General features: G+C 47.0%; 51 protein-coding genes and 1 rRNA gene (1 of these 52 running past the window's edge). 33 read left to right on the top strand and 19 right to left on the bottom strand.

Translation table 11 applies throughout. The features are described 5' to 3' along the window. From AC6R05_RS09785 to AC6R05_RS09800, 4 genes are all read right to left on the bottom strand, one after another. Positions 1-1200, bottom strand: a 16S ribosomal RNA gene (locus AC6R05_RS09785); the annotation flags it as partial. A gap of 465 nt (positions 1201-1665) precedes the next feature. After that, a complete protein-coding gene (gene hemG / locus AC6R05_RS09790) occupies positions 1666-2193 on the bottom strand; it encodes a menaquinone-dependent protoporphyrinogen IX dehydrogenase (protein WP_500647251.1) in 528 nt (175 codons plus the stop codon). A 9-nt stretch (positions 2194-2202) separates the two neighbouring features. Beyond that, on the bottom strand, positions 2203-3660 hold the full coding sequence (locus tag AC6R05_RS09795) for a TrkH family potassium uptake protein (RefSeq protein WP_032548605.1): 1458 nt from the start codon (positions 3658-3660) through the stop codon (positions 2203-2205). A 34-nt stretch (positions 3661-3694) separates the two neighbouring features. Next, entirely contained in the window at positions 3695-4318 is a 624-nt protein-coding gene (locus AC6R05_RS09800) for a YigZ family protein (RefSeq protein ID WP_150870596.1), read from the bottom strand. Between the two features lie 227 nt (positions 4319-4545). Here AC6R05_RS09800 and fadB point away from each other — a divergent pair, with 227 nt between their 5' ends. The 3 genes from fadB (at position 4546) to acuI (ending at position 9119) form a co-directional block, all read left to right on the top strand. After that, positions 4546-6717, top strand: a complete 2172-nt coding sequence (fadB, locus tag AC6R05_RS09805) for a fatty acid oxidation complex subunit alpha FadB (RefSeq protein WP_150896038.1) — start codon at positions 4546-4548, stop codon at positions 6715-6717. A 26-nt stretch (positions 6718-6743) separates the two neighbouring features. Then, positions 6744-7907 carry an acetyl-CoA C-acyltransferase FadA gene (gene fadA / locus AC6R05_RS09810; RefSeq protein ID WP_032548608.1) on the top strand — a complete coding sequence of 388 codons (1164 nt, stop codon included), beginning with the start codon at positions 6744-6746 and terminating at the stop codon, positions 7905-7907. A gap of 231 nt (positions 7908-8138) precedes the next feature. Continuing rightward, on the top strand, positions 8139-9119 hold the full coding sequence (gene acuI / locus AC6R05_RS09815) for an acrylyl-CoA reductase (NADPH) (RefSeq protein ID WP_261882320.1): 981 nt from the start codon (positions 8139-8141) through the stop codon (positions 9117-9119). A 75-nt stretch (positions 9120-9194) separates the two neighbouring features. Here the strand turns inward: acuI and AC6R05_RS09820 are convergent, their stop codons facing one another. Both AC6R05_RS09820 and AC6R05_RS09825 read right to left on the bottom strand, forming a co-directional pair. After that, positions 9195-10136 carry a LysR family transcriptional regulator gene (locus tag AC6R05_RS09820; RefSeq protein WP_150870603.1) on the bottom strand — a complete coding sequence of 314 codons (942 nt, stop codon included), beginning with the start codon at positions 10134-10136 and terminating at the stop codon, positions 9195-9197. Between the two features lie 337 nt (positions 10137-10473). Then, on the bottom strand, positions 10474-10659 hold the full coding sequence (locus tag AC6R05_RS09825) for a hypothetical protein (protein WP_032548611.1): 186 nt from the start codon (positions 10657-10659) through the stop codon (positions 10474-10476). 148 nt (positions 10660-10807) lie between these two features. On the opposite strand from AC6R05_RS09825, the gene tusA reads away from it, so the two are divergent. Continuing rightward, on the top strand, positions 10808-11059 hold the full coding sequence (gene tusA, locus AC6R05_RS09830) for a sulfurtransferase TusA (RefSeq protein WP_032548612.1): 252 nt from the start codon (positions 10808-10810) through the stop codon (positions 11057-11059). A gap of 49 nt (positions 11060-11108) precedes the next feature. Here the strand turns inward: tusA and AC6R05_RS09835 are convergent, their stop codons facing one another. Together AC6R05_RS09835 and AC6R05_RS09840 are read right to left on the bottom strand one after the other, a co-directional pair. Then, positions 11109-11366, bottom strand: a complete 258-nt coding sequence (locus AC6R05_RS09835; RefSeq protein WP_084181750.1) for a hypothetical protein — start codon at positions 11364-11366, stop codon at positions 11109-11111. Positions 11367-11579: 213 nt separating this feature from the next. Beyond that, a complete protein-coding gene (locus tag AC6R05_RS09840) occupies positions 11580-12134 on the bottom strand; it encodes a TMEM165/GDT1 family protein (RefSeq protein WP_032548613.1) in 555 nt (184 codons plus the stop codon). 436 nt (positions 12135-12570) lie between these two features. Here AC6R05_RS09840 and glyQ point away from each other — a divergent pair, with 436 nt between their 5' ends. The 4 genes from glyQ (at position 12571) to AC6R05_RS09860 (ending at position 19356) form a co-directional block, all read left to right on the top strand. Next, positions 12571-13491, top strand: a complete 921-nt coding sequence (glyQ, locus tag AC6R05_RS09845; protein ID WP_032548614.1) for a glycine--tRNA ligase subunit alpha — start codon at positions 12571-12573, stop codon at positions 13489-13491. 2 nt (positions 13492-13493) lie between these two features. Next, a complete protein-coding gene (gene glyS / locus AC6R05_RS09850) occupies positions 13494-15560 on the top strand; it encodes a glycine--tRNA ligase subunit beta (RefSeq protein ID WP_500647252.1) in 2067 nt (688 codons plus the stop codon). Positions 15561-15760: 200 nt separating this feature from the next. Next, positions 15761-17848 (top strand): alpha-amylase, encoded by a 2088-nt coding sequence (locus tag AC6R05_RS09855; protein ID WP_500647253.1) that lies wholly within the window; start codon positions 15761-15763, stop codon positions 17846-17848. Between the two features lie 254 nt (positions 17849-18102). Further along, a complete protein-coding gene (locus tag AC6R05_RS09860) occupies positions 18103-19356 on the top strand; it encodes a valine--pyruvate transaminase (RefSeq protein WP_500647254.1) in 1254 nt (417 codons plus the stop codon). Between the two features lie 241 nt (positions 19357-19597). Here the strand turns inward: AC6R05_RS09860 and AC6R05_RS09865 are convergent, their stop codons facing one another. The 5 genes from AC6R05_RS09865 to dnaA form a co-directional block, all read right to left on the bottom strand. After that, positions 19598-20032 (bottom strand): Hsp20 family protein, encoded by a 435-nt coding sequence (locus AC6R05_RS09865; protein ID WP_032548618.1) that lies wholly within the window; start codon positions 20030-20032, stop codon positions 19598-19600. Between the two features lie 445 nt (positions 20033-20477). After that, a complete protein-coding gene (gyrB, locus tag AC6R05_RS09870; protein WP_032548619.1) occupies positions 20478-22895 on the bottom strand; it encodes a DNA topoisomerase (ATP-hydrolyzing) subunit B in 2418 nt (805 codons plus the stop codon). Positions 22896-22912: 17 nt separating this feature from the next. Beyond that, positions 22913-23992 carry a DNA replication/repair protein RecF gene (recF, locus tag AC6R05_RS09875; protein ID WP_500647255.1) on the bottom strand — a complete coding sequence of 360 codons (1080 nt, stop codon included), beginning with the start codon at positions 23990-23992 and terminating at the stop codon, positions 22913-22915. A 37-nt stretch (positions 23993-24029) separates the two neighbouring features. Further along, positions 24030-25130, bottom strand: coding sequence for a DNA polymerase III subunit beta (gene dnaN, locus AC6R05_RS09880; protein ID WP_150870609.1), 1101 nt, complete (start codon positions 25128-25130; stop codon positions 24030-24032). An 83-nt stretch (positions 25131-25213) separates the two neighbouring features. Beyond that, positions 25214-26632 carry a chromosomal replication initiator protein DnaA gene (gene dnaA, locus AC6R05_RS09885; RefSeq protein WP_032548623.1) on the bottom strand — a complete coding sequence of 473 codons (1419 nt, stop codon included), beginning with the start codon at positions 26630-26632 and terminating at the stop codon, positions 25214-25216. A gap of 310 nt (positions 26633-26942) precedes the next feature. Here dnaA and AC6R05_RS09890 point away from each other — a divergent pair, with 310 nt between their 5' ends. The 24 genes from AC6R05_RS09890 (at position 26943) to AC6R05_RS10005 (ending at position 48962) form a co-directional block, all read left to right on the top strand. Continuing rightward, positions 26943-27692 carry an amino acid ABC transporter substrate-binding protein gene (locus AC6R05_RS09890; protein WP_032548624.1) on the top strand — a complete coding sequence of 250 codons (750 nt, stop codon included), beginning with the start codon at positions 26943-26945 and terminating at the stop codon, positions 27690-27692. 118 nt (positions 27693-27810) lie between these two features. After that, positions 27811-28482, top strand: a complete 672-nt coding sequence (locus AC6R05_RS09895) for an amino acid ABC transporter permease (RefSeq protein WP_032548625.1) — start codon at positions 27811-27813, stop codon at positions 28480-28482. After that, a complete protein-coding gene (locus tag AC6R05_RS09900; RefSeq protein ID WP_500647256.1) occupies positions 28479-29216 on the top strand; it encodes an amino acid ABC transporter ATP-binding protein in 738 nt (245 codons plus the stop codon). Before AC6R05_RS09895 ends, AC6R05_RS09900 begins: the two co-directional genes overlap by 4 nt. Before the next feature lie 206 nt (positions 29217-29422). Next, positions 29423-29557, top strand: coding sequence for a 50S ribosomal protein L34 (rpmH, locus tag AC6R05_RS09905; RefSeq protein WP_004735800.1), 135 nt, complete (start codon positions 29423-29425; stop codon positions 29555-29557). 45 nt (positions 29558-29602) lie between these two features. Next, positions 29603-29926 carry a ribonuclease P protein component gene (gene rnpA / locus AC6R05_RS09910; RefSeq protein ID WP_032548627.1) on the top strand — a complete coding sequence of 108 codons (324 nt, stop codon included), beginning with the start codon at positions 29603-29605 and terminating at the stop codon, positions 29924-29926. Then, positions 29893-30150 (top strand): membrane protein insertion efficiency factor YidD, encoded by a 258-nt coding sequence (gene yidD, locus AC6R05_RS09915; protein ID WP_084181753.1) that lies wholly within the window; start codon positions 29893-29895, stop codon positions 30148-30150. The genes rnpA and yidD overlap by 34 nt, the downstream gene beginning before the upstream one ends. 2 nt (positions 30151-30152) lie before the next feature. Beyond that, complete coding sequence (gene yidC, locus AC6R05_RS09920) at positions 30153-31772, top strand: membrane protein insertase YidC (RefSeq protein WP_500647257.1); 1620 nt, start codon at positions 30153-30155, stop codon at positions 31770-31772. Positions 31773-31910: 138 nt separating this feature from the next. Continuing rightward, positions 31911-33272 (top strand): tRNA uridine-5-carboxymethylaminomethyl(34) synthesis GTPase MnmE, encoded by a 1362-nt coding sequence (gene mnmE / locus AC6R05_RS09925; RefSeq protein ID WP_500647258.1) that lies wholly within the window; start codon positions 31911-31913, stop codon positions 33270-33272. Between the two features lie 44 nt (positions 33273-33316). Next, positions 33317-33751: an FMN-binding protein MioC gene (gene mioC, locus AC6R05_RS09930; protein WP_285407600.1), complete on the top strand. Its 435-nt coding sequence runs from the start codon at positions 33317-33319 to the stop codon at positions 33749-33751. A 483-nt stretch (positions 33752-34234) separates the two neighbouring features. Next, positions 34235-36130, top strand: coding sequence for a tRNA uridine-5-carboxymethylaminomethyl(34) synthesis enzyme MnmG (gene mnmG, locus AC6R05_RS09935; RefSeq protein ID WP_331440243.1), 1896 nt, complete (start codon positions 34235-34237; stop codon positions 36128-36130). Further along, the gene (gene rsmG, locus AC6R05_RS09940; RefSeq protein WP_150870618.1) at positions 36130-36762 is read left to right on the top strand and encodes a 16S rRNA (guanine(527)-N(7))-methyltransferase RsmG; all 633 of its coding nucleotides are present in this window, start codon (positions 36130-36132) and stop codon (positions 36760-36762) included. The genes mnmG and rsmG overlap by 1 nt, the downstream gene beginning before the upstream one ends. 14 nt (positions 36763-36776) lie before the next feature. Continuing rightward, positions 36777-37550 (top strand): ParA family protein, encoded by a 774-nt coding sequence (locus tag AC6R05_RS09945; protein WP_032548633.1) that lies wholly within the window; start codon positions 36777-36779, stop codon positions 37548-37550. Between the two features lie 23 nt (positions 37551-37573). Next, positions 37574-38455, top strand: a complete 882-nt coding sequence (locus AC6R05_RS09950) for a ParB/RepB/Spo0J family partition protein (RefSeq protein WP_032548634.1) — start codon at positions 37574-37576, stop codon at positions 38453-38455. Positions 38456-38645: 190 nt separating this feature from the next. Continuing rightward, the gene (locus tag AC6R05_RS09955) at positions 38646-39035 is read left to right on the top strand and encodes a F0F1 ATP synthase subunit I (protein WP_032548635.1); all 390 of its coding nucleotides are present in this window, start codon (positions 38646-38648) and stop codon (positions 39033-39035) included. A gap of 8 nt (positions 39036-39043) precedes the next feature. Continuing rightward, positions 39044-39841: a F0F1 ATP synthase subunit A gene (gene atpB, locus AC6R05_RS09960; protein WP_032548636.1), complete on the top strand. Its 798-nt coding sequence runs from the start codon at positions 39044-39046 to the stop codon at positions 39839-39841. Between the two features lie 51 nt (positions 39842-39892). Continuing rightward, complete coding sequence (gene atpE, locus AC6R05_RS09965; RefSeq protein ID WP_010319963.1) at positions 39893-40147, top strand: F0F1 ATP synthase subunit C; 255 nt, start codon at positions 39893-39895, stop codon at positions 40145-40147. 71 nt (positions 40148-40218) lie between these two features. Next, complete coding sequence (atpF, locus tag AC6R05_RS09970) at positions 40219-40689, top strand: F0F1 ATP synthase subunit B (protein WP_032548638.1); 471 nt, start codon at positions 40219-40221, stop codon at positions 40687-40689. Positions 40690-40704: 15 nt separating this feature from the next. Beyond that, the gene (atpH, locus tag AC6R05_RS09975) at positions 40705-41238 is read left to right on the top strand and encodes a F0F1 ATP synthase subunit delta (RefSeq protein WP_032548639.1); all 534 of its coding nucleotides are present in this window, start codon (positions 40705-40707) and stop codon (positions 41236-41238) included. Positions 41239-41251: 13 nt separating this feature from the next. After that, positions 41252-42793 carry a F0F1 ATP synthase subunit alpha gene (gene atpA / locus AC6R05_RS09980; protein WP_032548640.1) on the top strand — a complete coding sequence of 514 codons (1542 nt, stop codon included), beginning with the start codon at positions 41252-41254 and terminating at the stop codon, positions 42791-42793. A gap of 48 nt (positions 42794-42841) precedes the next feature. After that, positions 42842-43708 carry a F0F1 ATP synthase subunit gamma gene (gene atpG, locus AC6R05_RS09985; RefSeq protein ID WP_032548641.1) on the top strand — a complete coding sequence of 289 codons (867 nt, stop codon included), beginning with the start codon at positions 42842-42844 and terminating at the stop codon, positions 43706-43708. Positions 43709-43759: 51 nt separating this feature from the next. Then, complete coding sequence (gene atpD, locus AC6R05_RS09990; RefSeq protein WP_150870625.1) at positions 43760-45163, top strand: F0F1 ATP synthase subunit beta; 1404 nt, start codon at positions 43760-43762, stop codon at positions 45161-45163. Between the two features lie 18 nt (positions 45164-45181). After that, a complete protein-coding gene (locus AC6R05_RS09995; protein ID WP_032548643.1) occupies positions 45182-45604 on the top strand; it encodes a F0F1 ATP synthase subunit epsilon in 423 nt (140 codons plus the stop codon). 161 nt (positions 45605-45765) lie between these two features. Beyond that, on the top strand, positions 45766-47127 hold the full coding sequence (gene glmU / locus AC6R05_RS10000) for a bifunctional UDP-N-acetylglucosamine diphosphorylase/glucosamine-1-phosphate N-acetyltransferase GlmU (protein WP_500647259.1): 1362 nt from the start codon (positions 45766-45768) through the stop codon (positions 47125-47127). Positions 47128-47351: 224 nt separating this feature from the next. Next, on the top strand, positions 47352-48962 hold the full coding sequence (locus AC6R05_RS10005) for a diguanylate cyclase (RefSeq protein WP_285468421.1): 1611 nt from the start codon (positions 47352-47354) through the stop codon (positions 48960-48962). Between the two features lie 70 nt (positions 48963-49032). Here the strand turns inward: AC6R05_RS10005 and punC are convergent, their stop codons facing one another. Next, positions 49033-50244 carry a purine nucleoside transporter PunC gene (gene punC, locus AC6R05_RS10010; RefSeq protein WP_331440245.1) on the bottom strand — a complete coding sequence of 404 codons (1212 nt, stop codon included), beginning with the start codon at positions 50242-50244 and terminating at the stop codon, positions 49033-49035. A gap of 162 nt (positions 50245-50406) precedes the next feature. Here punC and punR point away from each other — a divergent pair, with 162 nt between their 5' ends. Continuing rightward, positions 50407-51321, top strand: coding sequence for a DNA-binding transcriptional activator PunR (gene punR / locus AC6R05_RS10015; RefSeq protein WP_032548647.1), 915 nt, complete (start codon positions 50407-50409; stop codon positions 51319-51321). Between the two features lie 71 nt (positions 51322-51392). Here punR and ilvA read toward each other — a convergent pair whose 3' ends face one another. The 5 genes in view from ilvA to ilvG are tightly spaced (at most 18 nt apart) and all read right to left on the bottom strand, a layout consistent with a single transcriptional unit that may run on beyond the window. Next, positions 51393-52937, bottom strand: a complete 1545-nt coding sequence (ilvA, locus tag AC6R05_RS10020; RefSeq protein ID WP_150870628.1) for a threonine ammonia-lyase, biosynthetic — start codon at positions 52935-52937, stop codon at positions 51393-51395. A gap of 3 nt (positions 52938-52940) precedes the next feature. Next, positions 52941-54797 (bottom strand): dihydroxy-acid dehydratase, encoded by a 1857-nt coding sequence (gene ilvD, locus AC6R05_RS10025; protein ID WP_285468396.1) that lies wholly within the window; start codon positions 54795-54797, stop codon positions 52941-52943. Between the two features lie 18 nt (positions 54798-54815). Beyond that, positions 54816-55766 (bottom strand): branched-chain amino acid transaminase, encoded by a 951-nt coding sequence (locus AC6R05_RS10030; protein ID WP_255229565.1) that lies wholly within the window; start codon positions 55764-55766, stop codon positions 54816-54818. Positions 55767-55778: 12 nt separating this feature from the next. Beyond that, a complete protein-coding gene (gene ilvM, locus AC6R05_RS10035; RefSeq protein WP_032548651.1) occupies positions 55779-56063 on the bottom strand; it encodes an acetolactate synthase 2 small subunit in 285 nt (94 codons plus the stop codon). Between the two features lies 1 nt (position 56064). Continuing rightward, positions 56065-57671, bottom strand: the 3' portion of a protein-coding gene (gene ilvG, locus AC6R05_RS10040; protein WP_032548652.1) for an acetolactate synthase 2 catalytic subunit. It continues 40 nt past the right edge of the window; the window shows 1607 of its 1647 coding nt (coding positions 41-1647); its start codon lies beyond the right edge, outside the window; its stop codon occupies positions 56065-56067.

Here is a 57671-nt window from a genome sequence, read left to right on the forward strand (position 1 = left end):
GTCCCCACCTTCCTCCGGTTTATCACCGGCAGTCTCCCTGGAGTTCCCGACATTACTCGCTGGCAAACAAGGATAAGGGTTGCGCTCGTTGCGGGACTTAACCCAACATTTCACAACACGAGCTGACGACAGCCATGCAGCACCTGTCTCAGAGTTCCCGAAGGCACCAATTCATCTCTGAAAAGTTCTCTGGATGTCAAGAGTAGGTAAGGTTCTTCGCGTTGCATCGAATTAAACCACATGCTCCACCGCTTGTGCGGGCCCCCGTCAATTCATTTGAGTTTTAATCTTGCGACCGTACTCCCCAGGCGGTCTACTTAACGCGTTAGCTCCGAAAGCCACGGCTCAAGGCCACAACCTCCAAGTAGACATCGTTTACGGCGTGGACTACCAGGGTATCTAATCCTGTTTGCTCCCCACGCTTTCGCATCTGAGTGTCAGTATCTGTCCAGGGGGCCGCCTTCGCCACTGGTATTCCTTCAGATCTCTACGCATTTCACCGCTACACCTGAAATTCTACCCCCCTCTACAGTACTCTAGTTTGCCAGTTTCAAATGCAGTTCCGAGGTTGAGCCCCGGGCTTTCACATCTGACTTAACAAACCACCTGCATGCGCTTTACGCCCAGTAATTCCGATTAACGCTCGCACCCTCCGTATTACCGCGGCTGCTGGCACGGAGTTAGCCGGTGCTTCTTCTGCAGCTAACGTCAAGAGATGCCGCTATTAACGACACCCCCTTCCTCACTGCTGAAAGTACTTTACAACCCGAAGGCCTTCTTCATACACGCGGCATGGCTGCATCAGGCTTGCGCCCATTGTGCAATATTCCCCACTGCTGCCTCCCGTAGGAGTCTGGACCGTGTCTCAGTTCCAGTGTGGCTGATCATCCTCTCAGACCAGCTAGGGATCGTCGCCTTGGTGAGCCATTACCTCACCAACTAGCTAATCCCACCTAGGCATATCTTGACGCGAGAGGCCCGAAGGTCCCCCTCTTTGGCCCGTAGGCATCATGCGGTATTAGCCATCGTTTCCAATGGTTATCCCCCACATCAAGGCAATTTCCTAGGCATTACTCACCCGTCCGCCGCTCGACGCCGTTATCGTTCCCCGAAGGTTCAGATAACTCGTTTCCGCTCGACTTGCATGTGTTAGGCCTGCCGCCAGCGTTCAATCTGAGCCATGATCAAACTCTTCAATTTAAGATTTTGTGACTCAATGAATACTGATTACATTCCCTATTCTTACGAATAGTGACTGTGAATTGACTGTGCCGAATCTTACGATTATCGAATTGGTCACTCAGTTCATTGAAATCAAGTTGAAACCGAAGTTTCATTTTTGATATTCATCAACGAGTGCCCACACAGATTGATAGGTTTAAATTGTTAAAGAGCTTTTCCTTTTTGAGCTTCGCTCAAATCGGACGGCCATTTTAGCGATTTAAGTTTTAGTGTCAACCACTTTTTTCAAAACTTTTTTCAAGCGCTTAGCTTGGCTAATTTGGCTTGCTGGTTCGTTCTGGTTTCTTGCGAAGCCATCCCGTGTCAGCGAGGTGGCATTATAGAGATTGCGATCACATTGGCAAGCCCTTTTTTAAGTTTTTTTGCTTTTTTTAATTGTTCGATTAAAAAGAAAACAAAACGCCTCAAAAGTAAGCTTTTCTCTTATAGATTCTTGAGTTTTTCAGTGAATAAAGAGACTTTTTGCCAATTGGTGTACTCAACTTCTTTGCTGGTATCCGTTTCACCACCAGTCATTGTCATAATAAAGCGAATCATGGTTCTGTCGAAGAAGTTGTACCTAGGGTAATAGAGAGCACCTGCGAAAACACCTATTAAAGAGGGTTGCCATGGTGACTTCTTAAGAAATGTCTTTATATATGCACTGCCTTCTGGTGTATCTTTACCTTGGTCTTCTTTGCGAGCAGTTAGGTTCACGCAGAAGAACGCGACTTTATTCGATTGAAGCTGAGTGAGATTGCGCTCAATAAACTGGTACAGCTTTTTATTAAGATGACCATAACGAATAGAGGCACCAATCAGTACTTTGTCATACTGGGCGAAATCTACGTCGCCAACGGTGTGCAGATCGCGAATGTCACAATCAAACTCCACCATCTCCTCTTTTATATAGTTAAGAATCTTCTTGGTCTGCCCTTCTCGGCTTGAGTAGAGAAATAGTGCTTTTGCCACAATGGTTCCTTAGCTACGCCAGAACGTAGGCGTTAATAGAATTAATAGAGTGAAGATCTCTAAACGTCCAAACAGCATAGAGACAATCAATACCCACTTTGCTTTATCGTTAACATCACCAAAGTGGACTGCTACTTCTCCTAGGCCTGGACCCAGATTGTTCAATGTTGCCGCCACGGCAGAGAACGCACTTAGTTCGTCCATACCCGTTGCAATCAGAGCCAACATACAAACCACGAACACCAGAGCATAAGCAGAGAAGAATCCCCATACCGCATCAACAACACGTTGAGGAAGTGCCGTACCGCCAACCTTGATGGTGTAAACCGCACGTGGGTGAACCAAACGCTTCATTTCACGAGCACCTTGCAGAGTCAGCAATAGAATACGGATAACTTTCATACCGCCACCAGTCGAACCTGCACACCCGCCTATAAAAGAAGAAAATAAAAGCAGTACTGGCAAGAACAGTGGCCACTCTGAAAAGCCGGTTGTAGTAAAGCCAGCCGTGGTTGAAATAGAAACCGTCTGGAAGAGCGCTTGATCAAACGCATCATAATAAGAGTCGTAAGAGTGGTGATTCAATAGTAATAAGAAGCAAACCAGAAACAACACCGCTTGGATAAAGATAAAGGCACGAAACTCAGGATCTTTCCAATAGTACTTAGGGTGAACCCCGCCCGATGCAAATGCTGCAAAGTGAAGAGAGTAGTTACACGCAGAGATAAGCAGGAACACAACCGTGATCATGTTAATCGCAGGGCTATTGAAATAACCCATACTAGCATCATGCGTCGAGAAGCCACCGATAGCTATAGTAGAGAAACTGTGGCTAATGGCATCAAAGAAGCTCATTCCCGCTAGCCAAAACGCTACCGCACAAGCAATAGTTAAACTTAAATAGATATACCAGAGTGCTTTTGCTGTTTCTGCAATCCTCGGGGTCATCTTACTGTCTTTAACAGGACCTGGGATTTCCGCTCTATATAGCTGCATACCACCGATACCCAATACCGGTAAGATCGCTACAGCGAGTACGATGATACCCATACCACCAAACCACTGCAGGAATTGACGATAAAAAAGAATCGCTTTAGGTAAGTCATCCAGTCCAACAATAACAGTAGCACCGGTTGTGGTGAGAGCCGAGAAAGACTCAAAGAAAGCATCAGTAACCGAAACGTTTGGGTTATCTGCTATTAAAAAAGGAAGTGCACCAGCACTGCCGATTACAGTCCAGAACAGAACAACAATAAGAAAGCCGTCTCTCGCCTTTAATTCATGCTTGTGGCGACGGTTTGGAAACCAGCAGGTAGCGCCACAAAAAAGTAAAACAAAGAAGGTCGTAACAAAAGGAACACCAGCACCATCTCGATAGATCAATGCCACCAGCGCGGGTGCAAGCATTGAGACACTAAAGAGTGCTAATAATAATCCGACGATTCGAATAATTGAGCGAAATTGCATGAGCTAATGAACGAAGCGAAAGGCTTCACACTTCCTAGTTATCTTTTACTTGAGTGACCAGTGCCTTGGCACCGCTTTTATTGATCATGGTTTGAGTGAAGGCTTCGACCTGAAGCAGCTCAATCTCTATGACCATTGTGACCTGAACGCCATAATCCGCTTCAACCTCTACCGCCTGATATTGCGACATGATTGATTGGGCGATCGGCATAAACCCATAGTCTAACTCTAGGCGCAATTTTGTGGTTATTTTTTTCTCGATAGTTTGAAGCAGCTTAAGCGCTTGTTGCACACCACCGCCGTACGCCTTTACTAATCCACCTGTACCGAGCTTAATTCCACCCGAATAACGAGTCACCACGGCCGTCAGTTCCCCCACTCCAGAGCCAGACAGTTGAGCCAATATTGGTTTACCCGCCGTTCCAGAAGGTTCACCGTCATCACTGAAGCCCCACTTCATCGAGTCTTCTGGTCGCCCAGCAACAAATCCCCAGCAATTGTGTCTTGCTGCGCTATGCTCTTGTTTTATCTGATCAACAAACTGCTTAGCCGCCTCGATACTCGGTGTATGAGCAAGGTGGGTAATGAAGACACTTTTCTTAATTTCTTCTTCAAAAACAGCCGAAGCAGCCGGGATTAAATATGGTTGGTCATTCATATCATTTACTTTAGCGATCAGGGCGGCAAAGTGTATCACGGGTGAATAATAAGGGTTAGCGGATCTGTGCTAACGCACAATGTTAAACAAATGTTTAAAAAATGTATTGAAATTAGCCAGTGGTGGGTACAGACTAAAGAAACTGGTCTTACCAGGTATTCTATACTTAAAGAAAGATAACAAAATTCTCTCAAACAATCGTCGATTGTATGTCATGGAGATAGACAATGATTTACCAAGCTAACACCCTACAGGTAAAGGAATTACAAGATGGTATAGCCGAACTTAGCTTTTGTGCTCCAGCCTCTGTAAATAAGCTCGACCTTGCTACATTAGAATCACTCGACAAAGCACTTGATGCTTTAAATGACCACGCTGGACTGCGCGGCTTGATCTTAACTTCAAACAAAGATGCCTTCATCGTAGGTGCAGACATCACAGAGTTTTTGGGCCTATTCGCGAAACCAGAAGCGGAACTAGAAGAGTGGCTGATTTTTGCGAACTCTATTTTTAGCAAGCTAGAAGACCTACCTGTTCCTACCCTTTCAATGATGCGCGGTCATGCACTTGGCGGCGGTTGTGAGTGCGTACTAGCCACTGACTTCCGTATTGGCGACAAGACCACCAGCATCGGCTTACCAGAAACCAAATTAGGCATCATGCCTGGCTTTGGTGGTTGTGTACGTCTGCCACGTGTTATTGGTGCTGACAGCGCAATGGAAATCATCACGCAAGGCAAAGCATGCCGAGCAGATGAAGCACTGAAAGTTGGGTTGTTAGATGCGATTGTTGAAACTGACCAATTACTTGAATCGGCTATTAACACAGTATCTCTAGCCGCGAGCGAGAAGCTAGACTGGGTTGCTCGCCGCAAACAGAAAACCTCTGCGTTATCACTCAGCAAGCTAGAAGCAATGATGAGCTTTACTATGGCGAAAGGTCTAGTAGCTCAGAAAGCAGGTCCTCACTACCCAGCGCCGATCACATCTGTTATCGCGATTGAAGAAGCTGCTCGTTGCGATCGTGACGCTGCACTGGATATCGAGCGTAAACACTTCATTAAACTAGCGAAGTCTGAAGAAGCGAAAGCGTTGGTTGGCCTATTCCTTAACGACCAATACATCAAAGGCATCGCGAAGAAAGCTGGCAAGTCAGCGAACAAAGCCACAGAGCGTGCTGCTGTATTAGGTGCAGGTATCATGGGTGGTGGTATTGCCTACCAATCTGCGCTGAAAGGCGTGCCTGTGATGATGAAAGATATTGCTCAAGCATCACTAGATCTAGGCATGAACGAAGCATCTAAGCTTCTCAATAAACGCCTATCTCGTGGCCGCATTGATGGCTTCAAGATGGCGGGTATTCTCTCTTCTATTACTCCTAGCCTTCACTACGCAGGTATCGAGCAATCAGATGTGATTGTTGAAGCGGTAGTGGAGAACCCGAAAATTAAAGCAGCTGTGTTGAGTGAAGTGGAACAGCAGGTTAGCCCTGACACCGTGATTACTTCTAACACGTCGACGATTCCAATCAATCTACTGGCAAAATCGCTGCAACGCCCAGAAAACTTCTGTGGTATGCACTTCTTTAACCCAGTGCACCGCATGCCGCTAGTAGAGATCATCCGTGGTGAGCACACTTCAGATGAAACCATCAATCGCGTTGTCGCTTACGCGGCGAAAATGGGTAAATCACCAATTGTCGTTAACGATTGCCCAGGCTTCTTCGTTAACCGTGTTCTTTTCCCATACTTTGGCGGCTTTAGCATGTTGCTTCGCGACGGTGCTGACTTCACCAAGATCGACAAAATCATGGAACGTAAGTTTGGTTGGCCTATGGGTCCTGCTTATCTACTGGATGTGGTTGGTCTTGATACTGCGCATCACGCTCAAGATGTTATGGCACAAGGCTTCCCAGAGCGAATGGGTAAAGAAGGCCGTGACGCGATCGACGCGCTATTTGAAGCGAACAAGTTTGGTCAGAAAAATGGCAGCGGCTTCTACAGCTACAGCGTCGACAAGCGTGGTCGTCCAAAGAAAGCCTTCTCTGAAGATATCCTTCCTATCTTGGCAGACGTATGCCAAGCACCACAGGAGTTTGATGAAGAGACCATTATCCAGCGTGTGATGATTCCAATGATCAACGAAGTGGTACTGTGTCTTGAAGAAGGCATTATTGCTTCACCACAAGAAGCAGACATGGCTCTGGTTTACGGACTTGGCTTCCCTCCATTCAGAGGCGGCGTTTTCCGTTACCTAGACAGTGTGGGCATCGCGAACTTTGTTGAGACAGCGAAAGGCTACCAAGACCTTGGCGCAATGTACCAAGTACCTCAACTATTGCTTGATATGGCAGAGAAAGGCGAAAGCTTTTACGACGCTCAGCAAGCTAGCTCTCTATAACCCACATTTGGAAAAGGACTTACAAAATGAAGAACGTAGTTGTTGTTGATTGCCTTCGCACCCCAATGGGCCGTTCCAAAGGTGGCGCTTTCCGTCATACACGAGCAGAAGACCTTTCTGCACACCTGATGAAAGGCATTCTTGAGCGTAACCCGCAAGTTAACCCGAGTGAGATTGAAGATATCTACTGGGGCTGTGTCCAACAGACACTTGAGCAGGGCTTTAACGTGGCACGTAATGCTGCGCTACTTGCTGGCCTACCGATTGAAATTGGTGCTGTAACCGTTAACCGATTATGTGGTTCATCTATGCAAGCTCTGCATGATGCAACACGCTCAATCATGGTTGGCGATGCCGATATCTGTCTGATTGGTGGTGTTGAGCATATGGGCCATGTTCCTATGACGCATGGAGTGGACTTCCACCCTGGCATGTCGAAGAACGTAGCGAAAGCTGCGGGCATGATGGGTCTAACGGCAGAAATGCTTGGTAAGCTGCACGGCATCAGTCGTGAAGACCAAGATGCTTTCGCCGCACGCTCTCACGCTCGCGCACATGCTGCAACGGTTGAAGGTCGCTTTAAAAACGAGATCTTACCAACTGAAGGTCACGCGGCCGACGGTTCACTGTTCACACTCGATCATGATGAAGTGATTCGCCCAGAGACCACAGTTGAAGGCCTATCTCAGCTTCGTCCAGTATTCGATCCAGCTAACGGTACCGTAACCGCCGGTACATCATCAGCGCTGTCAGATGGTGCATCTGCGATGCTGATCATGAGCGAAGAGAAAGCTAACGAGCTTGGTTTGACGATTCGTGCTCGTGTTAAGTCAATGGCAATTGCAGGCTGTGACCCATCAATCATGGGCTACGGACCTGTTCCAGCGACTAAGAAGGCACTGAAACGTGCAGGCCTATCGATTGAAGATATGGGCGTCATTGAGCTTAACGAAGCCTTTGCAGCGCAATCTCTGCCATGTGCTAAAGATCTCGGTCTTCTGGATGTGGTCGACGAGAAAGTAAACCTCAATGGTGGTGCAATCGCACTTGGTCACCCGCTGGGTTGTTCAGGTTCGCGTATCTCAACCACCTTGATTAACCTAATGGAAGCGAAGGACGTGAAGTACGGCCTAGCAACCATGTGTATTGGTTTGGGCCAAGGTATCGCAACGGTATTTGAACGCCCTTAATCTAGAGTAACTCTAAGTTAAGAGACCAATTAATTGTCGTTAGTAGGGTAACGATAAAAATGCAGCCTTAGCCTCTAGGGCTGCATTTTTTTATCTGCCGACTTACCGATATCACAAAACTGGAACTATGCATGTGATGCATAGATTCAATGTTGACGTTTCATTATTTTTTCTTCAATTATTCAACTACAGTTATCTCAGTTTCCTAATATTCCTCCAGTGGAGAGCACCATGTTTAAAGCACTTGTACTAAACCAAGAAGACAAAAAAACGATTGCTAGCGTTTCTCAAATTGACGAGTCACAACTTCCAGAAGGCAACGTTAAGATTGATGTGAACTACTCATCTCTAAACTACAAAGATGGTCTAGCGATCACTGGTAAAGGGCGCATTATTCGTAACTTCCCTATGGTACCGGGTATCGACCTTTCAGGTGTGGTTTCTCAATCAGACGATCCTCGTTACAAAGCGGGCGACGAAGTGGTACTGACTGGTTGGGGTGTTGGTGAAGGTCACTGGGGTGGCATGGCTGAAAAAGCGAGCCTAAACGGTGACTGGTTGGTACCAATGCCAAAAGGCCTAGACGCTAAAAAAGTAATGGCGATTGGTACGGCAGGCTTCACGGCAATGTTATGTGTTCAAGCTATCGTTGATGCAGGTGTTAAGCCAGAAGACGGCGAGATTCTAGTAACAGGTTCAAGCGGTGGTGTGGGCAGTGTGTCTATCACTCTACTTAACCAACTGGGCTACAAAGTAGCAGCAGTAACAGGCCGTGCATCTGAGAACGGTGAGCTACTTAAGTCTCTAGGCGCATCGCGCATTGTTGAGCGTGCCGAGCTAGAAGAGCCAGCAAAACCACTAGAGAAACAGCTGTGGGCTGGTGCTATCGATACGGTAGGCAGCAAAGTTCTAGCAAAAGTACTGGCACAGATCGATTACAACGGCGTTGTAGCAGCATGTGGCCTAGCGGGCGGCTTCGATCTACCAACAACGGTAATGCCATTCATCCTACGTAACGTGCGTCTACAGGGTGTAGATTCAGTAATGTGTCCACGTGAGAAACGTATCAAGGCATGGGAACAGTTAGCTGAACTACTTCCAGAGTCGTTCTACCAACAAGCAACTAAAGAAGTGGCACTGGATGATGCGATCCAAGCTGCTGAAGACATTACTAACGGTCAAATCACCGGTCGTGTTGTCATCAAGCTATAGCTTTAAACACTCGAAGCTATAGAGCTTCAAGAAAAAATACAAAGGGCTGAGTTTACTCAGCCCTTTTTCATTCCGTTAACCTAGCCCAACATCAGCAATCCGCTTCTGAATCAACTCACCACACTCCTCTTTCACTACTCGTCTCAGCCATTGCTGAGAAGCTGACGAATCACAACGCGAATGCCAAATCAGTGAATAATCAAACGGCATAAACTCGAATGGTAGTGGCTTAACAACGAGGTCGTAGCGCTCTGCCACTAAATACGCGAGGTCGGCAGGCACTGTGATCACAAGAGGCATTCTATCGACGATCGCTAAAGCCGCCTCCAAATGATAGGCCCGCAGCACCATCCTTCTTGGAGGTTGATTAGCTAATGCATTATCAAGCAAGGCTTTTACGCCATCACTGATAGCAATCATCGCATGAGGCAGTGATACATAATCATTGAGGCTTAACGCGCTATCCGCCAGAGGGTGATTTTTAGAAAGCAGGCACGATACCCCAACAGGTCCTAATACTTGCTGATGCAAGGGGGCGACAGGACCTGTTGGTCGGCATATCGCCATATCAACCCGCTCAGTACTCAACTGTTTAAATAGATTCTCATGCTGAAGCGGTGCAAACTCTAACGAGATGTTTGGTGCTTGCTCATAAATCTTAGGCAGCGCATACGGAAGGATAGTTTGCATCGCGTAATCCGTGGTCGCGATCAGGAAACGTTCCGTGCAGTAGTATGGGTCAAAGTCACTCGGGCTTAACAGCTGGCGAAATGACTCTAACGGCTGATCAATACGCTGGCTAATTTCGAGTGCTCTCTTAGTCGGCAGTAGACGCTGCCCCTGGCGAGTAAAGAGGGGATCGTTAAGGAGTTCGCGAAGTCGCCCCAATACACGGCTGGTCGCAGACTGGCTGAGATTCAAACGCAAAGCGGCTTGGCTCACGCTACCCTCTTCGATCAAGACTTTAAGAGCAACCAACAGATTTAAATCTCGACGATAGATGTCTTCTAGTTCCACACGCTTACCTAATGAGCTTGTTAACAATCAATTTTGATGATTCATACCAATCACAGTAAGTAAATGTTCAGAAATAGCGCAGAAAAAAGGCTTGAGAACAAGACAGAATTTTTCGATAAGTAGTTATTCTACAATCAAAAATTCTAACGCAGTTATCGAGCATTTTAGCAAGCTAGGGCGAGCAGTTATTTACTACGATTGGTATAACATGTTTATAGCATGCTTTAGATAAAAAAAATCCCGCAATTACGCGGGGAAGCCCAAGAAAATTTGGGGATAGTGTCGGAATGTGTCGTATCGGAAAAACGTTTTGTACTTAGGTTAAATATCTTACGATTTAATGTTCCTGCTCTTCTGGCAAGCCACGCCAGCGTCGCATTTCAACCCAAATACCAATAATTGTTGCTGCTATGCCAAAGATTGGCATTAACGAGGCCTCTGCTGGTGTGCGTAACACTAACGCGCAAAAAGAGATAAAGCAGAGAACCGAATATATGGTTAATCTATCAAGTGCTGTCAACATCGCCACTCCTTAGCTAGTTGTCATTTGTTTAAGTTGTTACCAACTTGTTAAATAATTTATAGTAAATAATTCTGTTTGCCAAGCACTTATTGCATATTTTTTCTGCAGACGTATTATTCCCCTCGTTATACAGAAAGAGACACCTATCATGACATTCAATCCTGAGCTGGCCACACACACTTTAGAAGCACAAGGGCTACGCTGCCCAGAACCGGTAATGATGGTCAGGAAGACAATTCGAAACATGCAGGATGGCGATGTATTACTGGTAACGGCAGACGATCCATCAACCACACGCGACATCCCAAGTTTCTGTCGATTTATGGATCATCAACTTGTAGGACAGAATACGGATTCTGTGCCATACCAGTACTTAATCAAGAAAGGCCTAGAAGCCTAAGAAAGATTTGGTTCAGATGTAAAAAAGCCGCTCGATGAGCGGCTTTTTGTTATTCGCTATCTCGACTGCGTTGCTGCAGATTGTCGAGTTGGTGTTGAATTGAGCGTAGTTCTTTACGCATAGGGATAATATGGGCGACTCGAATCCAAGCCTCAACGGCGAGTCCGGTCATGATCATTGCACCTGCCACCATCGGCAACCACATGTCAGTTAATACCATCCCCAATAGAGTTAATGCCAAGCCAAAAGTAAACAGGTAGCTTTGGCTTTGTGGAGTGATTCCCATATAACGCGTCAACATAATCATGCCCTCGTGTTCTCAACTCACAACATTAAAATATCATGACAATTGTGACAGTGATATGTCAGTCGGCGGTACTCACACCACCTCTCTGTTAGAGTTTGAACTGCAACACAGAATGCAGATCGCAGCGCAAAAATTGGCACGCTTATAATTATAGATTGATAGATATGGCGATAGATTCTCCAGCAAAACAGGGAACCTATCGCCGAGAAATCATCAATAGATTGCGGCTGCGATAGCTAAGCCAACAAACAGCAGAGCAGTGATCTTGCGAATCAACGCCAGTGGCATCTTATCGGCTGACAATTTGCCGATCACCACTACAGGCACGTTGGCTAATAACATACCAATCGTGGTGCCTAAGATAACCCACAGCAGCGCATCAGCATACTGAGCCCCTAGGATTGAAGTGGCTATCTGAGTCTTATCACCAATTTCAGCAATGAAGAACGCAATAAAGCTTGCGACAAACGGACCACGGCTGGAGATCTCCTCATCGTCATCAAGCTTATCTGGGATTAGAATCCAACCCGCCATCGCCAAAAAGCTCACCACCACAACCCATTTAAGGACTTCTGGCGATAAGTAATCGGATACAACAACACCTAACCAAGCCGCTAGGGCATGATTGGCAATAGTGGCAAAGAAGATTGCAGCAATAATCGGTATCGGCTTGCGATAACGGCTGGCTAACAGAAGAGAGAGTAACTGTGTCTTATCACCGATCTCGGCCAAGGCAACAGTTGTAATAGAGATTGCTAAAACGCTCACGACATGCTCATTTGGGGCGGGATTATTATTTTAACCGTAGACAAACCTCGCGCCCCACCCCGGTTCACGATGTTTGTCTAAGGTCTTGCTAAACGATGTCGACTTATGTGTTGTTGTGGTCGATTGTCGTCTCGAACGCCATGATGATTTTGCATCAATTATGTTGACGAACGAACCTATTATCCCAGTGTTGATAAATAGGTAAGCTACTCCCCAAAGACGGCGTGATTTTAGCGAGCCCCCTCCTCTAAAACAAGCTGAAAAGTGACTAAAAATTCCCGTTAAGTCGAAAAAAGAAGATTAAAGGGTAAAAAATCCATTAAAAGAGATTTAAGGCTATTAATTAAACAAGATTAACGCTACTCGCTGGGCAAATATCTGGGTATACTTGATTGTTATTTTTCAAATCATTTATAAGAATCGCGCGAACCTGACTATGCAAAAATTCGATATCAAAACCTTCCAGGGAATGATCCTCGCGCTGCAGGATTACTGGGCACAAAACGGTTGTACCATTGTTCAACCTCTAGATATGGAAGTAGGTGCTGGCACCTCTCACCCAATGACATGTCTACGTGCACTTGGCCCAGAGCCAATGTCTACGGCATACGTTCAACCTTCACGTCGTCCGACCGATGGTCGCTACGGTGAAAACCCGAACCGTCTGCAGCACTACTATCAGTTCCAAGTAGCTCTAAAACCATCTCCAGATAACATTCAGGAGTTGTACCTAGGCTCACTTGAAGTACTTGGTATCGACCCGCTAGTACACGACATTCGTTTCGTAGAAGACAACTGGGAAAACCCAACGCTAGGCGCATGGGGTCTTGGTTGGGAAGTATGGCTAAACGGTATGGAAGTAACTCAATTTACTTACTTCCAGCAAGTTGGTGGCCTTGAGTGTAAGCCTGTTACTGGTGAGATCACTTACGGTATCGAACGTCTAGCTATGTACATCCAAGAAGTAGACTCTGTTTACGATCTAGTGTGGAACATCGCACCAGACGGCAGCAAAGTGACTTACGGTGATATCTTCCACCAGAACGAAGTTGAGCAATCAACTTACAACTTCGAGCACGCAGACGTAGATTTCCTATTCACGTTCTTTGATCAGTGTGAGAAAGAGTGTAAAGAGCTACTTGAGCTTGAGAAGCCACTTCCGCTTCCAGCTTACGAGCGCATTCTAAAAGCTGGCCACGCATTCAACATCCTTGATGCGCGTAAAGCTATCTCTGTAACAGAGCGCCAACGTTACATCCTTCGTATCCGCAACCTGACTAAATCAGTTGCAGAAGCATACTACGCATCGCGTGAAGCACTTGGCTTCCCAATGTGCAAGAAGGACGAGGAGAAGTAATCATGGCTAAAGAATTTCTAATTGAACTGGGTACTGAAGAGCTACCACCAACGCAGCTTCGTACTCTAGCAGAAGCTTTCGCTGCAAACTTCGAAGCAGAGCTTAAAGGCGCCGACCTAGCACACGAAGGTGTGAAATGGTACGCGGCTCCTCGTCGTCTAGCACTTAAGGTTGCTGGTCTTGCTGAAGGTCAAGCTGACAAAGTGGTTGAGAAGCGTGGTCCTGCGGTTTCTGTGGCATTCGATGCTGACGGTAACGCTACTAAAGCAGCTCAAGGTTGGGCTCGTGGTAACGGTATTACTGTTGAGCAAGCTGACCGTCTAGTAACAGACAAAGGCGAATGGCTTCTTTTCAAACAAGAAGTAAAAGGTCAAGCAACTACTGAAATCGTTGTTGAGCTAGCAGCAAAAGCACTGGGTAACCTACCAATCGCTAAGCCAATGCGTTGGGGCAACAAGACGACTCAGTTCATTCGTCCAGTTAAGACGCTAACTATGCTGATGGGCTCTGACCTTATCGAAGGCGAGATCCTAGGCGTAGCCTCTGACCGCACTATCCGTGGTCACCGCTTCATGGGTGAGCAAGAGTTCACTATCGATTCTGCAGAGCAATACCCAGCGATCCTAGAAGAGCGCGGTAAAGTAATGGCAGATTACGAAGCGCGTAAAGCGATCATCCTTGCTGACTCGCAAAAAGCAGCAGCAGCGGTTGGCGGTACAGCGGATCTAGAAGATGACCTAGTAGAAGAAGTAACGTCTCTGGTTGAATGGCCAGTTGTTCTTACTGCTAAGTTTGAAGAAGAGTTCCTGAAGGTGCCTTCTGAAGCGTTGGTTTACACCATGAAAGGTGACCAGAAGTACTTCCCTGTTTACGATGACAACAAGAAGCTACTACCTAACTTCATCTTCGTTTCAAACATCGAATCTAAAGAGCCTCGCTACGTAATTGAAGGTAACGAGAAGGTTGTACGTCCACGTCTAGCGGATGCGGAATTCTTCTTCAACACTGACCGTAAGCGTCCTCTTATCGACCGTCTACCTGAACTAGACCAAGCAATCTTCCAGAAGCAGCTTGGTACTATCAAAGACAAGACAGACCGCATCACAGAACTTGCTGGCTACATCGCTGAGCAAATCGACGCTGACGTTGAAAAGTCTAAGCGTGCTGGTCTTCTAGCGAAGTGTGACCTAATGACCTCAATGGTATTTGAATTTACAGATACTCAGGGTGTGATGGGCATGCACTACGCGACTCACGATGGTGAAGACGAGCAAGTTGCACTAGCGCTTTACGAGCAATACATGCCTCGTTTCGCGGGTGACGATCTACCAAGCACTGGTATCTCTTCTGCGGTAGCAATGGCAGACAAGCTAGACACTATCGTAGGTATCTTCGGTATTGGTCAAGCACCTAAGGGTTCTGACCCATTCGCACTTCGTCGTGCATCTCTAGGTGTGCTACGCATCATCGTAGAAAACGGCTACAGCCTAGACCTAACTGACCTAATTGCTAAGGCTCAGTCTTTGTTCGGCGATAAGCTTACAAACGCGAACGTTGCCAACGACGTAATCGACTTCATGCTTGGCCGTTTCAACGCATGGTACAAAGACGAAGGCTTCAGCGTGGATATTATCCAAGCTGTACTGGCTAACCGTCCAACTAAACCAGCAGACTTCGATCAGCGCGTGAAAGCGGTATCTCACTTCCGTGAGCTAGAAGCAGCAGAAGCACTAGCAGCAGCGAACAAGCGTGTAGGTAACATCCTAGCGAAATTCGACGGCGAACTAGCAGCAGAAATCGACCTTGCTCTTCTACAAGAAGACGCAGAGAAGACGCTAGCAGAAAGCGTTGAAGTGATGACTGAAGCTCTAGAGCCAGCATTTGCGACAGGTAACTACCAAGAAGCACTAAGCAAGCTAGCTGACCTACGTGAGCCAGTTGATGCATTCTTCGATAACGTAATGGTTATGGCTGACGACGAAGCACTTAAGAAGAACCGTCTAACGCTATTGAACAACCTACGTAACCTGTTCCTACAGATTGCTGACATCTCTCTACTGCAAAAATAAGTACGAGTGAGACAGCTGTTCAAAGCGATGCTCTGAGCAACGAAAGGTAAATACCCAAAGGGAAGCGCATGCTTCCCTTTTTGTTTTTGTGAACTCGGTATTTATTTGTAGAGGTAATAACCATAACTCGATTGTATTAGTCCTCAGAATGTAGATCCCAACCTTTGATATAACGAGAGTCTTATTCGGGGAAGGATACAATGAAGAAGACCACTCTCGCGCTCTCAATTCTTGCACTCAGCGCATGCAGCCAAACCAGCGACAATCCACTACTGTTGACCATTGATGATCAGGCGCTACCCTTTCAATCAACAGGACAAGGTACATTGATTGCCGAGCACGAGCTCAGCAAAGGCACACACACCTTTTCTATTAGCGATGCCGCGCAAACCTGTGGCACAAGCTACGCCTTGGCAGAAGAGAGCCGAGTGAAATTTAATAAACCTCTGCGTGTCGACGACTGCGCGGAAGAGTCTCAAATAGATATCAAGGTATTCAGGGCCAATACCTACCAATTTACCCTCAACCCACAATCCAATGAACTGATAGTTAAGGTCAAGCCGAAACAGAAGAAGGTTCAGAGCTTCACATGTCCAGTGACAAGCGACTCACCGACCACCGTCGATGTCACTAAGACCTTTGCAGATGGCACCTTGTTACGTGATGCACTCTCTGGCCAACAAGCGACAGTGACCAACGGCACGATCAGCATGAAACCGGCCAACTCAAGCCAAGGGCTCCTTTTGCTTGAAGAGGTTGAGTCAGCCGAAAAATCGACGTTTAGTTGGGATAATGCCACGGTTTACTTCGTCATGACCGACCGCTTTTATAATGGCAACCCAGACAATGACAACAGCTATGGCCGTAGCAAAGATGGCCAAGATGAGGTTGGTACCTTCCACGGCGGTGACCTAGCAGGCTTAACCGAGAAGCTCGACTACATCGAATCGCTCGGGGCTAACGCTATCTGGATTACATCTCCTTTAGAGCAAATTCATGGCTGGGTTGGCGGTGGCGACCGTGGTGACTTTAAGCACTACGCGTACCATGGCTACTACCACCAAGATTGGACCAAGCTCGATGACAACATGGGGAGCGAAGACGAGCTTAGAACCTTCATCGACACCGCTCACAGTAAAGGTATCCGCGTGATTTGGGATGTGGTGATGAACCACACCGGATACGCAACCCTCGCCGACATGCAGGAGTTTGATTTCGGTAAACTCAACCTCAGTGACCAAGAAGCACAGCAGACGCTTGGTAAAAATTGGACAGACTGGCAGCCAAAAGAGGGACAAAACTGGCACTACTTCAATAACTACATCTCCTACAGTGACCAAGAAGCGTGGGAGAAATGGTGGGGTAAGGCATGGCTACGCAGCGATATTGGCGCCTATGATTCACCTGGCTACAACAACATCACTATGTCACTTGCGCACCTGCCAGATCTAAAAACCGAATCCACAGAGCTGACAGGGCACCCTAATTTCTACGCTAACAAAGAGACCAACGCTGAAGATGTGCAGCGTACACCTCGCCAACACCTAATCACTTGGCTTTCAGACTGGGTGAGAGAGTATGGCGTTGATGGTTTCCGCGTCGATACCGCCAAACACGTCGAACTTGATGCCTGGGCAGAGCTAAAAGAGAGCACCACTCAAGCACTCGCAGAATGGAAACAGAACAACCCAGACAAAGCATTGGATGATTTACCATTCTGGATGACAGGTGAAGTATGGGCGCATAGCGTTGTGAAATCGGATTACTTCGCTAACGGGTTTGATTCGATCATCAACTTCGAATTCCAGAGTGATATCGCACCAAAGGCGCTTAAGTGTTTGTCTGACCTCGACGCTGATTATCTTCGCTACGCAGAAAAGATCAACGGCGATAGTGAGTTCAATGTTCTGAGTTACCTATCATCACACGATACCTCTCTGTTCTGGACACAACATGGTAGCGATTTTGCGAAACAGACTCGAGCAGCGAACGCGTTGATGCTGGCTCCAGGCGCAGTACAGATCTATTACGGCGATGAAGTTGCGCGCGACTTCGGCCCAACCGGCTCCGACCCAATGCAGGGCACACGTTCTGCGATGCCTTGGGACCAAATCAATGGGGAGCGTGCAGAGCTACTTGAGCATTGGCAGGCACTCGGTCAATTCCGTCAGCGTCACCCAGCAGTTGCACAAGGCAAACATATCCTGCGTAACAGCGAGGGCTACTATGCCTTCGAGCGCCAATATCAAGATGACAAGGTGCTCGTGGTTTATACCGGCTCGAAATAAATCACGCTGGAAATAAATCATAAAAACAAAAGGAGAAGCACAGGCTTCTCCTTTTTTGATCCTAAAAACCGGATTCAATAAGCAAACGGTTACTCATAATTCAAACTTTATAGAAGTTTTTTACGTGTTAGAGCATTTGGCGCTATGCGTCGCAAAAACATTGCGGTATGTTCAAGGAATACACTGATGGCAGACATAAGGTCTGTCTTAATGACACATAACAAGCAATCACAATGAATTAGGTAAAATAAGTAATGCAATTCTCTCAATTTGGTGAAAAATTTAATCAGTACTCAGGTATTACGCAGTTAATGGATGATTTGAATGATGGTCTACGCACTCCAGGTGCCATCATGCTCGGTGGTGGTAACCCAGCAGCCATTCCTGCCATGCTCGACTACTTTCACCAAGCCAGTGGAGAACTCCTCGCCAGTGGGGCCCTGATCAATGCCCTCGCTAACTATGATGGACCGCAGGGCAAAGATGTTTTCGTAAAAGCGTTAGCCGCTCTACTGAAAGAGACCTATGGCTGGAACATCAGCGAAAAGAACATCAGCCTTACCAATGGCAGCCAAAGCGGCTTCTTCTACCTATTCAACCTGCTTGCGGGTAAGCAGCCAGACGGCTCACACAAAAAGATCCTACTACCATTGGCACCGGAGTACATCGGTTACGGCGATGCCGGAATAGATGAAAACATCTTTATCTCTTACCACCCAGAAATTGAGATGCTTGATGATCGCATGTTCAAGTACCACGTCGACTTTGAAGAGCTCAAAGTGGATGAGTCGGTAGCGGCTATCTGTGCTTCACGCCCAACCAACCCAACGGGCAACGTACTAACAGATGAAGAGATCCGCAAGCTAGATAAACTGGCGCGTGACAATAACATCCCTCTGATCATTGATAATGCCTACGGCTTGCCGTTTCCAAACATCATCTTTGAGGATGTAGAGCCTTTCTGGAACGAGAACACCATCCTATGCATGAGCCTGTCTAAGCTTGGTTTACCAGGTGTGCGTTGCGGTATCGTGATTGCGAGTGAAGAAGTCACGCAAGCGATGACCAATATGAATGGCATCATCAGTTTGGCGCCGGGCAGCATCGGCCCTGCACTTGCGCATCATATGATTGAGAAAGGCGACCTGCTTGAGCTGAGTGAGAACACCATCAAGCCATTCTACCGTCAGAAATCTCTGCGAGCTGTCGAGCTGCTGCAACAAGCGATCACCGACGAGCGCTTCCGCATTCACAAACCAGAGGGCGCGATGTTCTTGTGGCTATGGTTTGATGAACTGCCAATCACAACCATGGAGCTTTACAAACGTCTGAAAGCTCGCGGGGTATTGATTGTTCCAGGTGAGTACTTCTTTATTGGTCAAGAGGATGACTGGGACCATGCCCATCAATGTCTGCGTATGAACTACGTACAAGACGATGAGATGATGCAGAAAGGCATTAAGATTATCGCTGAAGAAGTGGAAAAGGCTTACAGTGAAAGCAAATAGAGATTCCCTACTCGGTCGTTCCTCCCTCTAGGGAATGACGCTAACAGAGCAAATAAAAAAGAGCACCTCACGAGGTGCTCTTTCACTCTTATTTCCCGATAATTTTTGTCACTTGAATACCCTAAATAATTGGGGATTCAGCTAGGCGACTAGAAAATTCAGCCCTATGAGCATAGGGAACCTATGTGATTAGGGGGAATTTACGACGTCAACAACGCTGTAGCTTCAAGTATGACGGGTATTAGCCTTCGATTAGACCATTACCATTAATAGCAATCTTACGTGGTTGCATCGCTTCTGGGATTTCGCGTTCTAGATCAATGTGCAATAGACCGTTTTCCATGCTCGCACCAACTACTTTTACGTAGTCAGCCAGTTGGAATTTACGCTCGAAATCACGCTCTGCGATACCCTGGTACACATAGGTTTTTTCTGCTTCTGGTTTACGCTCACCTTTAACAATCAGCATGTTCTCTTTTTGAGTTAGGTCTAGCTGTTCTTCAGCAAAGCCTGCAACTGCCATAGTAATACGGTAGTTGTTCTCATCTTTCTGCTCGATATTGTATGGAGGGTAACCGCCAGAAGAGTTCTTCGATGTGTTCGCTTCCATCATGTTGAATAGACGATCGAAGCCAATTGCGTTGCGGTATAGTGGAGTGAAATCTACAGTTCTCATAATGCTATCCTTTTAGTAAGCAATAGTCTTAGTCGTGAGTTTGCACGGATCAATAGTGTGTTCAATCGCTGCCGACTAAGGGATTTATCCGCTACTCCTCGGGTTCTGATAACGCTGGGACGTAGTAATAAATCAGTTCAATTGTGTGCCTTCAAGGTTATCCTCTCCTGAGCGATACCTGTTCAGCGTTCCGAAGGGTCTGTTTCTTCTCTCTTGAGCAAGACAGTCATCCTCTTCACAACTAGATATATGGATTGAGCAAAATAATTTCAAGGGATCGAGCTAAAAAATTTTTCTACGCGCTTCTAGATATCCCCAACTCGGTCGTTCCTTCCTCTTGAGGATGACGAACCAACCTATTGAAAGATAATAAAAATATCGGCAATAAAAAAGACTGCCATTTATGGCAGTCTTTTAAAATTTTCAGATTGTTTTTTAGGACAATCTACACATCCAGGTTAGCAACCTTCAATGCGTTTTCCTCGATGAAGTTGCGACGCGGCTCAACTTGGTCACCCATTAGTGTGGTGAACAGCTGGTCTGCACCGACTGCATCTTCGATCGTTACTTGCATCATGCGACGCGTTTCTGGGTCCATAGTGGTTTCCCAAAGCTGATCTGGGTTCATCTCACCTAGACCTTTGTATCGCTGTAGGCTTAGACCACGACGAGACTCTTTCACTAACCAGTTCAGAGCATCAACAAAGTTGTTCACCTCTTGAGTACGCTCACCACGTTTGATGTATGCGCCCTCTTCGATTAGACCATCTAGAGCCTCAGATAGGCTTGCTAGCTTGTCGTACTCTTTCGAGTTGAACAGCTCAACACTCAATGCGTGCTCGTGTGTAACACCGTGTGTACGAACAACAACTTTAGGTAGGCTTAGACCTAGCTCTTCGTGTTTCTCAACTTCTAGTGAGTACTGGCTTGCGCCGACTTCTTTCGCATTCAGTTGCTCAACAAGCTGTTTGCCCCACGCTTCAACTGCCGCTTCGTCGTGACACTGCTCTGCCGTTAGGCGTGGCATGTAGATCATTTCGTGCATCAGTGCGTGTGGGTAACGACGGCTCATACGCTCCACCAGCTTAATGCCAGAGTTGTATTGTTGAACCAGCTTCTCTAGCGCTTCACCTGCCAATGCTGGCGCATCTGCATTTACGTGAAGTGCTGCGTTATCAAGAGCCAATGCCACTTGGTATTGGTTCATTGCGTCTTCGTCTTTGATGTATTGCTCTTGCTTACCTTTCTTCACTTTGTAAAGCGGTGGCTGAGCGATGTACACGTAGCCGCGCTCGATAAGCTCAGGCATTTGACGGTAGAAGAAGGTCAACAGTAGCGTACGAATGTGCGAACCATCGACGTCGGCATCGGTCATGATGATGATGTTGTGGTAACGCAGTTTATCTGGGTTGTACTCATCGCGACCAATACCACAGCCAAGTGCTGTGATCAGCGTTGCTACTTCTTGTGAAGATAGCATCTTATCGAAGCGCGCCTTTTCAACGTTCAGGATCTTACCTTTCAGCGGTAGGATAGCCTGGTTCTTACGGTTACGGCCTTGTTTTGCGGAGCCGCCTGCCGAGTCACCCTCCACTATGTATAGTTCAGAGAGTGCTGGATCTTTTTCCTGACAGTCAGCCAGTTTACCTGGTAGGCCTGCTAGGTCTAACGCGCCTTTACGACGAGTCATTTCACGAGCTTTACGCGCTGCATCACGTGCACGTGCTGCATCGATGATCTTAGTACAAACCGTTTTCGCTTCCGCTGGGTTCTCAATTAGGAACTCAGACAGCTTCTCACCCATCGCCTGCTCAACCGCAGATTTCACTTCAGAAGAAACCAGCTTGTCTTTAGTTTGGCTTGAGAACTTAGGATCTGGCACTTTCACCGAGATAACCGCAGTTAGACCTTCACGTGCATCATCACCTGAAGTCGCTGTCTTCGCTTTCTTAGAGAAGCCTTCTTTATCCATGAAGCTGTTCAGTGTACGCGTTAGCGCTGCACGGAAGCCCGCAAGGTGAGTACCACCATCGCGTTGAGGGATGTTGTTGGTGAAACAGTAGATATTCTCTTGGTAGCCATCATTCCATTGCATCGCTACTTCGACAGTGATGCCATCATCACGCTCGTTATCGAAGTGGAAGATTTTCTGGATGATTGGTGTTTTGTTGGTGTTTAGGTGCTCAACAAACGCTTGGATACCACCTTCAAACATGAAGTGGTCACCTTTGTCTTCCTCACGCTCATCACGCAGCTTGATCGATACGCCTGAGTTTAGGAAAGAAAGCTCACGCAGACGCTTCGCTAGAATGTCGTAGTGGAATTCGGTGTTAGAGAACGTCTCTTCACTTGGCCAGAAACGAATCTCTGTACCCGTTTTGTCCGTTTCACCAATCACAGCTAGTGGTGCTTGAGGCTCACCGTGGTGATAGGTTTGAGTATGGATTTGACCACCGCGGTGGATAGTAAGAGTAACCTGCTTCGACAGTGCGTTTACTACAGAAACACCTACACCGTGCAGACCACCCGATACCTTGTATGAGTTGTCATCGAACTTACCACCCGCGTGAAGAACCGTCATGATTACTTCCGCTGCAGATACCTGCTCTTCTGGGTGCATTTCGGTAGGGATACCACGGCCGTCATCGCGAACAGAAACCGAGTTATCGTCATGAATAGTAACAATGATGTCATTACAGTGACCAGCAAGTGCTTCATCAATAGAGTTATCTACCACCTCGAAGACCATGTGGTGCAGACCGGTACCATCATCCGTGTCGCCAATGTACATTCCAGGACGCTTACGTACCGCATCCAGACCCTTCAGTACCTTAATACTCGATGAATCGTAATTATCTGACATAGTTACTCTCTGACTAATTATCCTTGCTCTATTTTGCCATGTTCCACATGAAACATCCTGCTATTTTCATCATGCATGTCGGCAATCTGATCAGCGGTAATAGAGCTTACAAAAACTTGTGCCTGGGTCGCCTTTAAACACTCTGCAAGGCGTGCTCGGCGTTGGCTATCTAATTCGGAAGCAAAGTCATCTATTAAGTAGACGCACTGCTTACCTGTCATCTGAGTGAGGTGCTGGCCTTGAGCCACGCGCAGTGCACACACCATCAACTTCAGTTGACCTCGTGACAAGACATCCTCCACTGGAGTGCCGTTCACTTTTATCTTTAGATCCGCTTTGTTTGGTCCACTAAAGGTGTAACCAAGCTGCTGATCTCTTTCAAAATTCTTCTCTAGTATCTCGGCATAGGGCGTATCTTTGTCCCAGCCGCGATAGTAGTTAATCTTTATCTCGAACTCTGGCAAGAAGGTGGCGCAAATCTCTTCTGCGACCTGTTTAAGCTGTTCAACATAGGTTGCTCGCCACTGGCTGATGTTTTCTGCCAATCGCGCCAGTTCCTGATCCCAGTAGCTAAGCTCGCGATAGTGGGTGGCTGTTTTGAGCAGCGCGTTACGTTGCTTATTAAGGCGCTTCACTCGCCCCCATGCATCGTAAAAACCAGATTCGCTGTGAAACACGCCCCAGTCAATAAAGGCACGACGATGTTTCGGCCCATCCGTCAGTAAATCAAACCCTTCTGGGTGAATCAACTGCAAAGGCAAGACTTGTGCTAATTGCGCCAGCTTTTGTCCAGATTGACCGCCTATTTTAACCTCTGTTGTGCCATCGCGCTGCTTATTAATGCCAATAGGCAGCTCAAATTGATCCGAGGTCAAAAAACGGCCGTGAACAAACAGCTCACTACACTCATTTTGGATGATGCGACCAGTTAAGGAGCTCTTGAAAGAGCGGCCATGCCCGAGCAGGTAAATCGCTTCGAGGACACTGGTTTTACCGCTGCCGTTCGCCCCTATAAGAAAGTTAAAGCCTGATGACGGTTGAATGTCACAGGCTTCAATATTTCTAAACTGCTTAACGATCAGACGAGAGATTGGCATAACGTCATCATATTAATCATTAACGACGGCACCATCTCTATAGACGGATTGGCATAACAACGTACATCGCGCTGTCATCTTGTGCGTTCTCAATCAATGCACTGGCGTTGGCATCTGACATAGAAACACGAACCTGTTCACAGCGTAGCGTGTTCAATACATCCAGAACATAGCTTACGTTGAAGCCGATCTCTAGCGCGTCACCTTCGTAGTTCACGTCTAGCATCTCTTCCGCTTCTTCTTGCTCTGGGTTGTTCGCCGTAATACGCATTTCGCTATCCGCAAGATTCACACGCACGCCACGGAATTTTTCATTCGACAAAATCGCAGCACGAGAGAAAGCAGAGCGCAGTTCATCACAGCTAGTTTCTAGCGTTTTGGTGGTATTTTGCGGCATTACGCGGCGATAATCAGGGAAACGACCATCAACAAGCTTAGAAGTGAAGACATAGTTGTTCACCTCAGCGCGCACGTTTGAACTACCAATTTGCAGCGTTACCGGCTGCTCTGGTGCATCTAATAGCTTAACGAGCTCTTGAACACCCTTACGAGGCACGATGATCTGCTTCTGTGCGAAATCAGCACCAAGCTGAGCTTGAGATACCGCCATACGGTGACCGTCGGTCGCAACGCTACGTAGTGTTGAGCCTTCAATCTCAAACAACATACCGTTGAGGTAGTAACGAACGTCTTGGTTCGCCATTGAGAATTGTGTCTTCTCGATCAGACCACGCAGTTCTGCTTGTGTCACAGACACCTCAACTTCGCTGCTCCAGTCTTCAATATTTGGGAAATCAGCCGCCGGTAGCGTTGCTAAAGAGAAACGGCTGCGGCCAGAGCGTACTTGAACACGGTCGCCGTCGAGAACCACAGTGATCACTGAGCTATCTGGTAAACCGCGACAGATATCAAGGAACTTACGAGAAGGTACCGTGATGCTGCCCGCTTCAAACTCACCTTCTAGTGTCACGCGACTCACCAACTCCACTTCTAGATCGGTGGCGGTCATTGATAATACGTTATCTTCAACCTTAATCAGTAGGTTACCTAGGATTGGTAGGGTTGGTCGACCACCCAGTGCGCCAGAGACTTGTTGTAACGGCTTAATCAGGTGACTGCGTTCAATGGTAAATTTCATAGCTTGCTCTTAAGGTATCAAGGGCGGCTCGTTATCCAACGAGCGGCCGATATTCTGTTATCTCTGGTTAAGAATACTGTGTATTAAGAAGAAAGGGTACGGATCAGGTTAGAATAGTCTTCTTTAATGTCGTGGCTCTCTTCACGAAGCTGAGCAATTTTACGACACGCGTGCAGAACCGTAGTATGGTCACGACCACCAAATGCATCACCAATCTCAGGTAGGCTGTGATTGGTTAGCTCTTTTGCCAGTGCCATCGCCAATTGACGTGGGCGCGCCACTGAGCGAGAACGACGCTTAGACAGTAAGTCCGCTACTTTAATCTTGTAGTACTCCGCCACTGTCTTCTGAATATTATCGATAGTAACCAGCTTCTCTTGCAGTGCCAGTAGGTCACGCAGTGCTTCACGTACGAAATCGATGGTGATTGGACGACCAGTAAAGTTTGCGTTGGCAATGACACGGTTCAATGCACCTTCAAGCTCACGAACGTTTGAGCGTAGTCGCTTAGCGATAAAGAATGCCACTTCATCAGCCAAGTGAATCTGGTGGTCTTCTGCTTTCTTCATCAAGATCGCAACACGCGTCTCTAGTTCAGGCGGCTCGATCGCAACCGTTAGGCCCCAACCGAAACGAGATTTAAGACGATCCTCTACCCCGTTGATCTCTTTTGGATAACGATCAGAAGTTAGAATGATCTGTTGATTGCCTTCCAGTAGCGCATTAAAAGTATGGAAGAACTCTTCTTGAGAACGCTCTTTATTGGCAAAGAATTGGATGTCATCGATAAGCAGTGCATCAACACTACGGTAGTAGCGTTTGAACTCTTCAATCGCGTTGTTCTGTAGGGCTTTAACCATATCCTGAACAAAACGCTCAGAGTGCATGTACACCACTTTAGCGTTCGGCTTACCATCAACAATCGCATTACCTACCGCGTGCAATAGGTGAGTTTTACCTAGGCCGGTACCGCCATATAGAAATAGAGGGTTGTACGCTGCACCTGGGTTATCCGCCACTTGGCGTGCTGCTGCTAGACCAAGTTGGTTCGACTTACCCTCAACGAAGTTGTTGAACTTGTGTTTAGGGTTCACGTTTGAACGGTGGTTGAGGTCGACCTCTGCTGCAGGCTCTTCATCATCCCATGTCTTGTGAACAGGTTTACGAGCTTGCAGCTGTGCCGGAGCCGAAGATTCAGCGGCAACATCAGCGGCTGTGCGTGCTGGCTTAGGAGCTGCAGGCTTAGGCGCCGATACCGGTTTACTTCCCACTTCAAAATGAAGATGGGGGATATCGTTACCGCAATACTCTTGCAGTAGACGGTTAATGCTATTTAGGTACTTATCACGCACCCAATCCAACACGAAGCGGTTCGGTGCAAATAGAGTAAGAGTATTGTCATTGAGCTCCGCTTGTAACGGACGAACCCACATACTGAATTCTGTAGCTGGTAGCTCTTCTTGAAGCTGTTGCAAACATTGCAACCAAAGCGAAGATGACACGGTGCCCCCACTCTATTTAAGTTATTTGAAATGAAGGGCAATTTTACCTGTTGATAAATCAGATCGCCAGCAATTGATCGCGGTTCCAGTGAATAAGATCCAAGTTATTCACAATAATTTTAGCCAAAATGTCTGGATCCACACAAATTGCCCCAAATTTACTCACATAATGATCCACTTATGCCCGGATCCTGTCTAGTTATCCCCAAAATTAGAATTCAATCTGGTTATGGTTAATAACATCTGGTTATTTATTCTATTGACTGTTTTCCCAGTAACATCTCACCCCATAATGATAAGGAGTTACCAAATGAAAAACTGGGTTAAAGCTGCAATTGCGGCTATCGCACTATCTGCTGCTACTGTTCAAGCTGCCACTGAAGTTAAAGTAGGCATGTCTGGCCGTTATTTCCCGTTCACGTTTGTGAAGCAAGATAAGCTACAAGGCTTTGAAGTGGATCTGTGGGATGAAATTGGTAAACGTAATGACTACAAAGTGGAGTACGTAACAGCGAACTTCTCTGGTCTATTCGGTCTTCTTGAAACAGGTCGTATCGATACGATCTCAAACCAAATCACAATGACAGACGCACGTAAGGCAAAATACCTATTTGCTGACCCGTACGTGGTTGATGGCGCACAGATTACTGTACGTAAAGGTAACGACAGCATTAAAGGCATTGAAGACCTAGATGGTAAAACCGTTGCGGTTAACCTAGGCTCAAACTTTGAACAGCTGCTACGTAACTACGACAAAGACGGCAAAATCAACGTAAAAACTTACGACACAGGTATTGAGCACGATGTAGCACTAGGTCGCGCCGATGCTTTTGTTATGGACCGCCTATCAGCTCTTGAGCTAATCAAGAAAACAGGTCTACCGTTGCAACTAGCAGGTCAACCTTTCGAAACTATCGAAAACGCATGGCCATTTGTTGATAACGAAAACGGTAAGAAGCTTCAAGCAGAAGTAAACGAAGCACTTGCAGCAATGCGTGCTGACGGTACGCTAGAGAAAATCTCTGAGAAGTGGTTTGGTGCGGACATTACTAAGAAGTAATTACTCACTCTAAACAGCCATAACCCACTGCTTTTCTCTGCAGTGGGTTTTTCTTTTTTTAGTCACTAATAACCACAACACATTACCCAACGCCTGACATAACCAAACGAGATAGATTATGGGATTTGACTTTAATTACATGCTGGAGTTGCTACCGATACTGTTTAAGTATCTAGGCACAACCATGGAGATGGCAATATGGGGCCTATTCTTTGCCCTGATCCTGTCTGTGATACTAGCAAACATTCGTGTGTTCAAAATCCCAGTACTGGATCAACTCAGCCAACTCTATATTAGCTTCTTCCGTGGTACCCCACTGCTGGTACAGCTATTCTTGCTTTACTACGGCTTACCGCAAGTGTTCCCATGGATGGTTGGCTTAGATGCCTTCAGTGCCGCGGTTATTGGTTTAACATTGCACTTCGCCGCCTACATGGCAGAGAGTATTCGTGCCGCGATTATTGGTATCGACCGCAGCCAAATGGAGGCGAGTCTTTCGGTAGGTATGACGACCAGTCAGGCGATGCGCCGTGTGATCCTGCCACAGGCAACACGTGTCGCTCTACCGTCACTGATGAACTACTTCATTGATATGATTAAGTCGACCTCGCTTGCCTTCACCCTTGGTGTGGCTGAGATTATGGCAAAAGCGCAAATGGAGGCCTCTTCAAGCTTCCGTTTCTTCGAAGCGTTCTTAGCCGTAGCACTTATCTACTGGGGTGTGGTGGTGATTTTAACTCGTATTCAACTATGGGCCGAAGCGAAACTGAATAAGGCGTATGCACGATGATCAAATTAGAAAATATCCACAAGCAGTTTGGAGAGACGGAAGTCCTTAAAGGTATCGACCTTGAAATCCAACAAGGTGAGATTATCGTTATCATCGGTTCGAGTGGTACTGGTAAGTCGACCCTATTGCGTTGCGTGAACTTTCTAGAACACGCCGATCAAGGTTCGATTGCGATTGATGACATCAAGGTCGACGTTGAAAATCACACCAAAGCAGAGGTATTAGCGCTGCGTCGTAAGACCGGCTTTGTCTTCCAAAACTACGCACTGTTTGCGCATCAAACTGCCAAGCAAAACATCGCTGAAGGTTTGATCACAGTACGTGGTTGGAGGAAGCAGCAAGCCTATGAAAAAGCACAACAAATACTTGATGACATTGGTCTAGGTGACAAAGCTGATAGCTATCCAGCAGCGCTCTCAGGCGGCCAACAGCAGCGTGTTGGTATTGGCCGAGCCATGGCCCTTCAACCAGAGCTACTTCTGTTCGATGAGCCGACTTCTGCACTCGATCCTGAATGGGTCGGTGAAGTACTTAACCTAATGAAAAAACTGGCAAATCAGCATCAAACCATGCTGGTGGTTACCCATGAAATGCAGTTCGCGAGAGAAGTCGCGGATCGCGTGATCTTCATGGCAGATGGCCACATTGTCGAGCAAGGATCTCCACAGGATATTTTTGGTAATCCACAAGATCCTAAATTAAAAAAATTCCTAAATAAGGTTGGGATCGAGTAAGGATCCTTGAGATTTTAGAGATTCTACGTATAATCCCCCGACCGGAATTTTAGTTAACCCAATCATTGACACTTTTTGTGACAGTGATTACAATTCCGCCTCTTTGTTGAGAGGCGTCGGTTCTCCTTTCTTTATATAAAGAGGGAAACAATACCCACGCCGGGTTTAACAAAAACCTAAAACTACTGATCAGTAAGGTAATTACAATGAAACGCACTTTTCAACCTACAGTTCTAAAGCGTAAGCGTACTCACGGTTTCCGTGCTCGCATGGCTACTAAGAACGGTCGCGCAACAATCAATGCACGTCGTGCAAAAGGCCGTAAGCGTCTTTCTAAGTAATCTTTGATTATTTTGAAAAAGCTAGCCTTCGGTCGGGAGTTACGCTTGTTAACTCCCGAACATTATCAAAATGTCTTCAAGCAAGCTCATCGAGCTGGCTCCCCTCATTTCACCATCATTGCTCGTAAAAACTCTCTTTCAAATCCTCGTCTTGGATTAGCCGTTCCGAAAAAGCAGATTAAAACCGCCGTTGGTCGCAATAAATTTAAGCGCCTATGCCGTGAAAGCTTTCGTAACAATCAACACAAACTTCCTAACAAAGATTTTGTTGTTATTGCTAAAAAGAGCGCGCAAGATTTGAGCAATGAAGAAATGTTCAAATTATTAGACAAATTATGGCTTCGCCTGTCTCGCCCTTCGCGTGGTTAGCGCTAATACCTATCTATTTTTATAGATGGTTCATTAGTCCACTCATTGGCCCTCGCTGCCGATTTACTCCAACCTGCTCTTTATATGCGATAGAAGCGTTGAAAGCTCACGGTTTTGTAAAAGGGTGTTGGTTATCAGGCAAACGTCTATTAAAATGCCATCCTTTGAACGAAGGGGGCTATGACCCCGTTCCACCAGTCCAAAAACAAGACAGAGATAAATAACGATGGATTCTCAACGTAATATCCTGTTAATCGCACTGGCTCTGGTATCTTTCTTACTTTTCCAACAGTGGAACGTAGCGAAGAACCCAGCACCACAAGCGGTTGAGCAGGCACAATCTGGCAGCACTCTACCAGCGCCATCTTATGCAGACGACCTAGATCCAGCTCCGGGTCAAGTTGCTTCGGCAAAAGCGATCACAGTAACCACTGATGTACTGACTCTGTCAATTGATACGGTTGGTGGCGACGTGGTATCGGCAAGCCTTAACGACTACTCTGCTGAATACGATTCAGAAGACAGCTTTGTTCTACTTAAGAACGAACCTGGTCACCAATTCATCGCTCAAAGTGGTCTTGTTGGCCCACAAGGTATCGACCTAAGCAGCACAAACCGCCCAAGCTACACAGTTTCAGCTGACAGCTTCACACTGGCGGATGGTCAAGATGAACTACGCATCCCAATGACCTACCAAGCGAACGGCCTTGATTACACCAAAACATTCATCCTTAAGCGCGGCAGCTACGCGATTGATGTTGAATACGATGTGGTGAACAACTCAGGCAACAACGCAACATTTGGTATGTACGCTCACCTACGTCAAAACGTAATGGATGACGGCGGTAGCCTAACAATGCCAACTTACCGTGGTGGTGCTTACTCTACGGAAGATACGCGTTACAAAAAATACAGCTTCGACGACATGCAAGATCGCAACCTGTCTCTTAACCTAGCGAACGGCCAAGGTTGGGCAGCGATGATCCAACACTACTTTGCGAGTGCATGGATCCCACGCGACGAAGCAGGCAGCAACCTTTACACTCGTGTAATTGGCAACCTTGGCGACATCGGTGTTCGCATGCCAAACAAGACGATTGCAAATGGCGACCAAGCAAACTTCACAGCAACACTATGGGTTGGTCCAAAACTTCAAGACCAAATGGCAGCAACTGCACCAAACCTAGACTTGGTAGTAGATTACGGCTGGCTATGGTTCATTGCTAAACCACTTCATACTCTGCTTTCGTTCATTCAAGGCTTCGTATCGAACTGGGGTGTAGCAATCATCGTCCTAACTTTCATCGTTCGTGGTGCTATGTACCCACTAACGAAAGCTCAGTACACGTCTATGGCGAAAATGCGTATGCTTCAGCCTAAGCTGACTGCAATGCGTGAGCGTATTGGCGATGACCGTCAACGCATGAGCCAAGAAATGATGGAACTGTACAAGAAAGAGAAAGTAAACCCGCTAGGCGGCTGTCTACCTATCCTTCTACAGATGCCTATCTTCATTTCTCTATATTGGGCACTAATGGAGTCTGTTGAACTGCGTCACTCACCGTTCTTCGGTTGGATTACTGACCTTTCAGCACAAGACCCTTACTACATCTTGCCACTTCTAATGGGTGCTTCAATGTTCCTAATTCAGAAGATGAGCCCGACAACAGTAACGGATCCAATGCAGCAGAAGATCATGACCTTCATGCCGGTTATGTTCACATTCTTCTTCCTGTTCTTCCCGTCTGGTCTGGTTCTTTACTGGCTAGTATCGAACATCGTAACTCTGATTCAGCAAACGCTTATCTACAAGCAGCTGGAGAAGAAAGGCTTACACTCTAAGTAAGCGTTACGCAGTCGGTAAGACTAAGAGTTAAAAGAAAGGCGGCCAAAAGGTCGCCTTTTTGTTTTGGGCTGATTACAATTCAGCTAATTGATTAATCGTGAGCGCCCTTTCGACGTTCACTTGCTAGCAGGCACAACTATGACTACAGATACGATTGTTGCTCAAGCGACCGCGCCCGGGCGTGGTGGTGTCGGTATTATCCGCGTTTCAGGCCCACAGGCAGCTCAGGTTGCTCTAGAGGTCACAGGTAAGGTTTTAAAACCTCGCTACGCGGAGTACCTGCCATTCAAATCTCATGATGGTATTGAGTTAGACCAAGGTATTGCCCTTTACTTCCCTAACCCACACTCCTTCACTGGTGAAGATGTTCTTGAGCTTCAAGGCCACGGTGGCCCTGTGGTTATGGACATGTTGATTAAGCGTATCCTAACCATCTCAGGCGTACGTGCAGCACGTCCCGGCGAGTTCTCAGAGCGCGCATTCCTCAATGACAAAATGGATTTAACCCAAGCAGAAGCCATTGCTGACCTGATTGATGCAAGCTCTGAAGAAGCGGCAAAATCGGCGCTCCAGTCACTGCAGGGTGAATTCTCAAAGCGCATAAACACGCTGGTAGAGTCACTGATTCACTTACGTATCTATGTTGAGGCGGCAATTGACTTCCCAGAAGAAGAGATCGACTTCCTAGCCGACGGTAAAGTAAGTGCTGATTTACAGGCTATCATCGACAATTTGGAAGCGGTTCGCCAAGAGGCTAACCAAGGTGCCATCATGCGCGAAGGCATGAAGGTGGTGATTGCTGGCCGTCCTAATGCAGGTAAATCGAGCCTACTCAACGCGCTATCTGGTAAAGAGTCCGCTATCGTGACTGATATTGCTGGTACCACACGTGACGTACTGCGTGAACATATCCACATTGATGGCATGCCACTGCACATCATCGATACTGCAGGCCTGCGTGACGCATCTGATGAAGTCGAGAAAATCGGCATTGAGCGTGCTTGGGAAGAGATTGAACAAGCAGACCGAGTGCTATTTATGGTGGATGGTACAACCACAGACGCGACGGACCCGAAAGATATCTGGCCTGATTTTGTTGATCGCCTACCGGCTAAAATCGGTATGACGGTGATCCGTAATAAAGCCGATCAAACGGGTGAAGAGCTAGGGATCTGTCATGTGAATGACCCAACACTCATTCGTCTATCAGCGAAAACAGGCCAAGGCATTGATTCTCTTTGTAATCATCTAAAAGAATGCATGGGCTTTGCTGGTGGCCATGAGGGCGGCTTCATGGCACGCCGACGCCACCTTGATGCACTGGAACGCGCATCAGAGCACCTGGATATTGGCCAGCAACAACTTGAAGGCTATATGGCAGGTGAAATCTTGGCAGAAGAGCTGCGTATTGCTCAACAGCACCTTAACGAGATTACCGGTGAGTTCAGCTCAGACGACCTACTCGGTCGCATCTTCTCTTCTTTCTGTATTGGTAAATAAAAACTAGGGTGAGCATAGCTCGCCCTTTTTATAAGGAAATATCCATGATCCACATTATTACGGGCAGCACACTCGGTGGGGCTGAGTACGTTGGTGATCACTTAAATGATCTCCTCGAAGAACAAGGTCTGGCAATCACGCTCCACAATCAACCTGAGTATGCATCGATCCCGCAGCAAGATACTTGGTTGATCGTGACATCAACCCATGGTGCAGGTGAATTCCCAGACAATATCAAGCCATTCATTGCCGATCTGACCGAGCAAGCACCTCAACTCGATAAGGTTCGTTTTGCTGTGATTGCGATTGGTGACTCAAGCTACGATACCTTCTGCGCCGCAGGCCAAGCCGCCCATGAGTTATTAACAAATCTTGGCGCACAAGCGATTTCTGACTGTTTTACCATCGATGTATTGGAGACTCCGGTACCCGAAGACGCTGCAGAAGAGTGGTTTAACGATCATAGTGAGCAGTTTTAGAGTTCTATAATCGATAAAAAAGCGGCGAAAGCCGCTTTTTTTGTACCCAAAACCACCAGCTGTGAATAACTTTTACCAATGAAATGGCACTTTTTTCTCATTTATTGCCATTTTTATTGTGGATAAGATAATAGAAATACAGTGATTAACCTATAGTTATCCAAATAACAACTTAAGATCACTTTTTAGGGTGTGCATAAGTGGCCTTTTTGATCCCAGCCAATCCTCATCCTGATCAAAATTAGATCACACCATTTGATCCAAAAAAGATCCATGATCTTGTTGATCATTTTTGAGTTATCCACAGAACCTCTCGATCCTAATAATAGATCCAATAAAAGATCTCTTTAAAGATCTTATCTATATTAATTAAAAATAGCGTTCCTGAAAAATTCCAAAAACGTTTTCTCACGCTATGAAAACAGGTAGAATATCGCTCCTTTTTATCTGTCTAGAAATCGTTTGAATACCTGAGGTCGGTTCATGCTTTATCACGAAAAATTTGACGTCATCGTAGTCGGTGGCGGCCATGCAGGAACGGAAGCCGCACTCGCATCTGCGCGTACTGGTCAAAGTACGTTACTCCTTACTCACAATATCGATACCCTGGGGCAAATGTCTTGTAACCCAGCGATTGGTGGTATTGGTAAGGGACACTTAGTAAAAGAAGTCGATGCAATGGGTGGATTGATGGCTCAAGCCATTGATCATGCAGGTATTCAATTCCGTACTCTTAATGCCTCTAAGGGACCAGCCGTTCGTGCTACACGCGCTCAAGCTGACCGTGCCCTGTACAAAGCGTACGTTCGCAGCACCCTAGAAAACACACCAAACCTGACTCTGTTCCAACAGTCAGTGGATGATTTGATCGTAGAACAGGATCAAGTCGTCGGTGTTGTGACGCAAATGGGACTGAAATTCCATGCTAAGGCTGTGGTATTAACGGTTGGTACATTCCTAGGCGGTAAGATCCACATCGGTATGGAAAGTTCATCAGGTGGTCGCGCGGGTGATCCACCATCGATCGCATTGGCTCAACGTCTGCGTGATCTTCCTTTCCGTGTTGATCGCCTAAAAACGGGTACTCCACCGCGTATTGATGCTCGTAGTGTCGATTTCTCTGAACTTGAGGTTCAGCACGGTGATAATCCAACACCTGTTTTCTCATTCATGGGTAACCGTGCGCAGCAGCCACGTCAAATCCCGTGTTATATCACGCACACGAACGAATCTACTCATGAAGTGATTCGCAATAACCTAGACCGTAGCCCAATGTATGCGGGCGTGATTGAAGGTATCGGCCCACGTTACTGTCCTTCAATCGAAGATAAGGTGATGCGTTTTGCAGATAAGAACAGCCACCAGATTTTCATCGAGCCGGAAGGCCTAACCACGCACGAGCTATACCCAAATGGTATCTCGACCAGCTTGCCATTCGATGTTCAGGTGCAGATTGTTCGCTCAATGAAAGGCTTCGAAAATGCACACATCGTGCGTCCAGGCTACGCAATTGAGTACGATTTCTTTGACCCACGTGATTTAAAACAGACTTACGAGACTAAGTTTATCAAGGGTCTGTTCTTTGCGGGTCAAATCAACGGTACCACGGGCTACGAAGAAGCAGCAGCGCAAGGCTTAATGGCCGGTTTGAACGCAAGCCTGTTTACTCAAGGCAAAGAAGGTTGGAGCCCACGTCGTGATCAGGCTTACATGGGCGTATTGATTGACGACCTATCAACCATGGGTACTAAAGAACCGTACCGCATGTTTACCTCTCGTGCTGAATACCGTCTGTTACTGCGTGAAGACAACGCCGATATCCGTTTGACGGAGAAATCTCGTGAACTTGGTTTGATTGACGATGCGCGCTGGGCGCGTTTCAACGAGAAAATCGACAACATGGAAAAAGAGCGTCAGCGCCTGAAAGAGACTTGGATTAACCCGAAATCTGAAGACATCGATGCACTTAACCAGATCCTAAAAACGCCAATGTCGCGTGAAGCGAGCGGTGAGGATCTTCTGCGTCGTCCAGAAATGACTTATTCACAACTGACGGCTCTGGATCGTTTTGCTCCAGCTTTAGACGATCAACAAGCTGCAGAACAGGTTGAAATCCAAGTGAAATACGAGGGTTACATTCAGCGTCAGCAAGATGAGATCGAAAAGTCGCTGCGTCACGAAAACACCAAACTGCCTGTTGATCTTGATTACAGCCAAGTAAAAGGTCTATCTAACGAAGTCGTACTGAAATTGTCGACGGCGAAGCCAGAGTCGATTGGTATTGCCTCTCGAATTTCAGGTATTACGCCGGCTGCAATCTCTATCCTACTGGTTTACTTGAAGAAACATGGCCTACTGAAGAAAGGTGAGGAAGCATAATGAGCGCACTACGCGAAAAACTGGATCACCTGATCAGTCAGACCGACCTAGAAGTATCAGATAAACAACGTGGCCAACTGGTTGGTTACGTTGAACTGCTCAATAAATGGAATAAGGCGTATAACCTAACTTCGGTTCGCGACCCGATGGACATGATGGTGAAACATATCTTAGATAGCATCATTGTCAGCACTCACTTACAGGGCAAGCGTTTTATTGATGTCGGTACGGGTCCAGGCCTTCCTGGTATCCCGCTCTCAATTATGAATCCTGATTGTGAGTTTTTCTTGTTGGATAGCCTTGGAAAGCGTATTCGTTTTATCAAGCAAGTCGTACATGAGTTGGGTATCGACAACGTGACACCTGTTCAAAGTCGCGTTGAAGAGTTCCAGCCAGAAGAAAAGTTTGACGCTGTGCTCAGTCGTGCATTTGCATCAATGACAGACATGGTTGAGTGGTGTCATCATTTACCTAAAGAGCAATCCGGTGTATTTTTGGCTCTTAAAGGACAACATCCTAGAGACGAAATGGACCAGTTACCGGACTGGTGTTCAGTAACTGACATCAAAGCTTTGCAAGTTCCAGAGCTTGATGGAGAGCGTCATCTAGTAACGTTATCGCGTCAGGGATAATCAGCGAGGCCATAGTGGGTAGAATTGTAGCAATTGCCAACCAGAAAGGTGGTGTAGGAAAAACAACAACTTGCATTAATTTGGCAGCCTCTATGGCCGCCACTAAGCGCAAAGTTTTGGTTGTCGATCTCGATCCACAGGGTAATGCCACTATGGCAAGCGGTGTCGACAAGTATCAGGTTGAAGCAACTGCTTACGATTTATTGGTTGAAGACACACCTTTTGATGAGGTAGTTTGCCGCAGTACGTCGGGAAACTACGATCTCATCGCAGCCAACGGTGATGTTACCGCGGCTGAAATCAAGTTGATGGAAGTGTTTGCGCGTGAAGTGAGGCTCAAGAATGCCCTCGCGTCAGTTCGCGATAACTATGATTTCATCTTTATTGATTGCCCCCCTTCTCTAAACCTTCTTACAATTAATGCGATGGCTGCGGCGGACTCTGTTTTGGTTCCGATGCAGTGTGAATACTTTGCGTTAGAGGGTTTAACTGCCTTGATGGATACCATCAGTAAACTGGCAGCTGTTGTGAATGAGAATCTGAAGATCGAAGGCTTACTTCGTACTATGTATGATCCTCGCAACCGCTTGTCGAATGAAGTATCTGATCAACTCAAGAAGCATTTTGGTAGCAAGGTCTACCGAACTGTGATCCCTAGAAATGTACGTCTTGCTGAGGCTCCAAGCCATGGCAAACCAGCGATGTACTACGACAAATACTCCGCCGGAGCAAAGGCCTACTTGGCACTCGCTGGCGAGATGTTACGTCGTGAAGAAGTCCCAGTTTAAATCAAACCAAAGGAATTCGCTCAATGTCTAAACGTGGTTTAGGAAAAGGGCTAGATGCATTACTTGCAACTAGCTCAATGGCTCGTGAAAAACAGCAAGTCGCTTCTCATAGTCAGGCTCTCTCTGCTGATGGTGAGTTAACCGAACTTGCGATTGGCAGCTTGAAGCCAGGTGTCTATCAGCCACGTAAAGACATGGCGCCAGACGCGCTTGAAGAGTTAGCGGCATCGATTCAATCTCAAGGTATCATCCAGCCGATCGTTGTGCGTCCACTGTCGCAAGATCATTATGAGATCATTGCTGGTGAGCGTCGTTGGCGTGCAGCTCGCCAAGCAGGCCTAAAGCAGGTGCCATGTTTGGTGAAAAAGGTTGAAGATCGCGCGGCAATCGCGATGGCTCTGATTGAGAACATTCAGCGTGAAGACTTGAATGTCATCGAAGAGGCGCAAGCGCTAGAACGTCTACAGAACGAGTTTGAGCTGACACACCAGAAGGTGGCAGAGGTGATTGGTAAGTCACGCACTACAGTGAGTAACCTTCTACGCCTCAATCAGCTAGCAGCACCAGTGAAAGAGTTGGTGGTGACTAAGCAGCTTGAAATGGGTCATGCTCGTGCATTGTTGGCGCTCGAAGGTGAGCAACAAGTCGAGGCAGCGAACACCGCTGCACGCAAGCAATTGACGGTTCGCCAGACCGAGCAACTTGTCAAAAAGTGCCTAAAACCAGAGGTTGAAGCGGAAACTCAGCCGCAAGACCAAGAAGCCATCGAACTTTCACGAAGACTAACGGAAAAATTGCAAGCAAACGTTACAATTGTCCGAACTGGTACAGGAAAGTCAAAAGTGACGATTACACTTGATGAGCCTCACAAATTAGAGCAACTTATTGCCAAGCTAGAGGACTAAATGAGATAATTGACTTAGGTCAATAATGTAATAAACAATAATTTTCGTACGAAAGTTGTCGGTTTGTATACAAAAATGTAAATGATTGCTGCGTTTTTATTGCAATCAGTTTGGCTGAACGTATAATTTTCGCCAATTTCTCAGCACGCTTTTAAGCGGTGGTAAGTGGGCTTAAAAGAGGAACGAATACATGGTAGCGGCGTTAGCAAGACCAGGACGAGTGCTTGCAAAGCAAATGTTATTGATCGAGCTTAGCGCGGTTATATTAGTGGCGGTGGGGTTAGGTTTAGCTGTTAATCCTGATTGGGGTTTTGCTTCACTGGTGGGTGGCGGTATTTTTGTCATTGCCAATGTGGTGTTTTGTGTGTGTGCTTTTCTCTTTTGTGGGGCGCGTGCGACAAAACTGGTTGCAGCGTCGTTCTATGCAGGCGAAGCATTAAAAATCTTAATCACAGTTTTACTATTCTCTATTGTCTACATGTATATGCAGGTGGAATTAATTCCCCTCAAACTGACCTATTTACTGGCTCTCGGTATTAATATCTTTGCGCCAGTGCTTTTCATTAACAATAAGAAATAGGACGAGTTATGGCTGCGGCAACAGCATCCGGATACATTGAACACCACTTACAGAACCTGTCTTTAGCCAAGCTAGGTTTTGTAGAGGAGACAAGTTTCTGGAACGTACATATAGACAGTCTGTTCTTCTCTGTACTAACTGGTGCGTTATTCCTTTGGGTATTTCGCTCAGTAGCAAAGCAAGCAACAGCAGGTGTACCTGGTAAGCTTCAGTGTTTTGTCGAAATGGTAGTGGAATTCGTTGGTGACAACGTTAAAGAAACTTTCCATGGTCGCAACCCGCTGATCGCTCCACTAGCACTGACTATATTCTGCTGGATTATCTTAATGAACTTGATGGACCTAGTGCCTATTGATTTCTTACCATATCCTGCAGAGCATTGGCTAGGTATCCCTTACCTGAAAGTGGTTCCTACAGCTGATGTTAACATCACCATGGCAATGGCTTTGGGCGTTTTCGCTCTGATGATCTACTACAGCATCAAAGTGAAAGGGCTTGGCGGGTTTGCTAAAGAATTGGCATTACACCCATTCAATCACCCAATTATGATTCCATTCAACTTGGTACTTGAGGTAATTTCGTTACTAGCGAAGCCACTATCTCTAGGTATGCGTTTGTTTGGTAACATGTTTGCGGGTGAGGTTGTATTCATTCTTATCGCAGCGATGCTACCGTGGTACTTACAATGGGTAGGTGCTCTACCTTGGGCTATCTTCCACATCTTGGTTATTTTGATTCAAGCATTTGTTTTCATGATGTTGACAATTGTTTACCTATCAATGGCCCACGAAGATAGTGATCACTAAAAAAAATTTTTAAGCTTTATTCTAACTATTAATGTTAATCGGAGAACGTAAATGGAAACTGTACTAAGTTTTTCAGCAATTGCTGTTGCTATTATTGTTGGTCTTTGTGCCGTAGGTACTGCAATTGGTTTTGCAATTCTTGGTGGTAAATTCCTAGAAGGTGCTGCACGTCAACCTGAAATGGCTCCTATGCTTCAAGTTAAGATGTTCATCATCGCAGGTCTACTGGATGCGGTTCCAATGATCGGTATCGTAATCGCACTTCTATTCACTTTCGCAAACCCATTCGTTGGTCAACTAGGTTAATCACTTTTAACTTCAGACAAACTCAGGTTTGTCATTGATTAACACTAAGTCCGAATAGAGGGGTAGCTGTTGTGAATATGAACGCAACTCTGCTAGGTCAAGCGATTGCTTTTTCTATGTTTGTTTGGTTCTGCATGAAATATGTATGGCCACCAATCATGCAAGCAATTGAAGAGCGTCAGAAGAAAATTGCTGACGGTCTACAAGCAGCTGAACGTGCTGCTAAAGATTTGAACCTGGCACAAGCCAACGCTTCTGAACAACTGAAAGAAGCGAAGCGCACTGCAACTGAGGTTATTGATCAGGCAAATAAGCGTAAAGCACAAATTCTAGATGAAGCTCGTGAAGAAGCTCAGGCAGAACGCCAGAAGATTCTTGCTCAAGCAGAAGCTGAACTTGAAGCTGAACGTAAACGTGCACGTGATGACCTGCGCAAACAAGTCGCAACTCTGGCAATTGCTGGTGCTGAGAAAATCCTTGAACGTACTATCGACCAAGAAGTACACAAAGATGTTCTTGACAACATTACTGCAAAACTTTAATGCAAGGGGCTGAATATGTCTGATTTGACTACAATCGCACGCCCCTATGCTAAAGCAGCCTTTGACTTTGCGGTTGAGAAGGGCGAGCTAGACCAATGGGGTCAAATGCTTACTTTCGCAGCCGAGGTCGCACAAAACGATGATATTGTTAGCCTACTGAACAGTTCAACAACTGCCAGCAAGCTAGCTGAAATTTTCATTGTAATCTGCGGCGAACAATTTGATGCACATGGCCAAAACTTTATCAAAGTGATGGCAGAGAATGGCCGACTTAAGGCTCTTCCAGATGTATGTCACGAGTTTTTCGCTCTGAAAAAAGAGCACGAGAAAGAGATCGACGTTGAAGTAACTTCAGCAGTAGAACTTTCTAAAGAACAACTGGCAGATATCAGCAGCAAATTGGAACAGCGCCTAGAGCGCAAAGTTCAGCTGAATTGCAGTATAGATGAGACTCTACTTAGTGGAGTTATTATTCGAGCCGGAGACCTAGTCATCGATAACTCAGCTCGTGGTCGTCTAGACCGCCTGAGCGATGCATTGCAGTCTTAATGGGGATTGGAGCATGCAACTTAATTCCACGGAAATTAGCGATCTAATTAAACAACGTATCGAATCTTTCGACGTTGTTAGTGAAGCTCGCAACGAGGGTACTATCGTATCGGTAAGCGATGGTATTCTTAGCATTCACGGCCTAACGGACGTGATGCAAGGTGAAATGATTGAACTACCGGGTGGCCGCTACGCACTAGCACTTAACTTGAACCGTGATTCGGTTGGTGCTGTTGTAATGGGCCCATATGCTGACCTTCAGGAAGGCATGAAAGTTACAGGTACTGGCCGCATTCTTGAAGTGCCAGTAGGTCCAGAACTACTTGGTCGTGTTGTAAACACACTAGGTGAGCCAATTGATGGTAAAGGTCCTATCGAAGCGAAACTGACTTCGCCTGTAGAAGTAATTGCACCAGGTGTAATCGACCGTAAATCGGTAGACCAACCTGTACAAACTGGTTACAAGTCTGTTGACTCAATGATCCCAATCGGTCGTGGTCAGCGTGAGCTAGTAATCGGTGACCGTCAGACTGGTAAAACAGCGATGGCGATCGATGCGATTATCAACCAAAAAGATTCTGGTATTTTCTCTATCTACGTAGCAATCGGTCAGAAAGCATCGACTATCGCTAACGTAGTTCGCAAACTAGAAGAGCACGGCGCGCTAGAAAACACTATCGTTGTTGTTGCATCTGCTTCTGAATCTGCAGCGCTACAATACCTAGCGCCATACGCAGGTTGTGCGATGGGTGAATACTTCCGTGATCGCGGTGAAGACGCACTGATTGTTTATGATGATCTATCTAAGCAAGCGGTAGCTTACCGTCAGATCTCGCTACTACTTAAGCGTCCACCAGGCCGTGAAGCATTCCCGGGTGATGTATTCTACCTTCACTCTCGTCTACTAGAGCGTGCAGCTCGTGTAAGCGAAGAGTACGTAGAAAAGTTCACTAACGGTGAAGTGAAAGGTAAGACAGGTTCTCTAACTGCTCTTCCTATCATCGAAACACAAGCTGGTGACGTATCTGCATTCGTACCGACGAACGTAATCTCGATTACCGATGGTCAGATCTTCCTACAAACTGAGCTATTCAACGCGGGCGTACGTCCAGCTGTTGACCCAGGTATCTCAGTATCTCGTGTAGGTGGTTCAGCGCAGACTAAAATCATCAAGAAGCTATCTGGCGGTATCCGTACAGCTCTAGCACAGTACCGTGAACTTGCGGCATTCGCACAGTTCTCGTCTGACCTTGATGAAGCGACTAAGAAGCAGCTAGACCACGGTCAAAAAGTTACAGAACTAATGAAGCAGAAGCAGTACGCTCCAATGTCTGTATTTGACCAAGCACTAGTAATCTTCGCTGCAGAGCGTGGTTACCTTCAAGACGTAGAGCTTTCTAAGCTTCTAGACTTTGAAGCTGCTTTACTATCGTATGCTCGCAGTCACTATGCCGATCTTGCAACGCAGATCGACAAAACGGGTGTTTACAACAATGATATCGAAGCTGAGCTGAAGAAGCTTGCTGACGATTTCAAAGCAACCCAGACCTGGTAATTGGTGGGTGGCCTTAGGGTCACCTCATACCATTAACGGAGAGTAACGATGGCCGGCGCAAAAGAGATACGTAATAAAATCGGTAGTGTTAAAAGCACACAGAAGATTACGAAAGCAATGGAAATGGTAGCAGCTTCAAAAATGCGTCGTTCTCAAGACGCAATGGAAGCTACTCGTCCATATGCAGAAACAATGCGTAAAGTGATCGGTCATTTGGCTAACGGTAGCCTTGAGTATAAGCATCCTTATCTTGAGGAACGTGAAGCCAAACGTGTTGGTTACATCATCGTTTCTACAGACCGTGGTCTATGTGGCGGCTTGAACATAAACTTGTTCAAGAAAGCTATGTTAGACATGAAAGACTGGTCTGAGAAAGGTGCTGACGTTGAACTGGCAATTATCGGTTCAAAAGCAACAGCATTTTTCAACAACAGCGGCGCGAAAGTAGCGGCTCAAGTTTCTGGCCTAGGCGATAGCCCAAGCCTTGAAGACTTGATCGGTTCTGTAAGCGTAATGCTGAAGAAATATGATGAAGGTGAATTGGATCGCCTGTTCGTAGTGTTCAACAAGTTTGAAAACACTATGGTACAAGAACCAACGATCGATCAATTACTTCCTTTGCCTAAATCGGATAGCGAAGACATGCAGCGCAATCATGCTTGGGACTACATTTATGAGCCTGAGCCAAAACCACTACTAGATGCACTATTGGTTCGTTACGTCGAATCTCAAGTGTACCAAGGTGTGGTAGAGAACCTTGCTTGTGAGCAAGCGGCTCGAATGATTGCTATGAAAGCTGCAACAGACAACGCTAGCGACCTAATTGATGACTTAGAACTTGTGTACAACAAAGCCCGTCAAGCGGCAATCACACAAGAACTTTCTGAGATCGTTTCAGGCGCATCAGCGGTTTAATCGCTTTTTCGGTTAAAGCTTAGGTAAAACTAAATAGTTAGAGGATTAACGATGGCTACAGGTAAGATCGTACAGATCATCGGTGCAGTAGTCGACGTAGAGTTCCCACAGGGTGAAGTACCACGTGTATACGACGCTCTGAACGTTACTGAAGCTAAAGAACGTCTAGTTCTTGAAGTTCAGCAACAACTTGGCGGTGGCGTAGTTCGCGCAATCGTAATGGGTAGCTCTGATGGTTTACGTCGTGGTTTGACAGTAGAAAATACTGGCGCGCCAATCTCAGTACCAGTAGGTACTAAGACCCTAGGTCGTATCATGAACGTTCTAGGTGACGCGATTGATGAGTGTGGTGAAATCGGTGCAGAAGAGCACTACGCAATTCACCGCGAAGCGCCTAGCTACGAAGAGCAGTCTAACGAGACAGCACTTCTAGAAACAGGTGTTAAAGTAATCGACTTGGTTTGTCCATTCGCTAAGGGTGGTAAAATCGGTCTATTCGGTGGTGCAGGTGTAGGTAAGACCGTTAACATGATGGAACTTATCAACAACATCGCACTTCAGCACTCTGGCCTATCTGTATTTGCAGGTGTAGGTGAGCGTACTCGTGAAGGTAACGATTTCTACTTTGAGATGCAGGAAGCAGGCGTTGTAAACGTTGAAAAACCTGAAGAATCTAAAGTAGCGATGGTTTACGGTCAGATGAACGAGCCACCAGGTAACCGTCTACGTGTTGCACTGACTGGTCTAACAATGGCAGAGCGTTTCCGTGACGAAGGTCGTGACGTTCTACTATTCGTAGATAACATCTACCGTTACACGCTTGCAGGTACTGAGGTATCAGCACTTCTAGGCCGTATGCCTTCTGCGGTAGGTTACCAACCTACACTAGCTGAAGAAATGGGTGTTCTACAAGAGCGTATCACGTCAACTAAGCAAGGCTCTATCACGTCTGTACAGGCGGTATACGTACCTGCGGATGACTTGACTGACCCATCTCCAGCAACAACGTTCGCGCACTTGGATGCAACGGTTGTACTTAACCGTAACATCGCAGCTATGGGTCTATACCCAGCGATCGACCCGCTAGATTCAACTTCACGTCAACTAGATCCACTAGTAGTTGGTCAAGAGCACTACGATATCGCTCAAGGCGTACAACGTACACTTCAGCGTTACAAAGAGCTTAAAGACATCATTGCTATTCTAGGTATGGACGAGCTATCTGAAGAAGATAAGCAAGTTGTATCTCGTGCTCGTAAGATTGAGAAGTTCCTAACTCAGCCTTACCACGTAGCGGAAGTATTTACAGGTGACCCAGGCGTTTACGTACCTCTTAAAGAGACTCTACGTGGCTTCAAAGGTCTACTAGACGGTGAATACGATGACATTCCAGAGCAAGCGTTCATGTACTGCGGTACTATCGACGAAGCTATTGAGAATGCTAAGAAGCTATAAGGCTAACTAGGAGGCGATATGGCAGCAATAACCTTTCACCTAGACGTAGTAAGTGCAGAGAAAAAGCTTTTCTCTGGTCTTGTTGAGACGTTTCAGGTGACCGGTAGCGAAGGTGAACTTGGTATTTTCCATGGTCACACACCGCTGCTGACCGCTATCAAGCCTGGTATGGTGCGTATTGTTAAGCAGCACGGCCACGAAGAAATCATTTATGTTTCTGGTGGTATGGTAGAAGTTCAACCTGGTACAGCGACTGTACTGGCTGATACAGCTATCCGTGGTGAAGAGCTAGACGCAGCAAAGGCGGAAGAAGCTAAGCGCAAGGCTGTGGAGAATATCCAAAATCAGCATGGCGACATGGACTTCGCACAAGCGGCCGGTGAACTGGCTAAAGCCATTGCTCAGTTACGAGTTATCGAACTGACAAAACAGCGTCGTTAATTTTATAGAAATTATCGATACTGAGATAAAGGCGACCTAAGGGTCGCCTTTTTGCATTTTTGGATAAGCCATATGTGTTAAATCATCAGATTATTTAATTTGTTAGCTAAAAACGGTTACAATATCGTCTTAACTAAAATAACGTCAGATAGGTTGTTCCAATGAATTTCAGCGCGGTTATCCTCGCGGCGGGTAAAGGCACTCGCATGTACTCAAACACACCAAAGGTGCTACATACCCTTGCGGGTAAGCCAATGGTTAAACACGTTATCGATACTTGTAACGGCTTGGGTGCACAAAACATCCACCTTGTTTACGGCCACGGTGGCGACCAGATGAAAGCGACTCTTGCTGAAGAGCAAGTTAACTGGGCGCTACAAGCGGAGCAACTAGGTACAGGTCACGCAGTCGATCAAGCGTCAGCGCACTTTGCTGATGATGAGAAAGTGCTGGTTCTGTACGGTGATGTTCCACTGATCTCAGCTGAAACCATTGAAAACCTATTAGATGCACAACCAACTGGCGGCATTGCGCTGCTGACTGTTGTATTAGATAACCCAACAGGTTACGGCCGTATTATTCGTAAGAATGGTCCAGTGGTTGCGATAGTTGAGCAAAAAGATGCGACAGATGAGCAGAAGCTTATCAAAGAGATCAACACGGGCGTTATGGTTGCTACGGGTGGCGATCTTAAACGCTGGTTGTCTGGTCTAAGCAATGACAACGCACAAGGCGAGTACTACCTAACAGACGTTATCGCAGCAGCTCACGATGAAGGTCGTGCGGTAGAAGCGGTACATCCAAACAGCCCTATCGAAGTTGAGGGCGTTAACGATCGCTCTCAACTTGCTCGTCTAGAGCGTGCTTACCAAGTAGAACAAGCAGACAAACTGCTAAAGCAGGGCGTTATGCTGCGTGACCCAAGCCGTTTTGATTTACGTGGTGAACTGCAGTGCGGTATGGACGTTGAGATTGATGTTAACGTGATCATCGAAGGTAGCGTAAGCATTGGCGATAACGTGACGATCGGTGCTGGTTGTGTGCTGAAAGATTGTGAGATCGACGACAACACTGTGATTCGCCCATACAGCGTAATTGAAGGCGCGACTGTTGGTGAAGACTGTACGGTTGGTCCATTTACTCGCCTGCGTCCTGGTGCAGACATGCGCAATGACTCGCATGTGGGTAACTTCGTTGAAGTGAAGAATACGCGTCTAGGTGAAGGCTCTAAGGCGAACCACCTGACTTATCTTGGCGATGCAGAGATTGGTCAACGCGTTAACGTAGGTGCAGGTGCTATTACTTGTAACTATGACGGCGCGAACAAGTTCAAGACCATCATTGGCGATGACGTGTTTGTTGGCTCTGATAGCCAGTTGATTGCTCCTGTGACGATTGCCAATGGTGCAACAGTTGGTGCAGGTTCAACAGTTACTCGTGATGTTGCTGAGAGCGAACTAGTGATCAGCCGCGCTAAAGAGCGCAAGATTGCAAACTGGCAGCGTCCAGTGAAGAAAAAATAATCGCATCGATTATTGAACAATAGATATATGAAAGAGCCAGTTACGTGAGTAACTGGCTCTTTTTATTGTGCGCTGCTAATAATTTCATCAACGCTCCAATTGTATTTTGTTGTTGTATTGTTATTATTCGGGTTGGGGTTCTGTAAAGTTAAGGTGAAATAGAGATAATGAGATTGGTTGAAAAAAAGTGGCAGACCATGCCGATCATCATCTTATCTTTTTCAATGCTGATTGGGCTGTACGGCTTTTACGTGACGTTGGAAAAGCTGGTGGTTGAGAACGAGCGCGAGCATTTGGTCTCGTTAATGTCGGATGTGATCTATGAGATTCGCGAGGATAGCGGCTCGTTTACGGCTGATACCGATATTGATGATTACATTGGCGACCTTACCCAAGCCAATACACGACTAAGAATTCAAGTCATCGACCCACAAGGGGTTGTGATTGGTGATACCGATCTCTCTGACCATGCGCTTGCTCGGGTTGAAAATCATAGTGATCGTCCCGAATTTCAGCAGGCGCTGAAGCATGGCAATGGTAGCGATGTACGCTTTAGCACGGTTACCTCTATTGACCGTATTTACTACTCGCAAAAGGAGAGTGTGCAGGGCAAAGACTTTGTGGTGGTGATCTCCTCGCCAATGCATCAGCTTAAGCAGATGAACTTCCAGCTGATGGGCATTCTGATTGGTATGGTGCTACTGAGTTTGAGCTTCTTGATCGGTACCTCTTACGTTAGCAACCGCCAGATCACTCACCGCGTTGAAGAAGAGCAGAAGAAGCAAGATGAGCGCATCCGTCAGCGTACTCATGAGATTGAGTTGATGCACCGCTTAGCTAACATGCTGGCGGCGTGTAACAACATGGTTGAAGCGCAACAAATCGTCTCTGATATCTTGCCGAGAATCCTTGGCAACATTAACGGCAGTGTTTCACTGATGCGTGCCTCACGTAACCAATTAATTACCCAGCTAGACTGGGGCGAAACTTGGCCGGGTAGCTCAAGCTTTGCGCCTGAAGAGTGCTGGTCTCTGCGCAAGGGACGCCCACATCAATCCAATGATGACTTCCACTCGTTGACCTGCGGACACATGCACGAGATGGAAAACAACCAAACCCTGTGCATTCCATTGACCGCGCATGGCAACACCATTGGCATTATGCATCTCTATTTTGGCCAAGGTCACATCAAGATTGACCCTATTACCGAGCAACTGGCTTTTAGTGTGTCTGAGCACCTAGGCTTGGCACTGGCTAATCTGAGCCTACAAGAGAAACTGCGCTCTCAGGCCCTCAGCGATCCACTCACTGGTCTATTCAACCGTCGCTTCTTCGAGCAAAAACTGGAAGAACACTCGATGAATTCAGCCACCAGCGAGCAGCCACTATCGCTATTAATGCTCGATTTGGATCACTTCAAACGCTTCAATGACAACTTTGGTCATGACGCGGGCGACTTTGTACTAAAAGAGATCAGTGCACTACTCAAGCAGAGTGTTAGTGAAGATGAGATTGCTTGTCGCCTTGGTGGGGAAGAGTTGGCGGTGTTGCTGCCGCACTATTCTATGCAACAAGCGACGGAGTTTGCTCAAGGTCTATGTGATGCCGTGCGCTCGATGCACCTGGAACACAAAGGCTTATCTCTAGGGCAGCTGGGCGTTTCTATTGGTGTCGCGACTTACCCTAAGCCAGCTTCTGATACAGAATCTTTGGTTAAGATGGCAGACAGTGCGTTGTACATGGCCAAGGATATGGGGCGTAGCCGTGTAATTAACTACGATGAGTACAGTCGCCATAAGGCGCCAGCGCTGGAAGTGGTGGAGAATGAGAGCTGATTGAGTTCTATGAGAGAAGAAAAGAGCGAGTATTAAACTCGCTCTTTTGGGTTTTGAATGAATGAGCAGGCTAGTCTTGGTTGTCTTCAGCGACTACGCGCGAGTTATCCGGCGCAGAGAAGTGCTGAGACAGCTCTTTATTTGAGAAGATGTAACCAAACCATAAGCCACCTAGACAGATCACGATAGCGACACCGGTAACGCTCAGTGCTTGGCTTGCCATTGCTGCAACCAGTGCACTCGCTAGGCTGCTAATACAGATCTGTAAGCTGTTCTGTAGACCTGCAGCCGTCGCTGGGCTCTGCTTAGCACTTGATAGCGCGCGGTTTACTACAATCGGATACATAGCACCATTTGCCACAGCAATCAGACAGAATGGTGCAAGTAAAGGCCAGATTGACGTCAGTTCCCACTGTGAGGCGATGAAGATAAGCATTGCTGCCACACTGAACAGACCCACTAGGTTACGCAGCACCACACCATCGCCGTATTTCTTCACCGCTTGCTTACCAAAGTAGCCACCCGCCATAAACGCAATCGTCTGTGGGATAAAGCTTAGGCCAATGTCTTTTGCTTCATAACCTAGCTGAGCCATGATCTCTGGCATACCCGTTAGGTAGGCAAAGAAGGCTGCCGATGCTGAGGCGAACATCAGTACATTGCCCAAGTAAGGCTTAGATTTAACTAGCGCCTTAATATCAGATTTAACGGAGGTTTGTTTTACCTCTGGTTGCTCTTTTGGTTGAGCCATAGTGGTTGCAACCAATAGCGCGCCCATTAGAGTTAGAGTAATGAAGATGCTGTGCCAACCAAAATTATCCGCTAGAAGCACACCCAGTTGAGGCGCCAGTGCAGGAGATAGCGCTACCAAAGGCATGATGGTTGCAAAAATTTGTTGGCTGCTGCTTTGTGAGTAGCGCTTGATTACCATCGCTTGCCAGATCACAGCAGGAGCGCAGACACCGATCGCTTGGATAAAGCGCAGTGTCAGTAGTTGCCAAACCTCAGTGCTGAAAGCCAAACCAAATGATGCTGCCGTAAACAGAACTAGACCGACAGCTAGCGTGTTGCGGTGGCCATATTTATCGCTGGCAAGACCCCAAAGAAGCTGACCCATTGCCATGCCGCCAAGGAATACCGTTAGAGATAGGGCAATCTGCTCTGGGCCGGTTGCAAAGTCGATCTCCATTGCCTTAAATGCAGGTAGATACATATCGGTCGCGATGAAACCTAGCATGGACAGAACTGCAAGGTAGGTCAGCTGAAACTTAGAAATATTCATAAAATGCCATTAAGCTGTTGTAGTGATGTATTTATCATCAAAATTATTGTTTGTTGTTGGGTGACGTCATGCCCGTTTTATGTACGCTGACATTCTATTTTTCTGCTTTGTTAAAATAAAACGCTAAAATATGTGGTTATTAATCAAAAAAATTGAAGGATTATGTTCTCTAAATCATCGTTAGAAATGCTCGACACTGTGGCGAGGTTGGGAAGTTTTACGGCTGCGGCTGAACAACTGCACAAAGTGCCATCAGCGATCAGCTACGGGGTTCGTCAGATAGAGCAAGAGCTTGGTGTGCTGTTGTTTAAGCGCCTGCCGAGAAAGGTTGAGCTGACACCTGCCGGAGAGGTGTTTATCGAAGAGGCGCGCTCTCTGTTGCGCCAGATGGAGGAGGTGAGTGCCCAGACCAAGCGAGCAGCCCGAGGGTGGAAAAAGACTCTGCGCTTAACCCTAGATAACGTGGTTAAGCTCGACAAGATGAAGCCGATGATTGAAGAGTTTTATGAGACCTTTGATTTTGCTGAACTGCAGATCAACATGGAGGTGTTCAATGGCTCTTGGGAGGCGATCGCTCAGGGACGTGCCGATATTGTGATTGGTGCCACTTCTGCAATTCCGGTGGGTGGTGACTTTGAGGTTAAAGAGATGGGGCCGCTCGATTGGGCATTTGTTATGTCACCAAGTCACCCGTGTGTGCGAGAGCAGAACCTTGATGAGACCTTTGTTAGTCAGTTCCCAGCTATTTGTTTAGATGACACCTCGAGCGTATTGCCCAAGCGTCATACGGGTCACTACGCCAATCAAAGGCGCTTGCTGCTGCCTAATTGGTACAGTGCTATTGAATGCCTTAAGAATGGAGTAGGGGTTGGCTATATGCCACGCCATATTGCTGCCCCTATCATTGAACAAGGCTTGCTGGTGGAGAAAATATTGCCGGAGCCGAGCCCTCTTAGTCAGTGCTGCCTTGTGTGGCGCAAAGACGATAATCATAAGTTGATCGAGTGGATGGTGAATTACTTAGGATCCAGTGATCAATTGCATCGAGATTGGTTGGATCATCGCAAGGCGATCTAGTTGAACGATTTTTATAGTTAAGATCAAAAAGAGCGAGTCAATGCTCGCTCTTTTTATTAGATAACAATCTGTTAGGACAAGAAGAACTTGTACGAAGGGTTATCGGTTTCATCTTTGCATTGGTAGCCCAGCTCACGCAGGTGAGTTGAGAACTGTGCAAGGTCGTCGTCACTCAACTCAAACCCACACAGAACACGACCATAGTCGGCACCGTGATTACGGTAGTTGAACAGGCTGATGTTCCAGTGCGTACCCAGTGTATCTAGGAACTTGATCAGAGCTCCTGGGTATTCTGGGAACTCAAAGCTGTACAAGCGCTCTTTCAATGGCTTGGATGGCTTACCACCAATCATATAGCGGATATGCAGCTTCGCCATCTCATCATCTGAGAGGTCGACTACCGGATAACCGCCCTCACGAAGGTCAGAGATAATGCTATCGAGCTCTTCCTGACCACCATTGAGGCGTACACCTACGAAGATATTCGCTAGACTATCGTCGTTATGACGGTAGTTAAACTCAGTCACAGCACGGCCGCCTATGATATTGCAGAACTCGAGGAAAGCGCCTTGGCGTTCTGGAATTGTCACCGCAAGCAAACCCTCGCGCTTCTCACCAAGTTCACAACGCTCTGACACATAACGGAGACCATGGAAGTTGGTGTTGGCGCCAGAGAGTACCGTTGCCAGTTGCTTGCCTTGTAGTTGGTTCTGCTCGGCAAACTTCTTCAAACCAGCCAGAGCAAGCGCACCGGAAGGCTCGGCAATCGCACGAGTATCCTCAAAGATGTCTTTTACTGCAGAGCAGATCTCATCGCTAGAAACGGCAATGTGGCCATCGATGTACTGCTGGCATAGGCGGAAGGTCTCTTCACCAATGCGCTTAACTGCAACGCCATCAGCAAACATACTGACCTGATCCAGTACTACTGGCTCACCGGCATCCAATGCTGCTTTGAGGCAAGAGGAATCCTCTGGCTCTACTGCAATCACTTTGATTTCTGGCATTAACTGCTTAATCAGCACTGCAACACCAGCGGCTAGACCACCACCACCAACGGGTACAAAGATATAATCGAGATGACCATTCTGCTGCAGCATCTCCATACCCATGGTGCCTTGTCCTGCAATCACTAATGGGTGATCGAAGGGAGGTACAAAGGTATAGCCGTGCTCAGCTGAAAGGCGTTCTGCTTCAGCCTTCGCTTCATCAAAGTTGCTGCCGTGCAGAACCACGTTGCCACCGAAGCCACGTACCGCATCTACTTTGATGTCTGGAGTCGTTTTTGGCATCACTATCGTGGTCTGAATACCGAGCTTAGAGCCAGACAGAGCCATGCCTTGAGCATGGTTACCTGCCGATGCTGCAATTACACCTGCAGCTTTCTGTTGTTCAGAAAGACTGGATACCATGTTATAGGCACCACGCAGCTTGAACGAGTGAACTGGCTGACGGTCTTCACGCTTAAGCTGAACCTGGTTACCGATACGTGCGCTCAGGCGTGGCATCTCTTGCAGCGGCGTAACGATAGCCGCTTCATAAACTGGAGCTCTTAATATCTGGCGCAGGTAGTCTGCACCAGATTGTAAACGGGGCGTTGAGGTGTCATCACTCATAGATTAGCCCTCAAGCTTCGACTTATCGCGCACTGCGCCTTTGTCGGCACTGGTCGCCATGCTTGCGTAGGCTTTAAGTGCGAATGACACTTCGCGTTGGCGATCAGCTGGTTTCCAGCCAAGCTCATCCTGTTTCGCACGACGAGCAGCAAGCTCTTCTTCTGGAACGTCTAGCGAGATAGAACGGCTAGGGATATCGATAGTGATGATATCGCCATCTTGAACAAGGCCAATAGTACCGCCACTTGCTGCTTCTGGAGAGGCGTGACCAATAGATAGACCAGACGTACCACCAGAGAAACGGCCATCCGTTAGCAATGCACAAGATTTGCCTAGGCCCATAGACTTCAGGTAAGTCGTTGGGTACAGCATCTCTTGCATACCAGGGCCACCTTTAGGGCCTTCGTAACGGATAACAACCACTTCACCCGCTTTCACTTTGCCACCTAGGATACCTTCTACTGCTGTATCTTGGCTTTCGAATACGATAGCTGGACCTTGGAACTTAAGGTTCTCTTCATCTACACCTGCCGTCTTAACGATACAGCCGTCAACCGCGATATTACCAGATAGAACGGCTAGGCCACCCTCTTGGCTAAATGCGTTCTCTTTTGAGCGGATACAACCGTCGGTGCGGTCGTCATCTAGGCGATCCCAGCGGCAATCTTGAGAGAAGGCTTGAGTGGTACGGATACCTGCAGGGCCTGCACGGAAGAACTTAAGAACGTCTTCATTCTCAGTTTGCATGATGTCGTATTCAGCAAGCTGTTGCTGCATTGTCATGCCAAGAACGGTACTGGTTGAGCCATTGAGTAGGCCCGCGCGGTCTAGCTCACCCAGAATCGCCATGACACCACCGGCGCGGTGTACGTCTTCCATGTGGTATTTTTGAGTAGATGGTGCCACTTTACATAGGTGAGGAACGCGACGTGACATCTCATCGATGTCGTTCATATCAAAGTCGATCTCACCTTCTTGCGCTGCTGCTAGCAGGTGAAGAACCGTGTTACTAGAACCACCCATTGCGATATCTAGCGCCATAGCGTTCTCAAAGGCTGCGCGGTTGGCGATGTTGCGCGGTAGTGCTGATTCATCGCCTTGGTCGTAGTAGCGCTTAGTCAGTTCAACAACGCGCTTACCAGCATTGATGAATAGCTGCTCACGGTCAGCGTGGGTCGCTAGCATAGAGCCGTTACCTGGCTGAGATAGGCCTAGAGCTTCCGTTAGACAGTTCATTGAGTTTGCTGTGAACATGCCTGAACAAGAACCACAAGTTGGACAAGCTGAACGCTCGATCTGCTCACTCTGCTCATCTGAAACTGTTGGATCGGCACCTTGGATCATCGCATCAACAAGGTCTAGTTTGATGATCTGATCAGAAAGCTTGGTTTTACCCGCTTCCATTGGGCCACCAGAAACAAAGATCACTGGGATGTTGAGGCGCATCGCTGCCATCATCATTCCCGGAGTGATTTTGTCACAGTTGGAGATACATACCATCGCATCGGCACAGTGTGCATTGACCATGTACTCTACAGAGTCAGCGATCAATTCACGTGAAGGCAGCGAGTAAAGCATGCCGCCGTGACCCATCGCGATACCATCATCGACGGCAATGGTATTGAATTCTTTAGCGATACCGCCCGCTTTTTCGATTTCACCCGCGACCAGTTGACCCATATCTTTAAGGTGAACGTGACCTGGAACAAACTGAGTGAATGAGTTTACAACTGCGATGATTGGCTTACCGAAGTCATCATCTTTTACACCCGTTGCACGCCAAAGGGCACGAGCACCCGCCATGTTGCGGCCGTGAGTTGTAGTTGCGCTGCGATATTTGATTTTTGGAGCCGAAGACATTTGCTACTTCCTTATAAATTATTGAGCTGAAGGTGCTTGTTCTGGGTAAACGTAATCCAACCAGCCCCACTTATCTTCTGTGGTGCCGTTGAATAGGCCAAAGTAAAGGTCTTGCATTACTTTAGTGATTGGGCCGCGTTTACCACAACCGACTTCAATCTTATCAACTGTACGTACTGGCACGATTTCAGCGGCTGTACCTGTCATGAATATTTCATCCGCTAGGTAAAGCGCTTCACGTGCAATATTGGCTTCACGTACTTCATAGCCGCGATCGCGGGCTAGAGTCATGATGCTGTCGCGTGTAATACCAGGCAAGATTGCGCTGGTTGCTGGTGGCGTTGTGATCACGCCGTCTTTCACGACGAAGATGTTCTCACCAGCACCTTCTGAAAGGTAGCCATCGACACTTAGTGCGATACCTTCATCGTAGCCGTGACGACGAGCTTCACCACCAACCAGTAGTGATGATAGGTAGTTACCGCCCGCTTTTGCTGCGGTTGGGATGGTATTAGGTGCTGCGCGATTCCAGCTTGAAATCATCGCATCTACGCCGTTTTCTAGAGCTTCTTCGCCTAGGTACGAACCCCATGGGAAGGCGGCGATGATTAGGTCCATCTCAGTATTTTCTGGAGGACATACACCTAGGCCAACATTACCGACAAAGCCAAGAGGGCGGATGTAGGCAGACTCAAGCTTATTTTGACGCAGTGTTTCGCGTGTGGCTTCCATGATCTCCTCTTCCGTGTAAGGAATAGGGAAGCGGTAGATCTTGGCTGAGTCTTTTAAGCGCTTAGCGTGCTCTGGGTGACGGAAAATGATTGGGCCATTTGGAGTGTTGTAGCAACGAACACCTTCAAATACTGAAGTACCGTAGTGCATAGCGTGAGTTAAGACGTGAACGTTCGCCTCAGCCCAAGGAACCATCTCACCATTAAACCAAATGTAGTCTGCTGTTTTTGCTGTCATGTTTGCGCTTCCTTATGCACCAATCTTTTGTTGTAAGTTATTGTTTGGTAGTTCGTTACGGCTAATGGAGATCACATCGACAGTGCGTACATCCCATAGCTTTTCAATCTGATTAACCAAGAAAGAGATAGGGCGGTCGCTATCAACGATGATCTCAACGCTCGCGATTTTGCTCTCATGGTTCTGCGTACCAGCAACCTGCTTAACGATGAAGCCACGGTGACGAATAACACGAAGAACACGCTCTAACAGTACCGGCTTATCGTCGGCTTTGATGTCTAGTAAATATCTTTCCATGTTACGTGTTCTCCAACATATCACTGTTTGATGCACCAGGTGGTACAAGTGGCCATACGTTCTCTTCTTCGTCGATCAATACATGCAGAAGGTAAGCTGTTTTGCTCTCAAGCATCTCTTTGATAGCTGGCTCAACTTCTTCCTTCTTGGTGATGGTTTTGCCCGGAATATCGAAAGCTTTCGCGAGCATTACGAAATCAGGGTTGTCGTCTAGGATGGTTTCACTGTGGCGACCATCGAAGAATAGCGATTGCCATTGACGAACCATACCAAGGCGCGAGTTGTTGAGTAGCACCATCTTCACTGGGATCTGGCGACGCTTAAGTGTCCCAAGCTCTTGAACATTCATCATGAATGAACCATCACCTGAGATAAGGATTGATTGATCATCCGGGCGAGCAACGGCTGCACCCATCGCTGCAGGCAAACCAAAGCCCATAGTGCCTAAGCCAGCTGAGGTGATGAAGTTCTGCGGCTGACGAGGTTGAATGTGCTGTGCTGCCCACATCTGGTGTTGACCAACGTCGGTCGAGACAATTGAGCTATCCGGCATCATGTCAGAAAGTTGCTTAAGCAGCAGTGGTGCGAAGATTGGATCACCAGGGTGGTCATAGCGCCATTTGAACGTGCTGCGTAAGCTCTCAGAGTGATGAACCCAAGGGCTGATGTCTTGAGTCAGCTCTAACTGAGGAAGAATAGTGTTTATGTCACCACGCAATGGAGCGTGTGCATGACGAAGCTTGTGGATCTCTGCCGCATCAATATCGATGTGGATGACTTTTGCGTGTGGCGCAAAGGTATCCAGTTTGCCTGTCACTCGGTCATCAAAGCGAGCGCCGACTACGATCAGTAGGTCGGATTCTTGAACGACTAAGTTAGCCGCTTTGGTGCCGTGCATACCTAACATACCTAGGTAGTGTGGGTCATCGCGCTCGATGGTACCTAAGCCTTTTAATGTGCTAACCGCTGGCATTGGATTAAGACGCAGGAACTCACGAACAGAATCGGTTGCCTTTGCCAGTTGAACACCACCACCAACGTAAAGAACAGGGCGGGTAGCTTGAGAAAGGACTTGTTGAGCCGTCTCGATCGCTTCTTGTGGTGCCACAGGTATTGCTGGTGGCGTGAAAGAAGGAAGAACTTCTACTGGAGCTTCTGCAAGTTGCACATCTTTGGCAATATCAACGATAACTGGGCCTGGACGACCGGTTTTAGCTACTTCAAAGGCCTCTGCTAAGGTTGGAGCAAGGTCTTCAATGTCAGTAACAAGGTAGCTGTGCTTAGTACAAGAGAGAGACATACCGATCACATCCATTTCTTGGAAGGCATCAGTACCAATGTGGGAGCTAGCGACTTGGCCAGTAATGGCAACGAGGGGGATTGAGTCCATAAATGCATCGGCAAGGCCGGTGACTAGGTTAGTGGCGCCAGGACCAGAGGTCGCCATACATACTGCAACATCTTGAGTGGCTCTCGCCATCCCTATGGCGGCCATTGCAGCACCTTGCTCGTGACGACATAGGATGTGCTCCACACCACCGTCGTACAATGCATCGTAGATTGGCATTATGGCACCACCTGGATAACCAAATACGGTGTCTATACCCT

The organism is Vibrio sp. R11-SG3-ISO9, from assembly GCF_059834255.1.

Excerpts from the sequence above, each read along its gene's own strand:
- AC6R05_RS09795 (WP_032548605.1), bottom strand. The coding sequence starts at position 3,660 with ATGCAATTTCGCTCAATTATTCGAATCGTCGGATTATTATTAGCACTC.
- recF (WP_500647255.1), bottom strand. The coding sequence starts at position 23,992 with ATGCCAATCTCTCGTCTGATCGTTAAGCAGTTTAGAAATATTGAAGCC.
- punC (WP_331440245.1), bottom strand. The coding sequence starts at position 50,244 with ATGAATATTTCTAAGTTTCAGCTGACCTACCTTGCAGTTCTGTCCATG.
- AC6R05_RS09890 (WP_032548624.1), top strand. The coding sequence starts at position 26,943 with ATGAAAAACTGGGTTAAAGCTGCAATTGCGGCTATCGCACTATCTGCT.
- AC6R05_RS09900 (WP_500647256.1), top strand. The coding sequence starts at position 28,479 with ATGATCAAATTAGAAAATATCCACAAGCAGTTTGGAGAGACGGAAGTC.
- punR (WP_032548647.1), top strand. The coding sequence starts at position 50,407 with ATGTTCTCTAAATCATCGTTAGAAATGCTCGACACTGTGGCGAGGTTG.
- rpmH (WP_004735800.1), top strand. The coding sequence starts at position 29,423 with ATGAAACGCACTTTTCAACCTACAGTTCTAAAGCGTAAGCGTACTCAC.
- rsmG (WP_150870618.1), top strand. The coding sequence starts at position 36,130 with ATGAGCGCACTACGCGAAAAACTGGATCACCTGATCAGTCAGACCGAC.
- acuI (WP_261882320.1), top strand. The coding sequence starts at position 8,139 with ATGTTTAAAGCACTTGTACTAAACCAAGAAGACAAAAAAACGATTGCT.
- AC6R05_RS09835 (WP_084181750.1), bottom strand. The coding sequence starts at position 11,366 with ATGATTATGTTGACGCGTTATATGGGAATCACTCCACAAAGCCAAAGC.
- AC6R05_RS10005 (WP_285468421.1), top strand. The coding sequence starts at position 47,352 with ATGCTGATTGGGCTGTACGGCTTTTACGTGACGTTGGAAAAGCTGGTG.
- atpG (WP_032548641.1), top strand. The coding sequence starts at position 42,842 with ATGGCCGGCGCAAAAGAGATACGTAATAAAATCGGTAGTGTTAAAAGC.
- glyQ (WP_032548614.1), top strand. The coding sequence starts at position 12,571 with ATGCAAAAATTCGATATCAAAACCTTCCAGGGAATGATCCTCGCGCTG.
- AC6R05_RS09955 (WP_032548635.1), top strand. The coding sequence starts at position 38,646 with ATGGTAGCGGCGTTAGCAAGACCAGGACGAGTGCTTGCAAAGCAAATG.
- fadA (WP_032548608.1), top strand. The coding sequence starts at position 6,744 with ATGAAGAACGTAGTTGTTGTTGATTGCCTTCGCACCCCAATGGGCCGT.
- AC6R05_RS10030 (WP_255229565.1), bottom strand. The coding sequence starts at position 55,766 with ATGACAGCAAAAACAGCAGACTACATTTGGTTTAATGGTGAGATGGTT.
- yidD (WP_084181753.1), top strand. The coding sequence starts at position 29,893 with ATGGCTTCGCCTGTCTCGCCCTTCGCGTGGTTAGCGCTAATACCTATC.
- AC6R05_RS09950 (WP_032548634.1), top strand. The coding sequence starts at position 37,574 with ATGTCTAAACGTGGTTTAGGAAAAGGGCTAGATGCATTACTTGCAACT.
- mioC (WP_285407600.1), top strand. The coding sequence starts at position 33,317 with ATGATCCACATTATTACGGGCAGCACACTCGGTGGGGCTGAGTACGTT.
- AC6R05_RS09995 (WP_032548643.1), top strand. The coding sequence starts at position 45,182 with ATGGCAGCAATAACCTTTCACCTAGACGTAGTAAGTGCAGAGAAAAAG.
- glmU (WP_500647259.1), top strand. The coding sequence starts at position 45,766 with ATGAATTTCAGCGCGGTTATCCTCGCGGCGGGTAAAGGCACTCGCATG.
- ilvD (WP_285468396.1), bottom strand. The coding sequence starts at position 54,797 with ATGTCTTCGGCTCCAAAAATCAAATATCGCAGCGCAACTACAACTCAC.
- atpA (WP_032548640.1), top strand. The coding sequence starts at position 41,252 with ATGCAACTTAATTCCACGGAAATTAGCGATCTAATTAAACAACGTATC.
- glyS (WP_500647252.1), top strand. The coding sequence starts at position 13,494 with ATGGCTAAAGAATTTCTAATTGAACTGGGTACTGAAGAGCTACCACCA.
- AC6R05_RS09895 (WP_032548625.1), top strand. The coding sequence starts at position 27,811 with ATGGGATTTGACTTTAATTACATGCTGGAGTTGCTACCGATACTGTTT.
- atpD (WP_150870625.1), top strand. The coding sequence starts at position 43,760 with ATGGCTACAGGTAAGATCGTACAGATCATCGGTGCAGTAGTCGACGTA.
- AC6R05_RS09800 (WP_150870596.1), bottom strand. The coding sequence starts at position 4,318 with ATGAATGACCAACCATATTTAATCCCGGCTGCTTCGGCTGTTTTTGAA.
- mnmG (WP_331440243.1), top strand. The coding sequence starts at position 34,235 with ATGCTTTATCACGAAAAATTTGACGTCATCGTAGTCGGTGGCGGCCAT.
- dnaN (WP_150870609.1), bottom strand. The coding sequence starts at position 25,130 with ATGAAATTTACCATTGAACGCAGTCACCTGATTAAGCCGTTACAACAA.
- fadB (WP_150896038.1), top strand. The coding sequence starts at position 4,546 with ATGATTTACCAAGCTAACACCCTACAGGTAAAGGAATTACAAGATGGT.
- AC6R05_RS09855 (WP_500647253.1), top strand. The coding sequence starts at position 15,761 with ATGAAGAAGACCACTCTCGCGCTCTCAATTCTTGCACTCAGCGCATGC.
- gyrB (WP_032548619.1), bottom strand. The coding sequence starts at position 22,895 with ATGTCAGATAATTACGATTCATCGAGTATTAAGGTACTGAAGGGTCTG.
- ilvM (WP_032548651.1), bottom strand. The coding sequence starts at position 56,063 with ATGGAAAGATATTTACTAGACATCAAAGCCGACGATAAGCCGGTACTG.
- tusA (WP_032548612.1), top strand. The coding sequence starts at position 10,808 with ATGACATTCAATCCTGAGCTGGCCACACACACTTTAGAAGCACAAGGG.
- mnmE (WP_500647258.1), top strand. The coding sequence starts at position 31,911 with ATGACTACAGATACGATTGTTGCTCAAGCGACCGCGCCCGGGCGTGGT.
- atpH (WP_032548639.1), top strand. The coding sequence starts at position 40,705 with ATGTCTGATTTGACTACAATCGCACGCCCCTATGCTAAAGCAGCCTTT.
- atpB (WP_032548636.1), top strand. The coding sequence starts at position 39,044 with ATGGCTGCGGCAACAGCATCCGGATACATTGAACACCACTTACAGAAC.
- AC6R05_RS09865 (WP_032548618.1), bottom strand. The coding sequence starts at position 20,032 with ATGAGAACTGTAGATTTCACTCCACTATACCGCAACGCAATTGGCTTC.
- atpE (WP_010319963.1), top strand. The coding sequence starts at position 39,893 with ATGGAAACTGTACTAAGTTTTTCAGCAATTGCTGTTGCTATTATTGTT.
- yidC (WP_500647257.1), top strand. The coding sequence starts at position 30,153 with ATGGATTCTCAACGTAATATCCTGTTAATCGCACTGGCTCTGGTATCT.
- ilvA (WP_150870628.1), bottom strand. The coding sequence starts at position 52,937 with ATGAGTGATGACACCTCAACGCCCCGTTTACAATCTGGTGCAGACTAC.
- AC6R05_RS09825 (WP_032548611.1), bottom strand. The coding sequence starts at position 10,659 with ATGTTGACAGCACTTGATAGATTAACCATATATTCGGTTCTCTGCTTT.
- AC6R05_RS09860 (WP_500647254.1), top strand. The coding sequence starts at position 18,103 with ATGCAATTCTCTCAATTTGGTGAAAAATTTAATCAGTACTCAGGTATT.